Origin of the sequence: Gilliamella sp. Occ3-1 (assembly GCF_001690655.1) — a bacterium.
Taxonomy (GTDB): domain Bacteria; phylum Pseudomonadota; class Gammaproteobacteria; order Enterobacterales; family Orbaceae; genus Gilliamella; species Gilliamella apicola_P.
Genome location: NZ_LZHQ01000022.1, coordinates 57672 through 101523, shown reverse-complemented (window position 1 = coordinate 101523; position 43852 = coordinate 57672). Strand labels below are relative to the sequence as shown.

The following is a 43852-nucleotide window of genomic DNA, read 5'->3' as shown; positions in this document are numbered from 1 at the left end:
AAATGCTTTAATCGTATCAGAAAGCTCGGCTATAAATGGAATCATAAACGGGTGTATCGGGTGTATTGTGAGTTGAAACTTAATCTCAGGGTAAAGCGTAAAAAACGTATCCCCCCACGAACTCCAGAAAAGCTATTGGCTCCTAATAAACAAGGTGAATGTTGGTCAATGGATTTTATGAGTGACAGTAGCCGTAATCAACGTCGCTTTAGGACATTCAATGTCATTGATGACTTTAATCGTGAGGCGTTAGGGATTGATATTGCAATAAGCTTACCAGCAGGAAGGATTACCCGTTACTTAGATAAACTGGCCGAATATAATGGGTATCCATTAAAAATACGAGTCGATAATGGACCAGAATTCACCGGAAACACGTTTACTAATTGGGCAAAAACACATGGTATAACTATAGATTACATCAAACCCGGTAGCCCTTATCAAAATGATTACATTGAACGATTTAATCGGACTTATCGAACTGAAGTGTTAGATTTATATCTTTTTAACAACCTAGCGCAAGCAAGGAGAATAACCGAAGAATGGTTAACGATTTATAACACCGAAAGGCCTCATGAAGCACTAAATAATATGACGCCGATCGAATATAAAACATTAAAACAGGCAGCTTAATTTTCTACGTGAGTTGTGTATTAAGTTTGGGGTATTTACATATCAGATCCAAAAGTCCCTCGTACAGGTGGTGTGATTATTTGTCGTGCTGAGAATAAAGAGCAAGCGTTAGCAATATTGTAAAAAGATCCATTCTATATTCAGCAAATTGGCAAGTATGACATTATTGAGTTTGTGCCATCGAAATATGCCGATGGGTTTGAAGAATTTATTTAAAAGTTAACTTCAAATATTTAAAGTTTATCATTCATTTTTGTGATATTTATCGCATTTCGGTAAATATCACAAAAAGCTGCACATTTCACTAATAACCTTTCCTACCCAAATATACTTATATTTTTCCTGATCAATACGGAAAAAGTTGGTTAGTAATTCTATTTTTTTCCTTTTATACTAAATTTGAATTATCAATAAACACAGGTACTTAATTATGAAAAATAGAGGATTACCAAAAGATTTTTTGTGGGGTGGTGCTGTTGCTGCTCACCAATTAGAAGGTGCTTGGCAAGTTGGTGGAAAAGGAATAAGTGTCGCTGATGTGATGACTGTTGGTTCACCAAAAAGTTATCGTAAAATTACTGAAGGTATTATTGACGGTGAATATTACCCTAATCATGAAGCTATTGATTTTTATAATTATTATAAAGATGATATTAAGTTATTTGCTGAAATGGGTTTTAAATGTTTTCGTACGTCTATTGCTTGGACTCGTATCTTTCCAAAAGGTGATGAACTTGCACCAAATGAAGATGGGTTAAAATTTTATGATGATCTTTTTGATGAATGCTTAAAATACAATATTGAGCCAGTTGTTACACTTTCTCATTTTGAATTACCTTATTACCTTGTTACTGAGTATGGTGGATTCCGTAATCGTAAATTAATTGATTTTTTTGTTCGTTTTGCAGAGGTATGTTTTGATCGTTATAAGAATAAAGTCAAATATTGGATGACTTTTAACGAAATCAATAATCAAGCTAACTTTAATGAAGATTTTGCACCGTTTACTAACTCAGGTATTTTCTATAAACCAAGCGACGATCGCGAGCAGATTATGTATCAAGCTGCACATTATGAATTAGTTGCTAGTGCTAAAGCGGTACAAATTGGTCATGCTATTAATCCTGATTTTGAAATAGGCTGTATGTTGGCGATGATTCCTATCTATCCAGAGACTTGTAAACCAGGTGATATTCTAATGGCACAAAAGGCGATGGAGCGTAAATATTTTTTTGGTGATGTTCATGTCCATGGTCAGTATCCAAACCATATTAAAAATTATTGGCAACGTAAAGATTTTAAACTTGATATCACCGATCAAGATCTTGAGATCTTGAAAAATGGAACAGTTGATTACATTGGCTTTAGCTATTACATGTCTAATGCAATTAGGAAAAAAGAAGATAATGAAAGCTATGAATATAATGAAAAAACCGATCTGATCGGCAATCAATATGTTAAAAAATCAGATTGGGGTTGGCAAATCGATCCTGAGGGACTTCGTTATACACTTAATTGGTTAACTGATATGTATCGTTTACCGCTTTTCATAGTTGAAAATGGTTTTGGCGCCTACGATAAAGTCGAAGCTGATGGTAGCGTGCACGATGCTTACCGTATTGATTATCTGCGTGAACATATTAAACAAATGAAACTTGCTGTTGAAGAAGATGGTGTTGATTTGATGGGATACACTCCTTGGGGATGTATTGATCTTGTTTCAGCAGGGACAGGTGAAATGGAAAAACGTTATGGATTTATCTATGTTGATAAAGATAACGAAGGTAACGGTTCACTAAAACGTAGCCGCAAAGCCTCATTCGCATGGTTTAAAAGAGTGATTGACTCTAATGGCGAAGTCTTATAAAGCATAACTATTTTTAGGGGAATTTATGAAAAAAGCATTAATCATTTGTGCAGCAGGTATGTCATCATCATTAATGGCTAAAAAAGTAACAGAATATTTTGCTAGCAAAGATAAAACAATTTTGGTTGATGCAGTCTCGGCAAGCGAAGGCGGAAATATGATTCAAAATAGTGATTTTTCACTCTTTTTAATTAGCCCGCAAACTATGATGATGCTTGATAAATTTAAAAAATTGGGGGAAGAAGTCGGTAAGCCTGTTGTGAGTATTCCTTTTCAGGCTTATATACCCGTTCAATCAGGCATTGAACAATTGGCTAAGTTGGTAGAGGAGAATATAAACTAATTTAAATCAATATATATCGGCTTTAGCGATATATGATTTGGCGTTGTGAATAGATTATTTAAAAAATAGCAGCGCCTTACTATCTTACGTTGGTGTGTGGTGTACTTATGTGATAGTTAAAAGTATTCACTATATTATTAATAATATGGTTTTAGTTGACACAGGTATGGATGATAGTGATTAAAAATAAACAGCGTGACCTTATTAGTTTATTAGTTCGTTCTAAAGATATATTCAAAAGTAGTGCATTACTAGCAAATGAGTTAGCATTATCAGATCGTACTGTTCGCACTTATCTTAATGATTTTAAATCGTTAATTGAAAGTCACGGTGGATCTATTATTAGTAAACAAGGTTATGGTTACAAATTACAAATTAAAGATAGAACAGCTTTCAATTTATTTTTAATTGAGCATCATTTATTAGATCGCAATGTAGAACAAGCAAATTGTCGAGAAGTATGTCGGAGAAAACACCATATTCTTAATTTATTATTATTAGAAAGCCAAAAAATCGATATAGAAGCATTAGCTGAACAATTATTTATTAGTTCTTCTCAACTAAATAAAGATATTTTAGAAATCAAACACCAACTCCAACCTTATGGGCTTACTATTAAAAAAAGTCAATCTCTGTTTTATGTTGAAGGTGAGGAAAAAGCAAAACGACATTTTATTTTGAGCTATTTTTTTCATGAAGAATCGATTAATTTTCTGCAGCATCTAACTTATTTAAACAAGTTCAATGATGTAATTGGCTTAGATACGTTAACCATTATTATTTTAGATGAGTGTCGTGAGGCAAAAATAAAATTATCTGATGTAATGATACAAAATATCGTCTTGCATTTATCATTAAGCATTAAACGGTTACAGTTAGGACTTTCTATCCAAAATCTTGATATGCCACAATCGACTAAAAAGAAATTGGAATATCAAGTCGCTAAAAAAATCATCAATAGAGTAGAAAAAGTGATTGGTTTTTGTTTTCCTAAAGAAGAACAAATGTATTTAACATTGCATTTGATTAGTAAATCAAATTTTATTCAGAATGATTTTAACTCCGAGCTGTATTTATCTTTGACTAATTTATTATTTAGAATCCAGCAAGAAACTGGATATTTATTTTTAAACGATAAGCAATTGAAAAACGGAATTATTCAGCACCTAAAACCGATGATTGTCCGCTTAGAACAGCATATAAAATTGAAAAACCCATTGCTTGATGAAATTAAAACAAACTCTCCAGAATTGTTTGAGTTAGTTAAAATATACCTTAACCGGCTTCCTGAACTTAAAAAATTTACGATTCCTGATGATGAATGGGGTTATTTGACTTTGCACTTTTTAGCTTCGATAGAAAAGTTAAAAAATGAACAAAAGGCTAAAGTGTTAATTATTTGTGCAACTGGGCAGGGTAGTGCTCAACTACTAAAAAATCGCGTTGAATGCGAGTTTAATGAAAGAATCAAAATCGTTGCAACACAAGGCTATTATGAAATTGAACCCAAAGTATTGGATAAGGTTGATTTTATTATCTCGTCAGTTGATCTATCATCAAAAGTATTTAAAGTCCCTGTTTTTCACGTCTCTGTATTTTTTACTGAAGATGATATACAAAAAATTCGTCGTCATTTATCGTCACCAATTATGCTTATCTCGGCACATATAGAGCCAATATCAATGTTCGCATCAGATCATCTTAGTAATGTTGGACAAATGGTAGATGAACTATCCGCTGATTATTTCTACCAATGCAGAGGTACCCAAAGTAAAGAACAAGTTTTAGATGGTTTGCTTGATCTTTTAGTACTAAATGAAGATAACAATTATAAGCAAAAGATGATAGAGCAAATGGAGAATCGTATCATATTAGGTGATATTTTCTTTAGCCCAACTATCGTAGTGCCACATCCGGCAATGCCTGTGGGGAAATTGTCTAAAATTGGTATTGCTATTATTCCTAATGGATTATTTTGGGATCACAATTACCCCAAAATTCACTTTATCTTTATGATTTCACCATCTATTTATCAAAATTCGACTTTATCGATAATGACAAAAGCCATTATCAAATTGATTGACGATTTAGAAATGCAATCAAAACTATTGAAAGCACATAACTTTGACCAATTTAAGCGACTTTTTATCCAACTTATTGAAAAAGAGGTATAGCAATGAATAAAGAAATGAGCTCAGAGGATATTCAACTTATTGCTTTTAATATTATTTTGTATAGTGGTAATGCTAAAACTAAAATCCATGATGCTTTTAAGGCGATGAGACAAGCTGATTTTATTGGCGCAAATCAGCTTCTTGAAGAAGCGAATAAAGAAATCTTACAAGCACACCATTCCCAAACAGAACTACTACAAAATTATGCTAATGGTACCAAAATCACAATGGAAATTATTATGGTACATGCACAAGATCACTTAATGACAACCATGAACTTTCGAGAAATGGCAATTGAAATGTTACATCTATATGAAAAACATCATGAGTTAGAAATAAAACTAAAGAGCTAAATAAGGAGTAGCATAATGACAGAAAATCTAACAATGCATAAAAAAATCAGCCTAACTAATCTCTATTTTAATCGATTTTTAGTGATTCGCTATACCACTGCATTTTTTTTATTTTTGAATCTTTATTGGGCAACTTTTCTAATAGGTTCATTGTCAATAGTCGCTATTTTACCGCTTGCTCTTTTTGTTTTGGGCATACTTACCACATGGGAACAAATTAAGCTTTATCGTAATCATTGCAATAAATTGCCTTATGCAAGATTATTTTATCGTACTTTAGCAATAGTCTTTATGACACTCGTTATTACTTTCTACACTCCTTTGTTTCAATTTTTCTATCCATTCTTAAAACAGACGCAACAAACATTACATGTATTAGCGATATTACTGGTAGTGAGTTTAATTATTACGTTTTTAATGCTTAAAAAGCTAAATAATATTCAACATAATCGGGATCAGTATTTTAAAAGAATCCAAACTTACGAAGAATTTATTAATTAAAAGAGGACAATAAAATGAATACGGGATTTGTTATTTTGCAGAAATATCTGATGACGCCCATGGCTAAAATATCGCAATTCAAAATTGTTCGAGCCGTAATGGCTGCGGGAATGGCGTCTGTACCTTTTTCCATTGTAGGTTCCATGTTTTTAGTATTCAATACGTTGCCAATGACATTTACGGGATTGGAGGTTTTTTTTGAAAATACTTTTTTTAGAGTGAGTGATCTTTATATGATTGCTAACACGGCGACAATCGGTATTTTGGCTCTTTATTTTAACTTTGTTGTTGGTTATGAACTAACTAAAATCGAAGCAGAAGAAACAGGTCTTAAAGTTAATGCTCTTAACGGTGCGATGTTATCTGTTTTTGCCTTTTTCATGACTTTGCCTGAACTGATCATGCAAAATGGGGTTATTACCTTACTTAATGATCAAAATAATTTAGTCTTTAATGGGCTACGCTTACAACCCTTTATCTTTCGCTTGGGTACATCAGGTATATTTATTGCAATAGTTATGGCCATTGTGGCAACTAACCTCTATTTTTTATGTGTTAGACGAAATTGGGTTGTAAAAATGCCTGAAACAGTGCCATTAGGAGTTTCGCGATCTTTTACCGCACTGATCCCAACTTTTGTAATTGCCTTTTTTGTGATCATTGTTAATGGCATTTTAATCTATTTTGGTACTGATATTTTCAATATTATAGCCGTACCGTTTGCCTTTGTAACCAATCTTACCAAAAGCTGGTTGGGTATTATGGTTATCCTGTTTTTAATTCATGCACTATGGGTGGTTGGGATCCATGGTGCCAGTATTATTGGTGCATTTATTACCCCTATTATGTTAACTAATATGATTGAAAATACAGCGGGAGCACATATCCCTTTTGCTGGTGAATTTAATAATTCACTTGTGATTTTAGGGGGATCTGGTTCTACTTTATTAATGACATTTTTTATTGCGTTTTTTGCTAAGTCTAGCCAACTAAAAATCTTAGGGCGAGCATCTGCAGTACCTGCAATATTCAATATCAACGAACCAGTTATTTTTGGTATGCCGATTGTATACAATCCTTATTTAGCTCTCCCTTTTTTCTTAGCACCTATGGCTTGCGGAACATTAGGTTATTTGGCTATTAATACTGGTTTTATTCATCCAATCATCGCATTAATTCCATGGCCATCCCCAATGGGATTAGGGGCATTTATTAGTACTGGTGGTGATTATAAAGCGGCTATTGTTGCCATATTTTCGGCTATTTTAGCTTTGCTAATCTATATTCCTTTTGTCAAATTATATGACAATAAATTGTATAAAGATGAGCAAGGTAAGTCAGAAAATAAAATTCAAACAGCTTAATTTTTTATATAAGGGCGTATACATTTTATTAAAGATTACGCTCTTTTTTAGCTAAAATCATAAATATCAATTATGCTTATTTTCTCTGAGATTTAAGAAATCATTCCTACTAAATTCACTACTATTTTATACTTAAACGTAGTGTTTCCTGAAAGTTTTTAACAAAATTAGTTTTATTTAGACGGAGGATATTTTACGCTAATTATATTAAGAAATGTATCATTGTTGACACTTGTGGGTAATTCTGTAAAAACGTTTTACACCAAACAAGAGTATTGCTACTCCATTTAAGTGACAATTTAAGGAAAGGTATGCATAGTGTTCCTGAGCAATATTTACTCAATGTTTTTGTTTTCTATGTTATATTGATGGTTCCCCCTTAACATATTGTTGCATGATTTATTAATATGCTTTATGTATTTTGGTGTTAAGTGGGTACGATAAATAATACTTTAATTAGGAGGTGCAAAATGTTTTCTCTTAAACATAAATTGATAAAGTATTGCTACTTTATGGTATTTTTACTGATAAGCCAACAAGTACTTGCTGTCGAAAACGTAACACAAAAATTAACGGCTGCTGCAGTTGCTTCGCCTGATTATTATGGAGCAAAGGCAGCCGAAGAAGTGCTCGAAAAAGGCGGAAATGCAGCCGATGCTGCAGTGGCTACCGCATTTGCTCTTGCTGTTACTTATCCTGAAGCGGGTAATATTGGTGGGGGTGGTTTTATGACTCTTTGGATGGACAGTAAGCCTTATTTTATTGATTATCGTGAAGTTGCACCAAGTAAAGCTGATAAAGATATGTATCTTGATAATCATAAAAATGTGATTCCTAATTTGAGTTTATATTCTTACAAAGCATCGGGAGTGCCTGGAACTGTTGCTGGTATGTGGGCGGTTCATCAGCGTTTTGGTAAATTACCTTGGAAAGAGGTTATAGCACCAGCTATTCGATTTGCCAATGAAGGATTTATTGTAGACAAACAACTAGTTAAACGTTATCAAGAAGCACAAGAACTTGCGCCTGCTAATGGTCATTTTAAGCAATACTTTGGTTCAATGCAAGAAGGTAAAATATTTAAACAACTTGAGCTTGGTAAAGTTTTGGATCGTATTGCCCACCAAGGTAGCGATGGATTTTATAAAGGTGAAACGGCTAAATTAATTGCACAACAGATGGAGAAAAATGAAGGTTTAATTACTGAAAATGATTTAGCAAATTATAAGGTTAAATGGCGAGATCCTTTAATTGCTAACTGGCATGATATGCAGATTGTTACTGCTCCACCGCCAAGCTCAGGAGGTGTTGGTTTAATTCAATTATTATTAATGAAACAATATTTAGCGAATGATTTCAAAGGTGTAAAAGTAAATTCAGCACAATATATTCACTTGTTAGCAGAAATAGAAAAACGTGTTTTTGCTGATCGAGCCGAATATATGGGAGATCCTGATTTTATCTCTGTACCTGTCACTGAATTGATTGATACTAATTATTTAGCGCAGAGAGCGAAACAAGTTAATCCAAAAGCGATTTCTATTACTGAAAAAGTTAAACCAGGTTTAGATAATAATCGTGAAAAGTTACAGACTACACATTTTTCGATTGTAGATAAATGGGGCAATGCCGCATCGAATACTTATACACTTAATGGTTGGTTTGGCTCTGCTGTTGTAATAGAAGGCACTGGTATCATTCTAAATAATGAAATGGATGATTTTAGTAGTAAACCCGGTGTTGCTAATCAATTTGGTGTCGTGAGCAAAGATGCTAATGCAATAGAACCAAATAAACGTCCTTTATCTTCTATGACACCAAGTATTTTTATTAAAGATAACGAAGTTGCAATGGTCATTGGTACACCAGGCGGTTCAAGGATTTTCACTTCAATCTTTCAAGTTGTGACAAATGTTTTTGATAATCATATGTCATTAAAAGCGGCAATGGATGCTCCGCGTTATCATCATCAACTATTACCAGCGAATCTTATCTTTATTGAGCGTTTTCAAAATAAAGTGCCAGAGAAGTTAAAAGATAAACTTAAACAGATGGGTTATCATTTTAAACAGCAAGATTTTAGCGGTGATATTCAAGCCATAAAAATTACGGATAATAAACCCGAAGCCGTATCAGATATTCGAGGTCGAGGTAAATCAATTATTGTGAAATAGATAATAAAAGACCCGCTATAATGACGGGTCTTTTTGTGTTTATTGTTGGATAATTATTCAGGAATAATATCAACAATAAGTTTAGCAAATGCTTCGCTGTGTACTTGGAAGAACACTTCATGTTCACCAGTAGTACGCAGTACGCCATTTGGTAAGCGAACTTCGCTTTTTGATACTTTAATACCACGAGCTTTAACAGCATCAGCGATATCACGAGTACCGATTGAACCAAATAATTTGCCTTCATCACCGGCTTTAGAAGTAATAGTTACTTTACCAAGTGCATTGATTTGAGCAACACGCTCTTCAGCTGCTTTCAATGTTTCTGCAAGCTTAGCTTCTAATTCAGCACGACGAGCTTCAAAGAATTCGATATTCTTTTTAGTTGCTGATACAGCTTTACCTTGTGGAATTAAAAAGTTACGTGCGTAACCTGCTTTAACATTAACTTGATCACCTAAGCTGCCTAAATTAGCAACTTTATCGAGTAGAATAATTTGCATTATATGTTCCCTCTGTTGCTAATTACTGATGATTATCAGTATATGGTAATAATGCCAAGTAACGAGCGCGTTTGATTGCGCGAGCTAATTGACGTTGATATTTTGCGCTAGTACCAGTGATACGGCTTGGTACGATTTTACCACTTTCTGTGATATAGCTTTTTAATAAAGAAACATCTTTATAATCAATTTCTTTAACGCCTTCTGCAGTAAAACGGCAGAATTTGCGACGACGGAAATAACGTGCCATTTGGCTATTCTCCTAATAGTTTAACTTGGTCAGCATGTAAAACAAGTTGGCTTGTTTGGTTGCGCTTAGTATGTGTGCTTATAAACCCACTAACTAAAACTTTGCTGCCTTTTTTTATGTAACTTAGCTCTTGTTGTCCACTAACAATCACAGGTATTATGCACCATGCTTGTCTTGTAAGTTCTGCTTCGATTTGTTTAGAAACGTGTTCTAAATAAAATTGACAATGCGAGATCCCACTTGGACTGATTTTTCGTATCGGAGTTTTTTTTACAATACCCGATAACATTAAACGATTATTCGTCGGAATCATCGTCCATATTTACTTCGTTAAAATCTTCTTCAGAACTACGACGTTCATCTTTGGCTTTTAACATAAGTGAAGCTTCAGTTACAGCGTGTTTTGTGCGCATAATTAAACTGCGAATTACTGCATCATTGAAACGGAAGCTATCTTCAAGTTCGTTAACAGCTTCTTGAGTTGCTTCAACATTCATTAACACGTAATGTGCTTTGTGCAGTTTTTCGATAGGATAGGCTAATTGACGACGACCCCAATCTTCTAAACGATGGATTTTACCACCATCAGTGGTTAACGTACCAGTATAACGTTCAATCATACTAGGTACTTGTTCACTCTGATCTGGGTGAACCATAAATACTATTTCGTAATGACGCATTATCGCTCCCTACGGATTAATCAGCTTTCTGTCGGGGCAACCGCAACCCATTGAAAGCAAGGAACATGAAAATAGGCGGTTGAAATCGACGGGGCATTATATATCAACTTATCATTTTTGACAAATGAATATACCAAGTTTAATTGCGGGTTTGTATCACTCTTTTTATAGAAAAATTTTTATTTTTATGTCAGCTTTTAATAGAGGATATTTGTAGTATATCACATTAAAAATAAAAAAACATAATAAAATCAATGCTTTACAAGATCATTTTTTACGCCCTATCTTGATTATTTTACAAAGCATCTAAATTAATTAAATAAAAAGTTTAAAAAAATTAATTAGTTTTCTAGTCTGCTTTTATAAATATAAAAATGCATTTTAAAATGTAACGATTTCTATACATTTTTGTTATCAAAATATGCTATGCTTATGAGTACCTATCATTTTTACTTATAGACGTATGTATAAAAGGAGTGTTTGATGGTTCAGGAAACTATTTTTAGCAAAATCATTCGAAAAGAAATCCCAGCTGATATTGTTTTTCAGGACGATAAGGTGACAGCATTTCGAGATATCTCTCCTCAAGCGCCGACACATATTCTAATTATTCCTAACAAACTTATCCCAACCGTTAATGATATTAAGGAAGAAGATGAAACCATCATTGGGCATATGATGGTTGTTGCTGCCAAAATTGCAAAACAAGAAGGTATTGATGAAAGTGGATATCGTTTAATCATGAATTGTAATAAAGATGCAGGGCAAGAAGTTTTTCATCTTCATATGCATTTATTAGGTGGTAAAAATCTTGGTAGATTAATAGGTTAATCATATATGAAACAGATCAAGCGTATATTTGTTACAAGTTCACTGGTTTTTGCTTTAACGGGGTGCCACCTTATTAGTAATACCCAAAAAGTTGAGGTGAAACCACCTGTAGATGTTACTCAGCCTGATGATACTGGTGTGATTGAAATGCCTCCTGAAATTGCTAAACAGACTGATTGGAATTCGGTATTATCACCATTTATCAAGAAATTAGTTAATGTGCCACTTTCAAATTCAGACAATAAACTTATTTTTATTAGTGATATTCAAAACCGGAGTGGTGATTATCTTGCAAATAATCAAATAGATGAAGCATTACATCAGTTAATGCATAAGCAAAATACGTTTACAGTAGTAGATAGACAGACAATAAGCCAAGCTAAACAATCATTGGGGATTTCAGCTGATGATAAGTTGGTATCACGAGGTAAGATGATTGGACTGGCTAAATCGATAAATGCTAGCTATGTTCTTTTCACCACAATATATAAAGTACCAAGTGCAAGCAATGATGTCGATCTGGCAATGGAATTAATTTCAACACAAAGTGGAGAAATCCTAACCAGATTTGCATCTAAAGATTTTCCTAAGCAGTCTGATATCAATAAGGAAACAAATAAAGTTATTGAGGACAACAAATAATGGGACCATTGTTGATTGATGTTGAAGGTTTAGCATTAACTGAAGAAGATAAAAAACTGTTGCAAAATCCGTTGATTGCAGGGGTGATTTTATTTAGTCGTAATTATCAAGATCAAACTCAATTGATGACATTGATAAAACAGATTCGAGCTGCCTCTTCACAGCGTTTATTAATTTCGGTCGATCATGAAGGAGGGCGTGTTCAGCGTTTTAGAGACGGTTTTACTTCTATACCTCCAGCGCAATCTTTTGCGGTTCTTAATGATCTTGAACAAGCTAAATCATTAGCTTTTGATGCCGGTTGGGTTCTGGCTATGGAACTTATTGCTTTTGATATCGATCTTAGCTATGCACCCGTTTTAGATTTAGGTCACGATTGTCTTGCTATCGGTACACGTTCTTTTCATCAAGATGTCAATGTTGCTTATCACGTTGCTTCCGCTATGATTGATGGTATGCATGCTGCAGGTATGAAAACTACGGGCAAACATTTTCCTGGGCATGGTCATGTGATTGCTGATTCACACAAGGAAACGCCTGTAGATTATCGCGAAAAGTCGCTTATCGAACTTGATATGCAAATTTTTGCCAAATTGATTGCGGATAAAAAACTTGATGCAATCATGCCTGCTCATGTTATCTATCCTGCTTTTAATAATAAACCTGCTAGCGGTTCGCCATATTGGCTTAAAACAGTGCTTCGTGAGCAATTACATTTTGATGGTGTAATCTTTTCTGATGATTTATCAATGGAAGGTGCTTCAATAATGGGTAATTATGCTGAGCGAGCCCAAACGGCATTATCAGCAGGTTGCGATCTGCTTTTAGCTTGTAATAATAGGCAAGGGACATTAGCTATTTTAGACCAATTAGCAGCATTAGATAAGATTAATTCCTTAACATTAGATAAAGCAAAATGTTTATTAACCAATACAAAAATCACCTATGTAGAATTAACAAAAAGTTCTGAGTGGCAATATCGTCGTGATAATTTATTAAAACTTAATGAAAAGTGGACAGAGTATGCAAGCAGCAATCATTGAAATGGATAATGACCAACTTCTGGTTACCTATAATCATGTAGCTAGAGCACTATTCGCTCAAAACGATTTAGTATTAAATCAACCCTTTAATTATCAAAAGGTCTTCAATCTTGATAATACAATAAATATAGATGGACAAGATGATACGATTATTGTGTTAGATTCTCAGCACGTTTTATTGCAAAAAGTGATGGAATCATCTAAAACAATATTTATTTTACAACCAATTGAGTATTTAAAAAAAAGGTTATCAAAAATAAAGGTTGTTGGTTCTCAAGCTTTTGATATTTTTGCCAGCCAAAGTTTAGTCATGCAAAAACTTATCGCTCAAGCTAAAGCATTCTCAATGCAAAGAGAACCATTGCTTATCTCTGGCGAAACTGGTACAGGTAAAGATTTACTTGCTAATGCTTGTCATCAATACAGTTCACGTGGCGATCAGGCTTTTCTAGCATTAAATTGTGCAGCTATGCCTGATGAGGTTGTTGAAAGTGAATTATACGGGCATGCAGCTGGTGCTTATCCTGGCGCTATTGAAGGTAAAAAAGGCTTTTTTGAACAAGCCAACGGTGGCTCAGTATTGCTTGATGGCATTGATGAAATGTCGTTTCAAATGCAAACTAAATTATTACGTTTTATCAATGATGGCTATTTCCGCCGTGTGGGTGATGATGATGAAGTTTATGTCGATGTTAGAATTATTTGTGCAACAAAGGTCGATTTAGCTGATTTGGTTGAACAAGGTAAATTTAGAAAAGATCTTTATTACCGACTTAACGTACTATCGCTTAATTTACCTTCTTTACAACAGCGTAAAGACGATATTCAATCACTTACGCATATTTTTGTAAATGAATATGCCAATAAACAAGGCATCATACCACCAACAATTGACGATAATGTTATTGATAATTTGACCCGTTACTCATGGCCAGGTAATGTAAGACAACTTAAAAACATACTTTATTCGGCATTAGCGCAATTGACCTCGCCTAGGTTAACGGTCAAAGACATTGTGTTACCGACTCCAATCACATCGCAATTATCGTGGGTCAACAATATTGAAAATAAAACTCTTGATGAAATAACCAAACAGTTTGAAAAAGAGATCTTATTAAAATTATATGATCAATACCCAAGCTCAAGAAAGCTGGCAAAAAGATTAGGTGTGTCGCATACAGCGATTGCGAATAAGTTGAGAGATTATGGGATAGGGCGGTGAGTTTGTTTAATAGCACTAAAAGAGTTTTAATAACAGGTGGAGCTGGATTTATTGGTTCTGCTGTCATTCGATATATTATCGAACATACTCAAGATCATGTCATTAATATTGATAAATTAACCTATGCTGCAAATTTAGACTCGCTAGCAATGGCTTCTAGCAGTGAAAGATATATTTTTAAACAAGTTGATATTTGTAATCGACAAGCATTGGATCTTGTATTTCAACAATATTACCCCGATGCAGTGATTCATTTAGCGGCTGAAAGCCATGTAGATAGTTCAATAACCAGTCCTATTGCTTTTATTGAAAGTAATATTATAGGAACTTTTACACTTTTAGAAGCTTCTCGAAATTATTGGAATAATTTGTCTGATGAGAATAGAGAGAAATTTCGTTTTATCCATGTATCAACTGATGAAGTTTATGGGGATCTAGGTAGTACGAAATCATTCTTTACTGAGGTAACACCGTATTCACCAAGTAGCCCTTATTCCGCTTCTAAAGCATCAAGTGATCATTTAGTTAAAGTATGGTATCGCACATATGGTTTACCAACTATTATAACACATAGTACCAATAATTATGGACCTTACCAGCATACTGAAAAACTGATTCCATCTGTAATTTTTAAGGCACTGACAGGCAAGCCCATATCCATTTATGGCAATGGTTTACAAATACGTGATTGGATATATGTAGAAGATAATGTCAAAGCTATATATTCTGTCTTAAAGAAAGGTAAAATTGGCGAGACTTATAATATTGGTGCAAATAGCGAATATACGAACTTAGATACAGTACAAATTATTTGCTCAATGATGGATGAACTTATTCCAAAACACCCAAATAGAATCAAACGATATCAAGATTTAATTCAATTTATATCTGATAGACCTGGCCATGATTATCGATATGCTATCGATTCATCGAAAATTCAAAAACAGTTAGGCTGGAAGCCACAAGAAAAGTTTGAAAGTGGATTGCGAAAAACTATTGAATGGTATTTAAATAATATAGAAACTCAAGGATAATTTATGTTACTTAATATATCAATTTTTGTGTCAGTCTATAATAATGTAGAAAAATATTTACGACGGGGTTTTGAATAGCGTGGTTATTTTAGCAATATAAGAATTAAATCTTATAATCCATTAATCAACAATATTACCAAAACTGCAAAATGATAGAGGCGATTTTTGTCCATTTTTTGTGAGCAATAGATGACGAAAGCATTCGGATATGATATATTCGAAAAATATTTATTATTAATTTACTAATTTGCAACATAATCTAATTATGTCATTCATAAATAATCCAATTCTATAAAATAGTTCTTAAATTATTTTTATTTGTTGTATTAATAAATAAGCATTATATAAGTTCAGCGTATCTAAGTCTTAATGTTACTTTGGTATAATAAAATATTTTAGCTATTTGATCTATCAAATAAAGTTAATTCCATGACTTAAATGAGGTTTTCAGTAGAATTAACCCAAAAAAGAGAACTCATTATGAGAGAACGACTCGCAGAAGAACGAATCATAAAAGCGATTAAATGTCATGGAACTGGTGATAAGTTTAGCTACCTAAATCGAGAATTGATGATTTCAACTGGTACAGTTTATACTAGGTTTAGTAAATATCTAGGGCTTGAAGTAAATTAGGTAAAACGATTAAAAGGATTTGAATTAGAAAATAACAAATTGAAACCCTCTTGCTGAATGAGTGCTGGAAATTGAAGCTACAAAGGACATATTTAGCAAAAATATAGTGATTATTGCTCAGCATCGGTGAATTGTAACTAATTGATAATTTTAAATTGTCAGAACGATGAAATTGTTATTTGTTTAAATTGAGTTGAAGGGTCTCTCATTTTCAACTTGAACCTAAACCAAAGTCAAATTACAGGCTAATAGTCCGTTTAAAAGAGCTTGCTAGTCAGTATCCTAGAAATGGTTATTTAATGTTACATGACTTATTAAAATCAGAAGGACTTGTTAAATTAAAAAAACAAACTTATTGGTTATTATTGGTAATAAAAAACCTAAGTTAAAACAAAAATAGAGACAAGATTCATCATCAAAGAGTGCCATTATTATTACCTTTAAGTGTAAATGGAATATGGTCCATGGATTTCGTTTCCGATTAACTTAACTCCCTAACCATCGTCGATTTAAAGTATTGAATGTTGGTAGATGATTTCTCGTGAGAATTTATAGGTTAACTGATTTTAATCAGTGGTCAACAAATTGCTAGATTTCTAAATCATTTGATAAAAATAAGGAGTAAACCTCAATTTTATTCAATCAGGAAAACCGATGCAAAATACGTTTGTTGAAAGTTTAAATAGCAAATTCCGAAATGGATATCTAAATCAGCATTGGTTTAGATGTTTAGCTGGAACGTGCTATAAAATTGATAAATGGCGTGAACACTATAACCACGTTCGCCCTCCATAGTGTATTAAATTATTTGTCGCTGGTTGAATATGCTAAACAAGTGGCTTAGTATAATTAGTCTCATTTAAGCAGTGGAACTGTCATTGGGGAAAGGTCATATTTATGTTAGAAAAAATAAAATTTTTAATAGATAAGCATGAAATAATTTCATTTGATATTTTTGATACACTATTGGTAAGAATCTATGCAAATCCTACTAATTTATTTTTGCATATGGAAAAATTATATAATATACAAGGCTTTTCTAAAGCAAGAATTGCGGCTGAATCCAATGCTAGAATGCACAGCCTTGAAGAAGAAGTAACATTAGATCAAATATATAAAGAACTTCCAGCCTATTTTCAACCTTTTAAAGATAAAGAGATAGAGTTGGAAATAGCTTGTTTAAAAGTAAATCATGAAATATACCAAGCCTATGAATATGCATTAAATAAAAACAAGAAGATAATTATAACTTCAGATATGTATTTGCCGAAGAATATATTAATAAATATATTACATAAAAATGGTTATGATAAATATAATCATTTTTACTTATCTTGTGATTTATTATTAACAAAACATAAAGGTACGCTTTACCAATTAATATTAAATGACTTAGAAATATCTAATTCCAATACTATTTTACATATAGGGGATAATTATTATTCTGATTACGAAAAGGCGGTAGAAAAAGGAATAGATGCTTATCATTATAAAAAAGCACTAAATCAGTTATTTGAAAGTAATATACGTACAAAGATGTATTATGAACAAAATCCTAATGATGTAGGTACTTCAATATTACTTGGACTGCTTGCGTACAATTACTTAAAATTACAAAAAAATTATTGGAAAGATTTTGGTTATAACTATGCAGGTCCATCAGTATTTTCTTATGTTTATTGGTTAAAAAAATCTTTTGAAAAAGACAATATAAATAATGCACTTTTTGTTGCAAGAGATGGCTTTTCGCTAAAAAAAGTATTCGATTTAATGAATCAAAATGAAATTAAATCAAGCTATATTTACGCACCTAGGGTTTTAAGTACATTGTTTTATTTGGATTTTCAGCAGAATAAATACATTGATCCTAATGAAAAGTTCTCCGCGGTTAAAAACATTTTATCGCATTATAAACATAGAGATAGTATTTTAGAATTAGAAACACCTGATATCACTAATACAGAGGAGGGGGTTGATTTTATTGAAAAGCATATTGATATTTATAAGCAATTGGCAGAGGAAGATGCAAAATCTTATAAAGATTATATAGAAAATTTAGAATTAAAAGAAAATGTTGCCATTATTGATACTTGTTCAATTAATTTATCATCACAAAGGTTGATTGAAAAAATAGTTGGTAAACAGCTTCACGGATATTATTTTTTATTGCAGGCTAATGAAAATAGGAATATTAATTTAACTGATTATATTTTAAGAGCTTACCGTGAAGATCCATTTTCATGGATAAAAGATTGGGATGTTATGGAGTTTTTTATGACATCACCTGAGCCTCCAATTAAAGATTTCAGAAATGGAAAACCTATCTACAAGAAACCAGATAAAAATGATAAAGTTAGAGCTAAAATTTATCCTATTCTTTCTGAAGGCATTATTGAATTTGCTCAAGATTTACTAACTTCTTTTCCAAATTATGATCCTTGTATAACATGGAAAAATATTTTTGATTGGATAAATATCTTTTGTACTGTTCCAACACCGCATGACAAAAAAAAGCTTTCTTGTATAAATCATGCATTTGATTTCAACCATGAGAAGTATGTTCCTATCTGTAAATATTGGTATAATTTTGAATATGAAGTTAATATCCATGTCAAAAATAAATGGAAAATTGGCAATAAAATAATTTTGAAAAAGTTTACTAAAAAAAATATATCTTTATATTCTTTTTTGGGAATACCTTTCTTAAAGATAAATAAAAAGAACAAAAATATAGATTATCATTTATTCAATATTATTCCTGTTTATAAAAGAAAGGAAAAGAAAATAAAAATGAAATATTACGCTTTTAATATACCTATTTTGACCATTAATAATAGATGATATCAATATTATAATTAAATGTTAGGGGAACATTGATTATGAAAAATAGTTATATAAATTTTGTTTTAACTGGCGACAATAATTATGTTGCTCCTCTTGGTGTTTGTATGACTTCTATTTTGCTTAACTTAGCGGACGATAGATGTGCTCGTTTTTTCGTATTTGTTGAAGGTTTTACAGATAATGATATGAAACGACTTGAAGATGTTAAAAAAGTTAGGCCATGTGAAGTTATATTTATTAACATGAAAAATTACACTCATCTTTTTTCGTGCATAGATACTAGTAAATTTGTTTTACAATACGTAAATCTTGTTGTTTATTATAGATTATTGATGCTAGATATACTTCCAGATGATGTAGATAAATGCTTTTATATCGATGGCGATATGATTATCGATACAGATCTTTCATCCTTGTATGATAAGTTTGATAATGAAAAAATAATGGGTGCTGTCGTTGAAATACTTGCAATGCAATATAGAGATAATATTTTAAAGCATTTCAAGGAATGGGCTGATTTAAAAAATTTTCAAAATAACCCATTAAAATACCCTTATTTTAATGCAGGTTTCTTTCTACTAAATGTTAAAAAGGCTAAAGAATTAAACTTGTTTAAGCAAGCTTTTACGTTTTTAGATAGACATCCAAATCCTCCATATGCAGATCAAGATACTTTAAATTATATTATAGGCCAAAAATATCCACATTTGTTAGAACACTTTCCCCCTGCTTATAATGTTTTTTGTGATATGCATCATGATATTGATTTATATTATGATGCTTTTTATGATAAAAAAGATATACAGGAGGCTTTTAACCATCCAAAAATTTATCATTATGGAGGAGCTAATAAACCTTGGATAAATAGAAAAGTCAGGTTTTTTTATTCAATATGGTGGAGATATTGTCATCTATCTCCATGGTCAGATTTGGCTGAACCTGATGCAGACGATACTGAAAACATTAATAATGCATCGAATTTAGATAATGTGGATAAATCCCAAAAATACAGAGATCCAAATAATATGTGTTTAACTTATAAGTTATTTGATTTAATTCCTGTGTTTAAAAAGAAAATTAAATATGGCGAGAAAAGGCTATACATTTTTGGTATACGATTTTTTTCAAGGAAGCAAATTACACCTTATTTAAAACATTATAGATTTTTAGGTATAAAATTTAAGAAGCTAAATATTCAAAAAATGTTTGAATTTAGAATTGAAGAGGCAAAAAATATAATGAGTAGGCATTTTCAAGATTTAAAAAATCAAACTTTTTGTCAATTTGACGAATCGAATAAAAAAATAGATTTTAGATTTAATGAATTAAATGAAAATGTTGATTATGCTTTACAATCGTTACGAAATGATTTTCTTTTACAATTTCATAACCTAAAGGATTTTGCAAGTGTAACTGATGAAGAGTATAAGTATTTTTTGGATTCAAAATTAGACAAATTAACAGACTTAATAAATGATATAAATGATAAAGTTAATAATGAGATTGATTATTTAGATTCGCAATTTGATAAAATAAAAAATGAAATAAATTTAAAATCGAAAGATAGTTTACAAAATTTAACTTTATCAAATAAAAAAATAAAAAAACTAATTAATACACTTTGGGATTCTAATTCAGAGAGCAAAGAGTACTTAAATGTCCAGATTCAGGATTTAAAGAAAAAAATAAATATTATTAATTCTGTATTTATTACTCATCAAGAAACTTTTCTACCATTTAAAAATATCTTTAACGGTAAAGATATTGCAATATTAGCTACAGGGCCCACATTGAATCATTATGAACCTATTCCTGGTGTAATACATATAGGCGTAAATAATGCATACAAATTTGAAAAAATTGAGTTGGATTTTTTATTTATTCAAGATATTTCAGGGTTACAAGATGAAATTTTGAAAATTAACGAGTATGCTCAAAATAGGTGTCAGAAGTTTTATGGTGATGTGTTATCAATGGAAACTTGTGCAATTCCTGAAAGCTATTTAATTAAATATGGAGCTAAACGTTATTATACGGGCGGGATGCATACTCCATTTGTAAGGGATATTTCTTCTTGTCTTTTGCCTGATTTCGGTTCCGTAGTCTTTGCCGCTTTAGCATTTGCATTGTACACTAATCCTAAGAAACTTTATTTGGTAGGATGTGATTGCAGTGACACAGGTTATTTTGATAATAATAAAAACTTAATATCCTCTTCTTTGAAAGGTGATTTACCAAATATATTGAAGGGATGGCAAAATTTTAAATCATTTGCAAACCATCTTTATCCTAACACCGAGATAATTTCTATTAATCCTGTAGGCTTAAAAGGATTATTTGAAGATATAGAGGTATAATGATGCTTTATTTATTTACATAATTTATATTGAATATATGGCTTTTTCCCCAATACTTACTATTATTATACCTGTATATAATACAGCTAATTATTTAAAAAGATGTTTGGATAGTGTCATCAATCAATCTTTTCAAGACATTGAGATTATTTGTATTAATGATGGTTCTATTGATAATTCTTTACATATTTTAGAGGAATATCAAAAAAATGACGGTAGGATCAGAATTATCACAAAAAAAAACGAAGGCTTATCTATAGCTAGGAATATAGGTATTGTAAATGCTTTTGGAAAATATATTACTTTTGTTGATTCGGATGATTTTATTGAAATAAATACGTATGAACTAGCTTTGCAATATTTTACTTTTAATGATATAGACGTTGTTTATTTTTCAACTAACTTGGTATTTGAAAATTGTTTATCTAACATTGAACAAGAAAAATATTATAATCATAAGTACCATGGGATTACAAAACTGACACCTGATGTTTTAAAAAGTATGGATGTTTGTGCTTGGAATAAAATTTATAAACGCGAAATTATTGATAAGTATAATATTAAATTTCCTGAAGGATTACTATATGAAGATAATCCTTTTTTTTGGTCATATATGTTAGTGTCCAATAAAGTGTATTTTATGAAAGAAAAGCTTTATAACTATACGATTAGAGAAAATTCTATTATGGGATTAACTTCAAAAAGAAAACTAAAAATACTAGGTAAATGTAATAATGGGTTAGATAAATTATTATGTTTTGAATATCTTATGTGCTTTATTTTAAAATGGCACTTATTTCACAGAATAGAGCCAATTTTGTGTGGTTTATTTGAAAAGAATCTTTGGGATGGTCTTTACTATTCCTCTAAAAAAAGTAGAAAAAAGGTATTACAAAAGGCAACAGAATTAGTTGAAAAATTCAATTTGGCTGATATTTATTCTTCAGATAATTTTATAACTTCATTGTCACAAAGAAAATATTACAAAATTAGAAATATCAATTCTTTATTTTTAAATTTTTGGCAAAGAATATTAGGAGTCTGGAAAACAGATAAATATTACATAATATGTTTTTTTGGTATAAAAATTAAAGTTAGCAGAGTCAAGAATTAATAAAATGATCTACTTCACATATCTTATCTAAAATATAATAATTATTTATCGGTGGAAATATATGAATATAAAATTTCTTAATAAAACTAACGTGAACAAGTTCATTTATAGTATAATAATTATAAATATTACTAGTCACAGTATTTGTCATGTCTCCAAAATATAATTCTTATACTACTCTTAAACAGCTTTGGCCGTTTATCAAACCATATAGAAAAGCATTATTTATAGCTATTATTGGGCTATTATTGAATGCGGCAACTGATGCAACTTTAATATCCTTAACAAAACCATTACTTGATAGTGGGTTAATGGGGAAAAATTACGAATTATTGATTATAATCGCTGTGGCAATTATTGGATTGATTGCGTTGCGAGGTATTTCCAATTATGCTTCAACTTATTGCCTCTCTTGGCTGTCTGGTAAAGTAATTACTAATTTCAGACAGATGATATTTGATCATTTAGTAAAGAGTCCTGTCAGTTTTCATGATCAACAATCTGTTGGTGGACTTGTTTCTGTTATAACTTATAACACTCAAATGCTATCTAAGGCCTCCTCTGATGCTTTAATTATATTAATTCGTGAGATTGCTTATGCCATTGGATTGTGTATTGTTATGCTGTATGGTAGTTGGAAGCTAGCCTCAGTGCTTATTATTCTTGTACCATTGATTATATTTATTGCACAATTTATTGCAAAACGATTTCGTGACACTATAGCATCTATGCAGCAAGGTATGGGGCAAATATCGATTGCGAGCGATGAAATGTTAAAAGGTCACAAAGAAATTTTAATATTTAACGCAAAAAAATATGAGAAACGTAATTTTTATGATCTTAACAACGGTTTTCGTCGAGGTATGTTAAAAATCGAAATCATATCTAGATTATCAACACCTCTCATCCAGCTAGTTGCTACTTTGGGATTAGGTTTTGTATTGTATTTAGTAGCTAATCAAAGTTTAGATATTACACCGGGTTCTTTTACTGTTGTTTTTTCTGCTATGGTTGCTGTTATGCGTCCTTTGCGAGAATTGACTAGTTTACATGTAGAGTTACAAAAAGGATCAATGGCTTGCGAGTCGTTATTTGGTCTTCTGAATTCCCCTTTAGAAGATGATTCAGGGAATATTGTAGCTAATAAAATAAAAGGAAATATTGAATTTAAGCATGTAACATTCACCTATCCAACACGAAATACACCGGCTCTTAATGATATTTCTCTGAATATAGAAGCAGGGCAAACAATTGCTTTAGTTGGGCGTTCAGGAGCTGGTAAATCAACTATTGCAAGCCTTATTCCACGATTTTATGATGTTTCAAAAGGTGAAATTCTTTTAGATTCATTAAATATTAGAGAATATACATTAAAGTCATTACGACAACAAATTGGTTATGTCTCTCAACAAGTTCATTTGTTTAATGGGACTATTGCTGAAAATATCAGTTATGGTGAAAAGAATAAATATAGTCGAGAGAATATTATTCACGCTGCAAGGTTAGCAAATGCAATGGAGTTTATTGATAAATTAGAATTAGGTATAGATACAGAGATAGGAGATAATGGGATTCTTTTGTCTGGTGGTCAAAGACAAAGAATTGCAATTGCTCGTGTGCTTTTACGTAATAATCCTATATTAATTCTTGATGAGGCAACTTCAGCCTTAGATAATGAGTCAGAAAAACTTGTTCAAGAAGCTATTGAAATACTTCAGAAAGATAGAACATCAATTATAATTGCGCATCGTTTATCAACAATCGAAAAGGCAGATAGAATTTTAGTTGTTGATGATGGAAAGGTTGTTGAAGATGGAAACCATAAATCATTAATCAATTTAGACGGAATTTATGCACAAATGCATAAAATGCAATTTAACTCTTAATTTTTTAAATAATTACTAATGAAACAGAATATAAATCAAAATAACAAAGAAAAATATAATGAGATTGATAAAGATTCGTCAACTTGGAAAACTTTTTTAAAACTATTTCCTTATATCTTACGATATAAATTTGTTTTATTTTTATCAATAATTCTATTAATACTTAGCGCTTTTGCTGATACTTCTTTGATTGCATTATTACGCCCATTACTTGATCTGGGCTTTACCATGAATGATAAAGAATTTCTGTTCATGGCACCTATTTATATATTTAGTTTAGTGTTATTGCGTGGTGTTGCTAATTATGGTTATTCCGTTTTTCTGGCTTTTGTTTCAGGAAAAATTGTAATGAAAATTCGCCAAAAACTATTCGATCATTTTGTTGATGCTCCTGTCAGTTATTATGATAAAAACTCAACAGGTCGATTATTATCACGAATTATCTACGATACAGATCAAGTCGCCGCATCATCATCTGATGCCTTGATTACCATCATTCGTGAGTCTGCTTTCATTTGTGGTTTATTTTATACAATGTTTTACAATAGTTGGCAATTATCTTTATCTTTAATTATTATTACTCCAATAGTGATCGGACTTATTACTTTTATTTCTGTAAAATTTAGAAAGCTTGCAAAAAATATGCAAAACTCTATGGGTAATGTAACAATGTCTGTTGAACAAATGCTAAAAGGACATAGAGAAATCATTGTTTTTGGAGCTCAAGAAGAAGAATTAAAAAACTTCGAAAAAGTTAATAATAAATTTCGAAGAGATAGTATGAGGTTAACTTCTGTTTCTGCTTTATCTACACCTATTGTTCAATTAGTTATTTCTTTTGCGATAGCTTTTGTTTTAGTAACAGCTAGTGATCCTAATTTAAATATTACACCTGGTGAATTTACAGTTGTATTTTCCTCATTAATTGCACTAATGCAACCAATAAAAAATTTAACAAGTGTAAATGCAGGATTTCAAAAAGGAATGGCCGCTTGTCAGACATTATTTGCTATTTTAGAACAACCTATTGAAAATGATAAGGGAATAATCAATATTGACAGAGTTAAAGGTAGTGTCATTTTTAATAATGTTTCTTTTGGTTATGAAACAAGGCAAGATTTAGCTATACGGAATATTAATTTTACTATCCCAGCAGGAAAAACCGTTGCCTTGGTAGGTCGTTCTGGATCGGGGAAAACAACCATAGCTAGTTTATTAGCTAGATTTTATGATGTTTCTCAAGGTGAGATTCTAATAGATGGTTATAACATTCAAGATTTATCATTATATTGTTTACGTAATCAAATTGGGTTAGTTTCACAAAATGTTCATTTGTTTAACGATACAATAGCAAATAACATAGCTTATGGTCGAATCGGTGAATATTCAGAAGAACAAATTGAAGAAGCTGCAAAAAAGGCATATGCTTATGATTTTATTATGAATTTTAAGGATGGATTTAATACTAAGGTTGGAGAAAGTGGTATTTTATTGTCAGGGGGACAAAGACAAAGAATTTCTATTGCTAGAGCACTTTTAAGAAACAGTCCTATTTTGATTTTAGATGAAGCCACTTCAGCATTGGATACAGAATCGGAGCAGGTTATACAAAGAGCTTTAGAAGTCTTACAAAAAGGGAGAACTGCATTAGTGATCGCTCATAGATTATCTACAATTGAAAATGCTGACACTATTTTAGTAATAGATAATGGTCAAATTGTAGAGCAAGGATCGCATAATGAATTAATCCATAAACATGGTGGACTCTATAGAAATTTATACGATTTAAAAAATAAGTCTTAATACATTAAAATTGGCTCAAAGTAGAATAATAAAAATGCTCTTTATTAGTATTAATATATGGATGCTTTCTTGAAATAGCATATTTTAATAATACCAATTTTGTTCCTATAGAGCATTTATTTTTCTTAGAAAATTTGAATGTATAGCAAATATTTTGAATTATTCTTCTTTTATTGTTTTTATGCATTCGAATTGTAATCTTTAATAAACCTAATTCTTTTTTTATACTTTCCCTTTCTAAAGTTGAATAGTTATTGTTAGAATTTAGTAATAGTTCTAAATAGGTTTCGTTCATACGAAAAAAATAATTATTTTTGGCATTTGAGGATATAGGCAGTTTTTTGATTGTCTCAAAGCAATCTAATAGTACTTTTTTTAAAATACAAGTGTTATAATAATCAATATATTGGTTTGATAATGAAAAAAGGCGGTTTCGATGCATATAAGCTAATTTGTTCATGAAATAGCATGAAATTTGGGCATTTTTGAGTATCGTTAATGAAACTTTATGATCTTCATGTATTCTCCCTGTGAAATTTACTTTAAATAGACAACGTTTAAAAATATATAGCCATGTAACTCCTGAGTAATTTTCATTTTCTAACAAAAAATTTAATAAGTTAATACCAGTATTAAAATATTTTTTAGGGCTCGTAATGACCGATTGGGAAGCTGAAGATGGCAATTTTTTTTCATCTTTAAAAGATGTATAGTTAAAGTAAAATACTTCTAATTCTGGGGTGTGTTTTAGAGTAGATTGGAATTCGTGAAATAAGTTAATATTAACCATGTCATCTGAATCAACAAACATGACATATTCTTGAGAAGCAGCAGCTATACCTTTGTTTCGAGCTGCACTTACTCCCAAATTTGGTTGGGAAATTATTTTAATTTGACTATAAAGATTTGCATATCTGTTAAGTATATCTCCTGTGTTGTCCGTCGAACCATCATTTATACAAATTATTTCTTTAGGTAAACAACTTTGATTGACTAAAGAATCTAAGCAGCTATTGATGAATAGCTCAACATTATAACAAGGGATAATAACAGTAATATTTGCACTCTGCTTGTTCATAGTCAATTATTCCACTCACTTTTTCTTATAAAATTTATAAATTAAATATATGATATAATAATGAAAAGCTGATGCATATTTACATTGATTGATTAAATACTTTGCGTAGTTTCTAATTGATGAACTATTACCACTTAATGGAATTTTATCATCTTTCCATGGGGATTGTTGAAAAAAATATTTAAAAATTTCTGACTGGTAAACTTTATACCAAGGCTTATTTTGAGAAATGTAATGTAGAATAACAGTGTAAGGTTTTATCTCTTTCTCTTGGTGAGCATCAATAGAAATTTTTATTTTAGTATTAAATTTTATAGGTAATAAATAGGTTTTGTTTTCAAGTAAAATATTCAAAACATCTTGATCTGCAAATTTGTATATATTTCCATTATTAATTAACTCTAGTGCTTTTTCAGAAATATCTGCTTGACACCAAGCTTTAGTGTTGATTAGAAGAACGCCTGCATTAAAATACCTTTTTGAATCTAAACTATACATTTTGCTAACTGCTTCTTGCATATCATTAGTATCACTTACTACACCAGCGATACAATTTTCTATATTGTAATTAGCTAGTTTTTCTAGGGATTGTAAACAAATAGTGTCACTATCAAGATAAATTACTTTTTCAGTTATTGAATTTAGCAACTTAGGTATGATAAAACGAATACATGTTGATGCATTAGGAATATGTAAAACTAATGTTTTTGGATTTATTAAAAAATTATTATTTATTTTATAAGTGGTTATGGTAATTCTGTCACTGGCCAACTGTTTGAACTTTTCAATATTTGATTCTGTTACTTGATCAATAAATAGATGAAAATGCAAATTGAAATTTGGAGTGTTATTTATAACTGATGTGATAGTTATACCCGCAGGCAAAGCATAATTATTATCAAAGCCTAAAGCAATATGTAATGTTGAATAATTTAAATTAGATGCTTTAACAATGGTATTTATTGAAGCGATAAATTTTTGGGGATTATACATATTTGTAAAATATAAATAATTACTTTACTTTATTATATACTAAAAAAATGCAAAAGAATAAGATTAGATCTCAGTATTATTTAGTAAAATAAGTCTTTTTCCTTTAAAAATATATCAAGTAAAGAGCCAGTAACTCTTTCTTTATAGCGATACGTTAATTTATGTATTGAAGAGTTATTTTTTATCTCTTTTAGTTCTTCTAAACAAAAATTATTTTTAAAAGATAATTGCATTTTGTGTGTAGGTTCCTCAATTAAATTAATAGTCGAATTCCATTCTTTGTTTAAGTGTTTATGTTGATCGATAAGGCATTTGAAAATAAAATAGATTAAAAAATAATCTATGATTTTGTTTTCATTTTTCCAATATTCAAAAAGTGCATTTCTTAGGCTACATATCAAGTTATTATTTGGTTGGGAATGCATAAACCAGCTAGCAGAAGTCAGAAATGAGTGGCAATCAAACCAAGAACTTTCTTTTGTAATATGAAAAGCAAAGAAATTAGACTGAAGAATTTGAGGTGAAATATTATGAGTTAATAAAACTGTTGCATCAATCCAAGTGCCCCCGTATTTAGCTAACAAGCAAACTCGAATAATATCAGATAAATGTACTAAGCTGATAATGCCTTTTTTATATTTTTCAATTATATATTCTGGTAATTTAATATAGTCGTGATAATTTTTTTCTGTGAGCCTTACAATTTTGCGACCACTGCAATATTTTTCAACACTCTCAAAACATAATTTCACAATTTTAGGGGCATTTTTTTCACCTTGAAACCAAATTTGCCATATAGGTAATTTATGAGGTGAAATATAAGTTGATTTATTATTATTTTGAGCAGTTTCGCTACAATACTTAGCTACATAATTATAAAACTCTTTTTGTCTACGATAAGGTAGATCAAATAATTCATATTTTAGATAATCTTTTACTTTCTTTCTGATTGGTGATAGAAAAATTGGGAATGTTAAGATTTTTATTATCTCTTTAGTTACTTTATATGATAGCATGGCTTTATATATTTGCTTATTATATTTAAAATATTAGCACAGTGTAAAAAATCTTTCTATAAATTATAAATTTATTTTTGGCGAATGACTACGTATACTTTCATAAGAGAATTCAATATATTTAAATCGTGCTTTATTAGCCTGATTCTTTATTTTGTAGTAACAATCAAAAATAATATATCTTTTTTGTGTGTATGAAAAAAGCTTTCAACAACCGCATTATCCCAACAGTTTTTTTTGACTCATATTTTTTCTTAGTCTATATTGTAGTAATAACTACTTGAAATAATCTCTGCAATATTGGTTTTCTCGGTCACTGTGAATGAGCACTTTTTTAGAAAAATAACATCGAAATAAGGCTTGCTTTAAAGTATTATGGAACTAAATGATGGTTTATGTGACGACTTGTTTGCTTAGTCACTTTTCGTCTATATAAAACGATAATCACGGACAAATATAACCAAAGTTGACTCGTTTCAAATAAGTCATCTCTGTTACTTTCCTTCATCCCTAGCATCATGAAGCAGACTCGGTGCCCAAACAAGTCTTATGCTTTTGTAGTTAACACTAATTTTAAATATACTCGCTGAATTTCGTTGATTTGTTTGGTTTTTATACCTTGCATCATAAATCTGGCGTACTGACGCAGAGTAATAGGGATGCCTTGGTTATGAGATCAAATATTAAATGATTTTTCATAATATTGCATTAATGAAAAATGCTATATTCTAGCAGCTAAGTTTTATTGTTTATATTATATAGTTAAAAAGTTGATTTAATTTTTTAAACAATTTTAGTTTAATATAACGTAAAAAGTAATCGCTACATTTTAGGAGTTGTTTTTCCTTGAAATATAATTTTGCATAAATCCGATAATCATTAACGCGCATTTTATGTTTATAACTTTTAAGTGGACTATTTGCCCAAGGAGTGAAGTGTTTATAGAAACTATAAATATCTTGCGCGAGCCCTTTATGTTCTTGATACCACATCTTTCTGGCACCAGTAAAATGAATGATAAAAGGTAAAGATTCTTTATTATAAAAGAAAGTTTCTTTTTGCTTATCGTTCATCCAAGTAAATAGATAATTCCAGTTAGTATCTATAAATAGAACTTGATGCTGTAAAACTATATTTAGGGCATCTTGATCTGGATAAATTAAATGTTTTTTTTCTGCGGACAGCAATATCTTATTTGTTTTATTTTCTGTATCAAAATCCATCCAATTATTAACATTAATGTATAAAAAACCAGAGTTGAAATAACTTTGAGAAGTCAGTTCCAACCTTTTTTGGTTTTTGTTCATATTTTCTTTCTCTAATGAGTCTGGTGTTACAGCGCAAATGACTGAGTCTATATTTATATTTAAAATTGGTGATAGGTCAGAAAAGCATAAGGTATCAGCATCTAAATAAATAAATTTATCAACTTTACCATGTAATAGTCTTGGAACTGATAATCGGATATACATCGATCGGTTAATATGCTTTATTTTATTATTCGAAAGATCTGAATATTTATTTAGCTCATCTGTTGAAATCAAATAAATTGTGATAGAAGGACTGATTTTTTGTAACTTATGTTGTTCTTCTGGTGCGACATCATATAAAAAGACATGGAAATTAATATTATGATCCATATTGTTAAGTATAATAGAGGTAATAGATACAGCTACATGTTCAAGATAATTTGAATCACTACAATATGCAATGTTAATCCTATTATTCATTTTTAACACTCTTTAAAACTTAACCTTGTTATTTAGTCATTACTAAATCAATATGTCAATATAAAATTTATTATTACTTCATTGTTTAATTTAACATATGTTACAATGCTTTAATCTTTTTTAACATAATCGAAAAATTGGCACAAGATGAAAGAAAACATTTTTATTAGCAAAATCAAAACACTACTTAATAATACCGTAGAATCTTTTAATACGGTACATATAGCATTTTGTTTTGATGATAACTATGCAATGCCAGCTAGTATTGCTATGTCTTCAGTAATTTTGAATAATCCAGATAAAAATCTTGTATTCCATTTATTTGCCAATAATGTATCTAGTGAGAAAATTATAAGATTTAATCAATTAAGTAAAGAAAATATTACCATAATTTGTTATGAAATTAGTGATAATTTTTCAATTAATCCAGATACTTTAGTTTTACATGTTTCTGCTTCAACTTGTTTACGATTTGTTGTACCACAGATACTAAATAAAGTAACTTCTCGAGTTTTATATTTAGATTGTGATGTACTGTGTACAAGTAACCTTAATGAATTAATTAATATTGATTTAACTGATAAATATTCTGCGGTTGTCCCAGATTTAGAAAAAACACAAGAAAAACAGTGTGCTAGCTGTAATATTCCTTATGGTGAATACTTTAATGCTGGAATGATATATATTAATACAGATATGTGGGTACAAAATAACCTTACTGAAAAAGCTTTTGTGATGATTAACAGTGGTAAAGTTTATAAATTTGCAGATCAAGATGTCCTAAATATTTTAATGCAAGGTAAAACAGTATTTTTACCTAAATGCTTTAATTATCTTACTGCGCTAACTGCGGGTGGAAAAGAAGATAATCTTATTGGCAATGATGCTGTGATTATTCATTATGTCACCGGTAATAAACCTTGGTATAAACTATATTTGACGCCTCTTTATCAACATTATATAGAGTCTTCTTGTTGGGCAAACGATAAATTATTGCTAGCTAATGAAAATGCCCCGTCAACCACCAGAAGATATGCTAAATTACTTGCTAGTCAGCATAAATATTTTTCTGCATTGAAGTATTATCTACTTTATTTGAAGCATAAAGCGTTCAAAAGATGTTAAGGAATAATGTTGTGATTAATGTTGAAAAATTTATTAACAAAAAAAATGAATTATTATCATGTGTTTTTTCGAATAATGAACATGTATTACATATTCTTTTGTGTTTTGATGATAACTACGCTCTATCAGCAGGTGTAGATATTGTTTCAGTTATTGAAAATAATAAAAATAATCAGATTCATTTTCATATTTTTACTCATAATGTTTCGGAAGAAAATAGAAAGAAATTGGCAACAATTAACTCTGATAATGCTTCTATAACTGAATATGTTATTAATGATGAATTTAAAATTGATCAAAAGAATACTGAACAATTTCCTATATCAGCTTGTGTTAGGTTAATAGCTCCAATAATTTTAAAAGATATAGCTAAAAGATTGCTTTATATTGATAGTGATACACTTTGCCTTAAAAAATTAAATTTTATTCATGAAGTTAATTTAGATTCTGCAATTGTTGCTGCTGTTGCTGATGAGCCCTATATGCAACAATCTCAGTGTGATAGATATAACATAATATATGGGAGATATTTTAATTCTGGTGTGATGTTAATTAACATACCTCTTTGGTGTCAGGAAGACATTACTTCTAAAACATTAAAGTTATTAAATAATGGTGATAAATATCATTATCCAGATCAAGATGTATTAAATATTTGTGTAGGTGAAAAAAGAATTATATTAGAAAAAAAATATAATAAATTATTGGCGCTATCAATAAATGGTAATGAGGATTCTAATGTTCCAGACGATACTGTTTTAATTCATTACATAACTAAAAATAAACCTTGGCATCAGCCTTATCGTTCAAGATTATTTGATTTTTATTTGGAAAAGTCTCCATGGAGAAATAATACTTTACTTTTATATAGCCGAAAGAAAACATCTTCAATCCGAGCCTATTCTCGATTGATGTTTAAAGAAAAGAAATATTTGCTATCAATAAAACATTATTTAATATATTTAAAAGTAAAATTTTTGAATAAATAATTATATTTATACATTTTTTGTTATTCAACATTGTTAAAATGTCAATGTTCTTATATATCTTTTTTGCTTAGTTATTGTTATATTATTAATGATTTTAAGGTTATTCATGATCCAATTCTGTTACAACAATAAATCTTTATTTAAATTATAGATATATTGTTTTCATAATATTGTGTAATTCCAAAATTAATTTTCTAATTTTATTAATATTTTGAATTTATTTTTTATTAGGTATATTTTAAGTGATTGATGATTTTTCTGAGAATGGTTTATTGGCTAAAGCTATTGATGGATTTGTGGCAAGAGAGCCACAACGAAACATGGCAAGTAAAGTCTCAGAGTCAATAAATAAGCAACAGTCTCTTGTTGTTGAGGCTGGGACTGGAACAGGTAAAACATTCGCTTATTTAGTACCCGCTCTACGTAGTGAAAAGAAAGTAATACTTTCCACGGGATCCAAGAATCTACAAGATCAACTTTTTAGTAAAGATCTGCCTATTATCAAAAAAGCATTAAATTACACTGGCAAAATATCTCTTCTTAAAGGTAGATCGAATTATCTTTGTTTAGAACGATTGTATAATCAATATGCAGCTGCCGGAGATCTTGATAAAGATTTACGTGTTGATTTAGTTCGTGTCAAAAATTGGTCAATTAAAACCAAAGATGGAGATATTAGCAAATGTATAGCAGTTACGGAAGAAAACCCAATTTGGCCCGTATTAACTAGTACAAACGAAAGCTGTCTTGGAAGTGACTGCGAACATTATAATGATTGTTATGTTGTTAAGGCTCGTAAGCGTGCTTTAAATGCGGATATTGTGGTTGTTAATCACCATCTATTTTTAGCCGATGTTGTGGTAAAAGATACAGGTTTTGGTGAGCTTATTCCTAAGGCTGATGTAATGATTTTTGATGAAGCCCATCAGTTACCAGATCTGGCTTGTCACTATTTTGGACAACAGTTAACTAGTCGTCAGCTACTAGAACTTGCAAAAGAGATAACGCTTAGCTATCGCACTGAAGTAAAAGATATGTCTCAGCTACAGCAGTGTGCAGATAAATTGCAAAAAAGTGTTCAAGATTTGCGTATTGCAATTAATCAGCAACTACCTAAAGGTAATTTGCGAGTGTTATTCAAACAGCAAGCAATAAAAAAAGAGTTATCTTATCTTTTTGATGCATTAGATTTTTGTCGTGAGGTTTTAATGTTGGCAATAGGACGATCTACAGCATTAGATAACTGCTTTGAACGAGTAAATCAATACATCAGCTTATTAAAAAAATTAAGTGAAACATATGTAACTGGGTTTAGTTATTGGTATGAATGTACTTATAATTATTTTGTTTTTGCGATAACGCCATTGTCAGTGGCCGATAAATTTTCTGAACTATTAGCACAACGTAAAGGTAGTTGGATTTTTACCTCGGCAACTTTGTCTGTTGATAATAAATTAGATTATTTTACTAAGCGCCTTGGTCTCACAAATGCCGATTCCCTTATTTTAGAAAGCCCATTTGATTATTTACATCAAACTGTCATGTGTGTTCCGCGTTATATTCCTTCTCCTAATGAACAAGGTAATACTGAAAAATTGGTCGATATATTATTGCCAGTTATTGAAGCAAACAATGGACGTTGTTTTTTCCTATGTACTTCTTATGCCATGATGAATGCTTTAGCAAGACAGTTTAAAGAACTCACCAAATTACCAGTATTAGTACAAGGTGAAACAAGCAAAGTAAAATTACTTGAACAATTTATACATATCGGAAACGCCTTATTAATTGCTACCAGTAGTTTTTGGGAAGGTATTGATGTTCGTGGCGATACCTTATCTTGTGTTATTATAGATAAATTACCATTTACATCTCCAGACGATCCTTTAATAAAAGCTCGTATGGAAGATTGCCAAATGCAAGGTGGAGATGCATTTAATGATGTGCAATTACCTGAAGCTGTTATTACCTTAAAACAAGGTGTAGGTCGATTAATTCGCCATCATAATGACCGCGGAGCAATTATTATTTGTGACAATCGCTTGGTTATGAGACCTTACGGTGCAACATTTATTAATAGTTTGCCTCCATCGCCAAGAACACGAGATGTAAATAAAGTTATTAATTTTTTATTATCTAAAACTAACTTATAAAATTAAATATTTTGGAAAAGAAATGAGTACTATCTTAGCTATTGATACCTCAACAGAAGCATGTTCGGTAGCTTTACTTTACCGTAATGAAATCACTCATGATTTCATCATATCAGCACGCGATCATACTAAGCAAATATTACCAATGGTGGATAAGCTTCTTGCACTATCAGATTGTTCACTTGCTCAAGTTGATGCCATAGCCTTTGGGCAAGGACCTGGTAGTTTTACTGGCGTTAGAATTGGTATTGGTGTTGCACAAGGTTTAGCATTAGGCATTGACAAACCAATGATAGGAGTTTCAACGTTGATGACCTTGGCTCAAGGTGTATATCGAACACAAAAAGCCACAAAAGTCATTGCTACAATTGATGCCAGAATGGGTGAAGTCTATTTAGGACAATACTCTTACAGCAATAATCAATGGCAAACAGTTATTCCAGAATGTGTTATTGCACCTGAAAAAGTAATAGAAAAAGTGGAAAATATAGGTAATGATAGTTATTGTGCTGGCACTGGTTGGCAAACTTATCCAGATATGATTAAAGGAATAAGGCAAAGTGATATTTTATTACCTCACGCACAAGATCTAGTCGTTCTTGCTAACAATAAATGGTTAAAGAATGAAGTAGTTAATGTTGAGGAAGTAGAACCAACTTATTTACGTAACGAGGTTACTTGGAAAAAACTACCAGGTCGTTAATAATAAGTAAACATTAAAAAAGCCACCAAACGGTGGCTTGAATTTAATACACTCGTTTACATTATTCTTTAAATAAGCCTAAATGTTCTTTTGCATAAGCTTCAAAATCAGTACAACCACCGATTGGTTTTTCATCAATAAAGATTTGTGGTACTGTTTCAACAGGTTTACCTACACTTTTAGACAGATCTTCTTTAGTAATGCCTTCTGCATTAATATCAACATAACGATAAGAAAAATCATCACGCTCTTGAGAAAGTTTTTCTGCTAGTTCTTTAGCTCGAACACAATAAGGACAACCTTGACGTCCAAAAATTACAGTATACATTTTTACCTCGAATAAATTGTTTCACATATAGATACTATACGTTACTTTAAATTAAAAAAAAGTTGTTAAATATAGTTGATTAAATAGATTATACCTATTGATATTGGGCTTGAAAAGCTAATCTAGTTTTATGTTTGAAAAGTTAAATCTATTTGCTTATTTTTTCATAATTTAGAATTATTATTCAGAAAGCTAGCATTTTTTAAATTTATCACTTAATACTTCAGTAAACTTGATATCAAAAAACTAAACACCTAATATAAACATAATTTAATAACCTTTTAATGTTCAGACAAAAAGATAGTTCTATTTCTGTAAAAATCATTCAGAAATAGCTTGTGCTAATCTTGACTTGTTTGTTTTTCCAATCACAACATAAGCTCAACTTTATTATGTTTATTTTCAGGTAGACGTTATAATCTTCATAGATGAACTAGTTGGATATGAAGATGTTAAAAAAATTGATATTGATTGCTTTGTTGTTACCTATCACCGTATTTGCTGCTAAAAAAGAGTGTGGGATTAAGCCCAGTTATGACATTACGATAAATAGAGAAAGTGTACATATTTTTGATAAAAAAAATGATTTAATTATCATGCCAAATGGTAATGTCATTTTAAATAAAGAAACGATATCACTTAATCCATCATTACAAAAAGAACTGATTCAATTTCAGCAAGATTTACGTCAACAGTTGCCGCTACTAGAACAACAATCATTAAGCCTTTTAACTGAAGTTAAAGAAACTTTTGAAAAAGCAATAAAAAATCAATTGGGCGATGATAATGAGCTAAAAAGCGAGTTAAACAAATTATATAAACGTTTAGTTAAGTTGTTACATGCATCAATTATTACTGAAAATGGTAATACGCGATTTTCTTACCGACATTTTAATAATATCAAAAAAGATGGAGAAGATATTGGTCAACGCATTTTTTATAATGTTGTGGGCGGAAGTATTTTGCATTTCGAATTTTTTAAAAATTATGGAGCAATTAAACAAATTTCTAAAAATGAATGGAAGGCTCAAAAACCTAAATTAAAAGCTTTTGATGCTCATATTTGTTCAGTTATTACAGATATTGATGCTCAATACAAACAAATATTGAGTCAACTTAATCAATCAATTCATAACTAAATAGACATTAATAAAAACTTTTGCGAAAATGATACCTCTAATAAGATAGTTAAACGGAAGCTTATGACTGCACAAATAATTGATGGGAAAGTATTAGCACAACAAATACGTACTGAAATTGCCAATAAGGTCAAAATGCGTATTGAAAAAGGACTATCAGTCCCAGGATTAGCAGTAATTCAAGTCGGTTCAGATCCTGCATCAAAAATCTATGTTAAAAATAAGCAAAAGGCTTGTGATGATGTTGGTTTTGTTTCATTTGCTTATGACTTTACCTCGACGACCACCAATGAATTATTAGCATTAATTGATGAACTAAATCAACGTTTAGATGTGCATGGTATTTTAGTACAACTGCCTTTACCTGATAATATTGATAAAACTAAGGTTCTTGAACGTATTGATCCAAGTAAAGATGTCGATGGTTTTCATCCATATAATATTGGACATTTGCTACAGCGTGATCCAATCTTGCGACCATGTACTCCTTATGGCGTAGTCAAAATGTTAGAATCCACTGGCATAAATCTGTCAGGTTTAAATGCTACCGTTGTAGGAGCATCAAGCATTGTGGGTCGTCCAATGGCATTAGAGTTATTATTATTAGGTTGCACAACAACCATTACCCATAGTCGTACTATTGATTTAGCAAAACATGTTAGCAATGCGGATATTGTTGTTGCGGGAGTAGGCATTGCTAATTATGTTAAGGGTGAGTGGATAAAGCTGGGTGCAATCGTCATTGATGTTGGTATCAATCGTTTGCCAGATGGTAAACTTGCAGGTGATGTAGAGTTTGATGTTGCTGTTAAAAGAGCGGGATGGATCACGCCTGTTCCTGGTGGTGTTGGTCCAATGACCGTTGCTATGTTAATGAGCAATACACTAGAAGCATGTGAAAAATTTGGTAAATAAATTATATTAATTTAGATTTACTAAATTTTATTCGAAAGATATATATTAAAAAAAGGATTATGCAATGATTATATTTCACACTAATTTAGGTGATATTAAAATCAAAACTTTTGATGATAAGGCGCCAGAAACTGTTAAAAATTTTGTTGAATATTGCAAAGAAGGCTTTTATAACAACACAATATTTCATCGTGTTATTAATAATTTCATGATTCAAGGTGGTGGTTTTGAACCAGGAATGAACCAAAAAAAGACAAAATCACCAATTAAAAACGAAGCAAATAACGGTCTAAAAAATGAACGTGGTACTTTAGCAATGGCACGTACATCAGATCCTCATTCGGCAACTGCGCAATTTTTTATCAACGTGGTTGATAATGATTATCTCAACTTTCGCTCTGCGGACATTAATGGTTATGGCTATTGTGTTTTTGCACAAGTTGTTGATGGGCTTGATGTGGTTGATAAAATAAAAGCTGTTAAAACAGGGCGCAGTGGTATGCATTCTGATGTTCCTGTTGAAGATGTTATTATTACGAGTGTCACGGTTGAATAATCCTGTTCGTTATTTTATTGCTGATATTCATTTAGCAGATAATGAGCCTGCTTCAGGTTATATTAATATAACCGCAGGCTTTTTGTCTTTTTTGGATACTTTGCCCGACAACTGCGAGCTTTACATTCTAGGCGACCTTTTTGATTACTGGGTTGGGGATGATGTAAAAACAATCTTACATTATCAAATTGCGCAGGCTTTACAAGCCTTATCAAAACGTAATATAAGAAAATATTTCGTTCATGGTAATCGTGATTTTTTATTGGGGAAAAAGTATGCGCAACAATGCGAAATGACCTTACTACCCGAGATTAATAGCCTTTCTAATCAAGGAAAAAACATCATTTTTTTACATGGTGATTTACTGTGTATTGACGACCATCAATATCAAAATTTCCGAAAAGTTATGCATAATAAATGGCTTCAAAAATTATTTTTATTTTTACCACTTTTTATTCGGTTGAAAATTGCAGCTAAGTTACGAAAAAAAAGTAGTCAACATAATCAACTCAAATCTGAAAATATCATGGATGTAAATCAGCAAGCAGTTATTGAAATGATGGTTAAACATAATGCAGATATTATGGTGCACGGTCATACACATAAACCTGCTGTACATCATTTTCAAATTGAAGGCAACACTGCAACTCGTGCGGTGCTTGGTGCTTGGCATGATGGCGTGACATATATTAAACAAGCGGAAAATAGTAATACTTTAGAGCTTTATAACCATTCTTTTAAATAGTCACTTTGTAAAACATGTTCGGTCTTACCAAACTCAATCAGCTTACCTTGATCTAAAATTACAACATTATCGGCTATTTGTTTAACTTCATTAATATTATGTGTTACATAAATAATGGGTATATTTAGCTCATTAGTTAATTTATTAATATAAGTTAACAGTTCTTTTTTTCTTGGCATATCGAGAGCTGAAAGCGGTTCGTCCATTAATAGTAATAAAGGGTTGGTTAATAGTGCTCGACCAATTGCTACTCGCTGTTTTTCTCCACCAGATAACATGGCAGGATAACGATTTAATAATGGTCGGATATTAAGTACATTAACTATTTCATCAAATCTTAATTGCTTGAAATTTTTAGCACCATAAATCAGATTTTTAATAACTTTATAATGAGGGAAAAGTAATGCATCTTGAAAAACGGTACCAATATGCCGATTTTCAGGAGTAACAAAAAGGTGTTTATCGCAATCAACTAGTGGTAAGCCATTCAACTGGATTTGGCCTTGATCAGGTTTAATTAATCCATTAACAAGGTTTACTAGTGTGGATTTTCCCGAGCCAGAAACGCCTAAAATAGCAGTAACCCCTTGGCAGGCTATCTCGTGATTGAATTGGAACGAAAACGAAGCAAGTTGTTTGCGAACATCTATTTTTAACATATTGATTATCCTGCTAACTTCTTTTTATGCCATCGATTTAACAATTCGGATAAAAAAAGTGCGATTAGTGATAACACAACCGAAATAATACACAGCCGTAATGCACCTTGTTCCCCATTGGGAATTTGTAGCAACGTATACATTGCTAATGGTAAGGTGCGGGTTTCATCTTGAATATTTGACACAAAAGTGATTGTTGCACCAAATTCCCCTAAGCAACGGGCAAAACCCAATACAATTCCCATAAGAATACCAGGAAAGGCTAATGGTAAAGTAATAGTTATAAAAACTCGCCACTTATGGGCTCCAAGAGTCCGAGCAACGTTTTCAAGGCGTGTATCAATTGATTCAATGGCTAAGCGAATTGAACGCACCATTAATGGAAATGCAACTACTGCCGAAGCTAAAGCTGCACCTTGCCAATTAAAGCTAAAGCTAATATTTAAATGGCTACTCAACCACTCGCCAATAACGCTACGTCGTCCCATGGTTATTAACAACAAATAACCTAAAACAACTGGTGGTAAAACAAGAGGAAGATGCACGAGGCTATCAAATAGCGATTTACCAAAAAATTGACAGCGTGCCAATATCCAAGCGGTTAAAATGCCTATTGGCAAACTAAAACCAATTGCTGTGGCGGCTATCTTTAAACTAAGTAGCAAGGTTTGCCATTCAAATTCAGTTAATAACATAGTTTTATAAAATTATTTACTTATTAAATTACTTTGTTATAAATCCATATTTTTCAAAAATAGCTTTAGCTTGTGGTGAATTTAAATATTTATAAAAATCAGTTGCTTTTGGATTAAACAAAGTGATGGGATATTCGATAGACTTAAATGTATCATCAGGAAAGGATCCAATTATTTTTACCTTATTGCTTATTTTAGCATCGGTACTATATACAATACCAAGCGCAGCTTCATTACGCTCAACTAGTACCAAAGCGTCTCTTACATTACTTGCAGGAGCAAATTGTGGCGATAATTTATTAAATACCCCTAAATTAGTTAATGATTCTTTTGCATACATCCCTGCTGGTACATGATCAGGATCACCAATAGCTATTCTTTCACCTTTAGGTAAAATAATTTCCCAATTGGTATTTTTATTAATTGAAACATTCTCTAAATGTGAATTTTGGGGAGCAATAAGCACCAATGTATTTTTTAATAAATCGTGTTTATTTTTAGTTAAATTATGCTCAATAAGATAAGTCATCCACTTTTGATCTGCTGACATAAATATATCCGCAGGTGCACCTTGTTCAATCTGTTTAGCTAATACTGATGATGAAGCAAATGAGAATACAATATTTGCATCTTTATGTTCTGCTTTATAAGATGCAGCGATATCTTGCATAGCATTAGTCAATGAGGCAGCGGCAAATATAGTCATTTTTTCAGCAGCTGAAACTGAAAAAGTTATTGCCATCATTAAGATAATTCCAATAATTTTTTTCATTCTGTTCCTCACAATAAAATTGAGTTAATTTTAACTGTTAATATTATTTATCCAATTTATTATTATGATTTATTACGTTATTTGGCAAATTATTAAATAGCCGTTATATAAAATATAACATATCGATGCTAGCAGAATTTATATATAAAGTACAATTAAAATTCATTTAAGCTGATACGATATGACAATCAACAAAATTTTTACCAAGTTTTGAAGGAATGCCAAAAAGGGTCTACAATAACCACTATTATCTCTTCCAAATTGATTAGTCGGTTCTTCATGGTGTTAAATTATGTTTTCTCCTGAAATTTTATTAACGTTAAATATAAAACAGCAGTTATTTACTGATCCAAGGCGTATTGCGTTATTAAAAGCAATTGAACAGACGGGGTCATTAAGTCAGGCTGCCAAGCAAATTGGTATTAGTTATAAAACCGCTTGGGATGCCATTAATGATATAAATAAATTAGCACCTAAACCTTTTTTAATTACTGCAATTGGTGGTAAAAATGGAGGAGGCACTAAACTGAGTGCTTATGCAGTTAGATTTATCCAACTCTATGATTTATTAACTCAACTACAACAAAATGCTTTTAACATACTAAATGATGACAAAGTACCTTTAGATGATATTTTAAAAGCTACAGCTAGACTATCATTACAAACCAGTGCACGAAATCAATTATATGGTACGGTTAAGCAGATTCAAACAAATGATGTTGCTGGTTTTATTACAGTGTTACTTAATGATAATCAAACTGAGTTAAAAGTTTATATTACTCAGTCAAGTATTGAACGGCTAAAGTTGAGTACGGACAAAACAGTATTGTTGTTGATTAAAGCTCCATTAATTGAATTAAAAAATGAAATCGAGAACGAAAACTGCTTGTCGGTTACCGTTGAAAAAATCACTACTGATGGCAATTGGAGTGAAATTTCCTTTACACTATCTTCTGGCATAGTGCTTTATGCTAACAAATTAGCCAGTGAAGTAAAAAAATCGGCCTTAACTACAGGCAAACAATCAAAACTATTTATTAATCCACAAAATATTATTGTTGCGACATTAGTTTAGCAATATGAGGTTATCATGCTACAAATAGAAAACGCACATTTTAAAATTAGCGACTACCTAGTTTTTACTATTAAATCACTTACAATAAATCAAGGCAGTAATGTTGCTTTTGTGGGGTGTAATGGCAGCGGTAAATCTATACTAGTTAAAGCATTGGCCGGTGAGCAAACATTATTATCAGGCAAAGTAATTAATCAATTTAACTCCATAGCACACATATCATTTGAACAGCTACAAAAACTAATTGATGATGAATGGAAACGCAATAATACAGATATGCTAAGCGAAAGTGAAAACGATACAGGATTAACCACTCAGCAAATTATACAAGAAAATAATTTTAATCAAGCACTTTGCCAAAAATTAGCAACACAATTTGGAATTGAACACCTATTAACGAAACGCTTTAAATACCTTTCAACTGGTGAAACACGCAAAGCCTTAATCTGTCGAGTTTTGATGCAGCAACCTGATTTTCTGATATTAGATGAACCTTTTGATGGCTTAGATGTGACATCACGTGGAAACTTAGCCGAAATGCTAGCAGATCTTGCTAAGCAAGGTATCACAATTGTCCTTGTTTTAAATCGATTTAATGAAATTCCTACTTTTATTGAAAATATTGGCATACTAGCCGACTGCCAACTATTGAAAATTGATACAAAAGATACAATATTAAACGATACAACTGTTAAGCAATTAGCTGATTTGGAAAATATTTCCAATATGCCATTACCAGAAACCGACGAACCATCAACTCAATTAGCTGATCAATTAGATCGTGTCATATTAAATAATGGTTATGTATATTATGATGATAAAGCAATCATTAATGGATTAACTTGGCGAGTAAAAGCCAAACAAAATTGGCAAATAGTTGGACCTAATGGCGCAGGTAAATCAACGTTATTAAGTTTAATAACTGGCGAT

At 31.0% G+C, this 43852-nt stretch carries 40 protein-coding genes and 1 pseudogene (1 of these 41 running past the window's edge); 29 read left to right on the top strand and 12 right to left on the bottom strand.

Translation table 11 applies throughout. The annotated features are described in order from the left end of the window. The 8 genes from A9G43_RS06435 to ggt form a co-directional block, all read left to right on the top strand. Window positions 1-633, top strand: a 633-nt coding sequence (locus tag A9G43_RS06435) for an IS3 family transposase (protein ID WP_065607612.1), incomplete at its 5' end; no start/stop codon positions are given. A gap of 430 nt (window positions 634-1063) precedes the next feature. Then, on the top strand, window positions 1064-2500 hold the full coding sequence (locus A9G43_RS06430; protein WP_065607600.1) for a 6-phospho-beta-glucosidase: 1437 nt from the start codon (window positions 1064-1066) through the stop codon (window positions 2498-2500). Window positions 2501-2525: 25 nt separating this feature from the next. Then, entirely contained in the window at window positions 2526-2843 is a 318-nt protein-coding gene (locus tag A9G43_RS06425) for a PTS cellobiose transporter subunit IIB (RefSeq protein WP_065607598.1), read from the top strand. 176 nt (window positions 2844-3019) lie between these two features. Next, window positions 3020-5017: a BglG family transcription antiterminator gene (locus A9G43_RS06420; protein WP_065607610.1), complete on the top strand. Its 1998-nt coding sequence runs from the start codon at window positions 3020-3022 to the stop codon at window positions 5015-5017. 14 nt (window positions 5018-5031) lie between these two features. Beyond that, window positions 5032-5370: a PTS cellobiose transporter subunit IIA gene (locus A9G43_RS06415; protein WP_065607608.1), complete on the top strand. Its 339-nt coding sequence runs from the start codon at window positions 5032-5034 to the stop codon at window positions 5368-5370. Between the two features lie 15 nt (window positions 5371-5385). Continuing rightward, window positions 5386-5871: a hypothetical protein gene (locus A9G43_RS06410; protein WP_065607595.1), complete on the top strand. Its 486-nt coding sequence runs from the start codon at window positions 5386-5388 to the stop codon at window positions 5869-5871. Window positions 5872-5885: 14 nt separating this feature from the next. Then, entirely contained in the window at window positions 5886-7235 is a 1350-nt protein-coding gene (celB, locus tag A9G43_RS06405) for a PTS cellobiose transporter subunit IIC (protein ID WP_065607592.1), read from the top strand. A 512-nt stretch (window positions 7236-7747) separates the two neighbouring features. After that, window positions 7748-9409 carry a gamma-glutamyltransferase gene (ggt, locus tag A9G43_RS06400; RefSeq protein ID WP_442903316.1) on the top strand — a complete coding sequence of 554 codons (1662 nt, stop codon included), beginning with the start codon at window positions 7748-7750 and terminating at the stop codon, window positions 9407-9409. 53 nt (window positions 9410-9462) lie between these two features. Here ggt and rplI read toward each other — a convergent pair whose 3' ends face one another. From rplI to rpsF, 4 genes are read right to left on the bottom strand one after another with little or no spacing between them, the layout of a single operon-like run. Beyond that, complete coding sequence (gene rplI, locus A9G43_RS06395; RefSeq protein WP_034914705.1) at window positions 9463-9912, bottom strand: 50S ribosomal protein L9; 450 nt, start codon at window positions 9910-9912, stop codon at window positions 9463-9465. Window positions 9913-9934: 22 nt separating this feature from the next. Then, on the bottom strand, window positions 9935-10162 hold the full coding sequence (gene rpsR, locus A9G43_RS06390) for a 30S ribosomal protein S18 (protein WP_025314965.1): 228 nt from the start codon (window positions 10160-10162) through the stop codon (window positions 9935-9937). A gap of 4 nt (window positions 10163-10166) precedes the next feature. Then, entirely contained in the window at window positions 10167-10475 is a 309-nt protein-coding gene (gene priB / locus A9G43_RS06385; RefSeq protein ID WP_065607588.1) for a primosomal replication protein N, read from the bottom strand. After that, window positions 10459-10842 carry a 30S ribosomal protein S6 gene (gene rpsF, locus A9G43_RS06380; RefSeq protein WP_065607586.1) on the bottom strand — a complete coding sequence of 128 codons (384 nt, stop codon included), beginning with the start codon at window positions 10840-10842 and terminating at the stop codon, window positions 10459-10461. The genes priB and rpsF overlap by 17 nt, the downstream gene beginning before the upstream one ends. A 483-nt stretch (window positions 10843-11325) precedes the next feature. On the opposite strand from rpsF, the gene A9G43_RS06375 reads away from it, so the two are divergent. The 11 genes and pseudogenes from A9G43_RS06375 (at window position 11326) to msbA (A9G43_RS06320) (ending at window position 26251) form a co-directional block, all read left to right on the top strand. Further along, window positions 11326-11673, top strand: coding sequence for an HIT domain-containing protein (locus tag A9G43_RS06375; protein WP_065560728.1), 348 nt, complete (start codon window positions 11326-11328; stop codon window positions 11671-11673). A 6-nt stretch (window positions 11674-11679) separates the two neighbouring features. Then, window positions 11680-12315, top strand: a complete 636-nt coding sequence (locus A9G43_RS06370; protein WP_065607584.1) for a hypothetical protein — start codon at window positions 11680-11682, stop codon at window positions 12313-12315. Further along, the gene (gene nagZ / locus A9G43_RS06365) at window positions 12315-13358 is read left to right on the top strand and encodes a beta-N-acetylhexosaminidase (RefSeq protein WP_065607582.1); all 1044 of its coding nucleotides are present in this window, start codon (window positions 12315-12317) and stop codon (window positions 13356-13358) included. The genes A9G43_RS06370 and nagZ overlap by 1 nt, the downstream gene beginning before the upstream one ends. Further along, window positions 13339-14580, top strand: coding sequence for a sigma 54-interacting transcriptional regulator (locus tag A9G43_RS06360; RefSeq protein WP_065607580.1), 1242 nt, complete (start codon window positions 13339-13341; stop codon window positions 14578-14580). The genes nagZ and A9G43_RS06360 overlap by 20 nt, the downstream gene beginning before the upstream one ends. A gap of 2 nt (window positions 14581-14582) precedes the next feature. Next, a complete protein-coding gene (rfbB, locus tag A9G43_RS06355) occupies window positions 14583-15614 on the top strand; it encodes a dTDP-glucose 4,6-dehydratase (RefSeq protein WP_065607606.1) in 1032 nt (343 codons plus the stop codon). Window positions 15615-16094: 480 nt separating this feature from the next. After that, window positions 16095-17091, top strand: a pseudogene (locus tag A9G43_RS06345) (integrase core domain-containing protein). A 53-nt stretch (window positions 17092-17144) separates the two neighbouring features. Further along, window positions 17145-19088 (top strand): HAD family hydrolase, encoded by a 1944-nt coding sequence (locus tag A9G43_RS06340; RefSeq protein ID WP_065607578.1) that lies wholly within the window; start codon window positions 17145-17147, stop codon window positions 19086-19088. A gap of 38 nt (window positions 19089-19126) precedes the next feature. Next, window positions 19127-21448: a glycosyltransferase family 8 protein gene (locus tag A9G43_RS06335; protein WP_065607576.1), complete on the top strand. Its 2322-nt coding sequence runs from the start codon at window positions 19127-19129 to the stop codon at window positions 21446-21448. A gap of 37 nt (window positions 21449-21485) precedes the next feature. After that, window positions 21486-22562 carry a glycosyltransferase gene (locus tag A9G43_RS06330; protein WP_065607574.1) on the top strand — a complete coding sequence of 359 codons (1077 nt, stop codon included), beginning with the start codon at window positions 21486-21488 and terminating at the stop codon, window positions 22560-22562. Window positions 22563-22711: 149 nt separating this feature from the next. Beyond that, a complete protein-coding gene (gene msbA / locus A9G43_RS06325) occupies window positions 22712-24448 on the top strand; it encodes a lipid A export permease/ATP-binding protein MsbA (protein ID WP_065607573.1) in 1737 nt (578 codons plus the stop codon). An 18-nt stretch (window positions 24449-24466) separates the two neighbouring features. Beyond that, entirely contained in the window at window positions 24467-26251 is a 1785-nt protein-coding gene (gene msbA, locus A9G43_RS06320) for a lipid A export permease/ATP-binding protein MsbA (RefSeq protein WP_065607571.1), read from the top strand. 4 nt (window positions 26252-26255) lie between these two features. Here msbA (A9G43_RS06320) and A9G43_RS06315 read toward each other — a convergent pair whose 3' ends face one another. The 4 genes from A9G43_RS06315 to A9G43_RS06300 all read right to left on the bottom strand — a co-directional run bounded on the left by A9G43_RS06315 (window position 26256) and on the right by A9G43_RS06300 (window position 31068). After that, the gene (locus A9G43_RS06315) at window positions 26256-27329 is read right to left on the bottom strand and encodes a glycosyltransferase family 2 protein (RefSeq protein WP_065607569.1); all 1074 of its coding nucleotides are present in this window, start codon (window positions 27327-27329) and stop codon (window positions 26256-26258) included. 15 nt (window positions 27330-27344) lie between these two features. After that, entirely contained in the window at window positions 27345-28322 is a 978-nt protein-coding gene (locus tag A9G43_RS06310; protein ID WP_065607567.1) for a glycosyltransferase family 8 protein, read from the bottom strand. 80 nt (window positions 28323-28402) lie between these two features. Next, window positions 28403-29338 carry a capsular polysaccharide synthesis protein gene (locus A9G43_RS06305; RefSeq protein ID WP_065607565.1) on the bottom strand — a complete coding sequence of 312 codons (936 nt, stop codon included), beginning with the start codon at window positions 29336-29338 and terminating at the stop codon, window positions 28403-28405. A 749-nt stretch (window positions 29339-30087) separates the two neighbouring features. Next, window positions 30088-31068, bottom strand: coding sequence for a glycosyltransferase family 8 protein (locus A9G43_RS06300; RefSeq protein ID WP_065607563.1), 981 nt, complete (start codon window positions 31066-31068; stop codon window positions 30088-30090). A gap of 147 nt (window positions 31069-31215) precedes the next feature. Here A9G43_RS06300 and A9G43_RS06295 point away from each other — a divergent pair, with 147 nt between their 5' ends. The 4 genes from A9G43_RS06295 (at window position 31216) to tsaB (ending at window position 36038) form a co-directional block, all read left to right on the top strand. Then, window positions 31216-32193 carry a glycosyltransferase family 8 protein gene (locus tag A9G43_RS06295; protein WP_081298052.1) on the top strand — a complete coding sequence of 326 codons (978 nt, stop codon included), beginning with the start codon at window positions 31216-31218 and terminating at the stop codon, window positions 32191-32193. Between the two features lie 11 nt (window positions 32194-32204). Next, window positions 32205-33182, top strand: coding sequence for a glycosyltransferase family 8 protein (locus A9G43_RS06290; protein WP_176701712.1), 978 nt, complete (start codon window positions 32205-32207; stop codon window positions 33180-33182). A gap of 242 nt (window positions 33183-33424) precedes the next feature. Further along, window positions 33425-35335 carry an ATP-dependent DNA helicase gene (locus A9G43_RS06285; RefSeq protein ID WP_065607559.1) on the top strand — a complete coding sequence of 637 codons (1911 nt, stop codon included), beginning with the start codon at window positions 33425-33427 and terminating at the stop codon, window positions 35333-35335. A gap of 22 nt (window positions 35336-35357) precedes the next feature. After that, complete coding sequence (gene tsaB, locus A9G43_RS06280) at window positions 35358-36038, top strand: tRNA (adenosine(37)-N6)-threonylcarbamoyltransferase complex dimerization subunit type 1 TsaB (protein ID WP_065607557.1); 681 nt, start codon at window positions 35358-35360, stop codon at window positions 36036-36038. Window positions 36039-36099: 61 nt separating this feature from the next. Here tsaB and A9G43_RS06275 read toward each other — a convergent pair whose 3' ends face one another. Further along, window positions 36100-36366 carry a GrxA family glutaredoxin gene (locus tag A9G43_RS06275; protein ID WP_034912061.1) on the bottom strand — a complete coding sequence of 89 codons (267 nt, stop codon included), beginning with the start codon at window positions 36364-36366 and terminating at the stop codon, window positions 36100-36102. A gap of 449 nt (window positions 36367-36815) precedes the next feature. On the opposite strand from A9G43_RS06275, the gene A9G43_RS06270 reads away from it, so the two are divergent. The 4 genes from A9G43_RS06270 (at window position 36816) to A9G43_RS06255 (ending at window position 39721) form a co-directional block, all read left to right on the top strand. Beyond that, window positions 36816-37505, top strand: coding sequence for a DUF2884 family protein (locus A9G43_RS06270; RefSeq protein WP_065575577.1), 690 nt, complete (start codon window positions 36816-36818; stop codon window positions 37503-37505). 63 nt (window positions 37506-37568) lie between these two features. Next, window positions 37569-38420 (top strand): bifunctional methylenetetrahydrofolate dehydrogenase/methenyltetrahydrofolate cyclohydrolase FolD, encoded by an 852-nt coding sequence (gene folD / locus A9G43_RS06265; protein WP_065607555.1) that lies wholly within the window; start codon window positions 37569-37571, stop codon window positions 38418-38420. Window positions 38421-38484: 64 nt separating this feature from the next. Next, the gene (gene ppiB, locus A9G43_RS06260; RefSeq protein WP_065589345.1) at window positions 38485-38976 is read left to right on the top strand and encodes a peptidylprolyl isomerase B; all 492 of its coding nucleotides are present in this window, start codon (window positions 38485-38487) and stop codon (window positions 38974-38976) included. Continuing rightward, on the top strand, window positions 38969-39721 hold the full coding sequence (locus tag A9G43_RS06255) for a UDP-2,3-diacylglucosamine diphosphatase (protein ID WP_218058628.1): 753 nt from the start codon (window positions 38969-38971) through the stop codon (window positions 39719-39721). Before ppiB ends, A9G43_RS06255 begins: the two co-directional genes overlap by 8 nt. Here A9G43_RS06255 and modC read toward each other — a convergent pair. From modC to modA, 3 genes are read right to left on the bottom strand one after another with little or no spacing between them, the layout of a single operon-like run. Beyond that, the gene (gene modC / locus A9G43_RS06250; RefSeq protein WP_034912079.1) at window positions 39700-40380 is read right to left on the bottom strand and encodes a molybdenum ABC transporter ATP-binding protein; all 681 of its coding nucleotides are present in this window, start codon (window positions 40378-40380) and stop codon (window positions 39700-39702) included. The genes A9G43_RS06255 and modC overlap by 22 nt on opposite strands. Before the next feature lie 5 nt (window positions 40381-40385). Next, window positions 40386-41075 (bottom strand): molybdate ABC transporter permease subunit, encoded by a 690-nt coding sequence (modB, locus tag A9G43_RS06245; protein WP_065607551.1) that lies wholly within the window; start codon window positions 41073-41075, stop codon window positions 40386-40388. Between the two features lie 28 nt (window positions 41076-41103). Beyond that, complete coding sequence (modA, locus tag A9G43_RS06240; protein ID WP_442903315.1) at window positions 41104-41859, bottom strand: molybdate ABC transporter substrate-binding protein; 756 nt, start codon at window positions 41857-41859, stop codon at window positions 41104-41106. Window positions 41860-42139: 280 nt separating this feature from the next. Between modA and A9G43_RS06235 the strand changes: the two genes are divergently transcribed. Both A9G43_RS06235 and modF read left to right on the top strand, forming a co-directional pair. Beyond that, the gene (locus A9G43_RS06235; protein WP_065607547.1) at window positions 42140-42922 is read left to right on the top strand and encodes a TOBE domain-containing protein; all 783 of its coding nucleotides are present in this window, start codon (window positions 42140-42142) and stop codon (window positions 42920-42922) included. A gap of 15 nt (window positions 42923-42937) precedes the next feature. After that, window positions 42938-43852 carry the 5' portion of a molybdate ABC transporter ATP-binding protein ModF gene (gene modF / locus A9G43_RS06230; protein WP_065607545.1) on the top strand. It continues 558 nt past the right edge of the window, so only the first 915 of its 1473 coding nucleotides appear in the window; its start codon is at window positions 42938-42940; its stop codon lies off the right edge, out of view.

What these genes read in the sequence shown, in the direction of transcription:
- A9G43_RS06430 (WP_065607600.1), top strand. Translation starts at nt 1,064, where the DNA reads ATGAAAAATAGAGGATTACCAAAAGATTTTTTGTGGGGTGGTGCTGTT.
- A9G43_RS06425 (WP_065607598.1), top strand. Translation starts at nt 2,526, where the DNA reads ATGAAAAAAGCATTAATCATTTGTGCAGCAGGTATGTCATCATCATTA.
- A9G43_RS06415 (WP_065607608.1), top strand. Translation starts at nt 5,032, where the DNA reads ATGAGCTCAGAGGATATTCAACTTATTGCTTTTAATATTATTTTGTAT.
- A9G43_RS06410 (WP_065607595.1), top strand. Translation starts at nt 5,386, where the DNA reads ATGACAGAAAATCTAACAATGCATAAAAAAATCAGCCTAACTAATCTC.
- celB (WP_065607592.1), top strand. Translation starts at nt 5,886, where the DNA reads ATGAATACGGGATTTGTTATTTTGCAGAAATATCTGATGACGCCCATG.
- ggt (WP_442903316.1), top strand. Translation starts at nt 7,748, where the DNA reads ATGGTATTTTTACTGATAAGCCAACAAGTACTTGCTGTCGAAAACGTA.
- rplI (WP_034914705.1), bottom strand. Translation starts at nt 9,912, where the DNA reads ATGCAAATTATTCTACTCGATAAAGTTGCTAATTTAGGCAGCTTAGGT.
- rpsR (WP_025314965.1), bottom strand. Translation starts at nt 10,162, where the DNA reads ATGGCACGTTATTTCCGTCGTCGCAAATTCTGCCGTTTTACTGCAGAA.
- priB (WP_065607588.1), bottom strand. Translation starts at nt 10,475, where the DNA reads ATGATTCCGACGAATAATCGTTTAATGTTATCGGGTATTGTAAAAAAA.
- rpsF (WP_065607586.1), bottom strand. Translation starts at nt 10,842, where the DNA reads ATGCGTCATTACGAAATAGTATTTATGGTTCACCCAGATCAGAGTGAA.
- A9G43_RS06375 (WP_065560728.1), top strand. Translation starts at nt 11,326, where the DNA reads ATGGTTCAGGAAACTATTTTTAGCAAAATCATTCGAAAAGAAATCCCA.
- A9G43_RS06370 (WP_065607584.1), top strand. Translation starts at nt 11,680, where the DNA reads ATGAAACAGATCAAGCGTATATTTGTTACAAGTTCACTGGTTTTTGCT.
- nagZ (WP_065607582.1), top strand. Translation starts at nt 12,315, where the DNA reads ATGGGACCATTGTTGATTGATGTTGAAGGTTTAGCATTAACTGAAGAA.
- A9G43_RS06360 (WP_065607580.1), top strand. Translation starts at nt 13,339, where the DNA reads ATGCAAGCAGCAATCATTGAAATGGATAATGACCAACTTCTGGTTACC.
- A9G43_RS06340 (WP_065607578.1), top strand. Translation starts at nt 17,145, where the DNA reads ATGTTAGAAAAAATAAAATTTTTAATAGATAAGCATGAAATAATTTCA.
- A9G43_RS06335 (WP_065607576.1), top strand. Translation starts at nt 19,127, where the DNA reads ATGAAAAATAGTTATATAAATTTTGTTTTAACTGGCGACAATAATTAT.
- A9G43_RS06330 (WP_065607574.1), top strand. Translation starts at nt 21,486, where the DNA reads ATGGCTTTTTCCCCAATACTTACTATTATTATACCTGTATATAATACA.
- msbA (WP_065607573.1), top strand. Translation starts at nt 22,712, where the DNA reads ATGTCTCCAAAATATAATTCTTATACTACTCTTAAACAGCTTTGGCCG.
- msbA (WP_065607571.1), top strand. Translation starts at nt 24,467, where the DNA reads ATGAAACAGAATATAAATCAAAATAACAAAGAAAAATATAATGAGATT.
- A9G43_RS06315 (WP_065607569.1), bottom strand. Translation starts at nt 27,329, where the DNA reads ATGAACAAGCAGAGTGCAAATATTACTGTTATTATCCCTTGTTATAAT.
- A9G43_RS06310 (WP_065607567.1), bottom strand. Translation starts at nt 28,322, where the DNA reads ATGTATAATCCCCAAAAATTTATCGCTTCAATAAATACCATTGTTAAA.
- A9G43_RS06305 (WP_065607565.1), bottom strand. Translation starts at nt 29,338, where the DNA reads ATGCTATCATATAAAGTAACTAAAGAGATAATAAAAATCTTAACATTC.
- A9G43_RS06300 (WP_065607563.1), bottom strand. Translation starts at nt 31,068, where the DNA reads ATGAATAATAGGATTAACATTGCATATTGTAGTGATTCAAATTATCTT.
- A9G43_RS06295 (WP_081298052.1), top strand. Translation starts at nt 31,216, where the DNA reads ATGAAAGAAAACATTTTTATTAGCAAAATCAAAACACTACTTAATAAT.
- tsaB (WP_065607557.1), top strand. Translation starts at nt 35,358, where the DNA reads ATGAGTACTATCTTAGCTATTGATACCTCAACAGAAGCATGTTCGGTA.
- A9G43_RS06275 (WP_034912061.1), bottom strand. Translation starts at nt 36,366, where the DNA reads ATGTATACTGTAATTTTTGGACGTCAAGGTTGTCCTTATTGTGTTCGA.
- A9G43_RS06270 (WP_065575577.1), top strand. Translation starts at nt 36,816, where the DNA reads ATGTTAAAAAAATTGATATTGATTGCTTTGTTGTTACCTATCACCGTA.
- folD (WP_065607555.1), top strand. Translation starts at nt 37,569, where the DNA reads ATGACTGCACAAATAATTGATGGGAAAGTATTAGCACAACAAATACGT.
- ppiB (WP_065589345.1), top strand. Translation starts at nt 38,485, where the DNA reads ATGATTATATTTCACACTAATTTAGGTGATATTAAAATCAAAACTTTT.
- modC (WP_034912079.1), bottom strand. Translation starts at nt 40,380, where the DNA reads ATGTTAAAAATAGATGTTCGCAAACAACTTGCTTCGTTTTCGTTCCAA.
- modB (WP_065607551.1), bottom strand. Translation starts at nt 41,075, where the DNA reads ATGTTATTAACTGAATTTGAATGGCAAACCTTGCTACTTAGTTTAAAG.
- A9G43_RS06235 (WP_065607547.1), top strand. Translation starts at nt 42,140, where the DNA reads ATGTTTTCTCCTGAAATTTTATTAACGTTAAATATAAAACAGCAGTTA.